Below are 57,671 nucleotides of genomic sequence, written 5' to 3'. Positions count from 1 at the left end.
CGCCGGATCCAACTTGTAGATGACGATGCTCTTAATATCGCTGTTCGTCGCGACGTAGTTCTCGAAGCTGTTGTTCACGAGCATGAACTGATGGAACAGCGTGTAATTGACATTGCCGGCGTCGGCGCCGAGGAACAGACTGGCTACCGTGCTGTCGGAGTAGATATTGCGGGCGGTCGATTCGCAGTTTCGCATCATATTCTCGATGCCGTTGAGCGCTTGGGACGCGGCGTAGCGCATGAATTCCTCGTTCTGCTTGTTCAGCGTCTGGTTCCATCTGGTGTACAAGATCGAGCTGATCGTCGCGGAGCAGATAAGCACCATGAAGATGGTGATGGCCAGCATGAGATGAAAAAATTTGTAGCCGTTGCTTGTCGAACGCATAGGTTGTCCGCTCATGACCGTGCACGCTCCGTCGGCATTCGCCTAGTCTCGTTCATTTGAATTTGTTCCGATATTCGCCGGGCGTCATCTTCATATAATTTTTGAACACGATGTTGAAGTACGTGCTGTTCTCGTAGCCGACCATCTCGCCGATCTCGTGAATTTTGTGGCGGGTCTGCTTCAACAGCTCCTTCGCCTTGCTCAGCCGCAAGTTCGTCAAATATTCCTGGATGCTGATCTTCATCTTGTCCTTGAATAGAATCCGGAGGTAATTGGGGCTCAAATACACGCGATCCGAGAGAGAAGCAAGCGTAATCGGATGCCGATATTCCTGATTGAGAATGGTGAGGATTTCATTAATGATGTAATCGTCTTTATTGCGTTTCTTGCGTTCCATGTACGAAGAGATCGACGCGAAGATTTTGTTCGTATATTGCTTCATATCCGGGATGGTCTTGGCCTGGAGAAGATGCTCGTATATCGACTGCTCTTCTTCCGCCATCTTGTCCAAGCTCTCGCCAGCGCCCGCCAGCTGCATGTTCAGACCGGAGAACAGCAGAATGAACGAGCTTTGAAGCCGCGCCATGCTTGGACTGCTGTCCGTGCGCGCGCACGCGACCAGCCGGTCAAGTTCCTCCTCGGCATATTCGCCCTCCATCGCCGCGTCGATGATCCGGGCGATGACGGACTTCGAATCTTGCGGCTGCAATTCATACCACCCCTCGCGCGACTCCGCTTCTTCCGAATAATAGACAAGCTGACCGTACCCGAGATTGATTTTGCGGCCGGCGGCCGCGCGCGATTGCCGGTAGGCGACCGGAAGTTCTTCCATGTTCGCGAACCGGCCGCTGACGCCGATCATGAACTTAAAGCCGCCGTGCTCGGATAACGTCCGGATCTCGCGATCGACGGCGTCGATAATCCGGGTCTCTTCCTGCTCTCCGCTAACCAAGGAATGAAGCAGGACGATGATGGCGTTGCCGGAGCTCTTCGCCACGATCGCGTGCTTCGGATTGCAGACGCTCTCAAGTTGGTGGAGCACAAGTTGGAGGGCGTCGGAGCAGCGGAATACATCCGCGTCATCGCCGAATTCGAGCTCCGCCAAGACCAGCTTATACATGCCGATCATGTTCAGCTGCAGATCGCGAGCCTGTACCAGCAGCGACTTCGTATCGTCGGCCGTTCTGCCCGAGACGAGGACGTCCTCCAGAAACCGGGATTGCAGGTAACGCAAATTCGCGCGAAATTGCTCGACGACTTTGTCATGCGCGATGCTCGACAACTTCTCGTCGACGAGGATCGAGGTCGTCTTCTTGATGACGCGGATTAATTCTTCTTGCTTGAGCGGCTTGATCAAGTAGTGATACGCTCGGACTTCCATCGCTTCCTGCAATAGACGCACGTCCTCGTGTCCGCTGGAGAACACGAATTTCGTTTGCGGGGACATCCGCATGATGTTCTTGGCCATCTCGATGCCATTCATGCCCGGCATCATCACGTCGCTAATGACGATATCGGGCATGAACGCGCTCGCCTTCTCCAATCCGTCCAGCCCGTTGAACGCCGTCTCGACCTCCCGGATGCCCAGGATGTCCCAGTCGATATAATGCTGCATCGCATTGCGCTCGAAATCGTTATCTTCCACAATCAATAATTTCGCCATGGTTAACATACCTTTTCTTGGTTGGATTGGTGGATTACCCTCGCGAAGCCAAGGTCTCGCATCACTATAACGGAGGAAGATTAACTAGATATAAAGCCATTTTATACGAGCGGTAAAGATCTGGAATGAGTCTAACGGCCGTGCTAGAAGCAAACCTGCAGCTCGACCTTGCTTAATAGCGCGCGAATGCGAGCCAACTCGAAATATTCGGCCGGCACTTCGCCTGCCTCATAACGGCGGTCGCGATTGAAATGGCCAAAATACAAGTTGCGGAATATTGCCTGCAATTCGGTCAGCTCGAACAGCTTCGCTTGTTTGACCATCCCGTCCACCTCGATATTCACTTCGACTGCAGGGCTGATGCGACAATGGATCTTCTTGGAAAATGTTGTCTTGTCGGTGCCGGTGCCGATCCAGAACGATCCGTCCGCCGGTTGACCGTCCTTGAAGACGCGAACGGTCAAATCGGATTTGAAGCCTTGATTCGCAAACGGTTGGTTACGGATGTACACCGGATTCGCGATCGCGACATTGCCCGCCGCATCATAGCATTTCGCAATCACATAGCTATCCTGGCTGATGGTCAACTTGTCATGCAGCACAATATGGTCGGCGTTCAGTCCGTATTCCTTCCACGTCTCGCCATTGACGATGAGCTGCACGCGCTGCAATGGCGCCTCATAGCATCGGAACGCTTCGATCCGTACGCGGAATTCCTCTCCCGCCGCATAATTCAGCACCGCTCCCGATAGCTCGTCGTTCACGCTCAGAAGAACGATAGGGCCGGAGGACACGATATTCCGCCCTGCTTTGACAGCCGTGCACAACGCATCGATCGTGAACTCGTCCGCGTGCGCGTACGTTTTGAACGCCAGATGCTTCGTCTGGTTCGCGTCGAACGTGTGATCCGTCTCGGCCACGCCCGGCATGAAATAGCCGTTGTTCAACGCCTCGTACCAGAGCGCTTGGTAATGGCGATGATCGCGGTCGTAGCCCATGATGACCATGGCGTCGATCGACCCCGCCAAAATTTCGAAGCCCAAGGTTGCCGCGATATTCGTGATGAATTGATCTTTATGCCACCACCAGCTCGTCGGATGAGCGGCCACCGCCACGGAGTTCGATCCCCTCTCCTTCCTGAGCGCTTCATAAGGGTAGGCGATCGCATAATTAGGCTCATCGCCGATTTTGGTGAACAGCCACGGGTCCCAAGCCCGGTCGTAATAACGGCTGAATAGGGGCTTCTGCTCATAGTTCATCATGAACATATGCCCATAACGGCATTTTACAATCTCGTTTCCGATGTCCAATATGAAATTGTCGTCATTAACAGCCGAGATCGTCTCCGAGTACCGTTCCCGGTAGGATGCCTCTTCATCGAAGCATTGCTCGATATCTTCTCGATGGGATTGTGGATCATAGGGCGAACCCGCAAAGAAAATATGGTAATCTTCGCCTTTCATCACGGTGGAGGCGTAGGTCAGATTGCCGGTAGGCGACGTTAAACTTCTGGACACGTGCGAATGGGCGTCGAAGGCGTACAGCCCGAGATTTTGGGCATCGACAATCGCTTTCAACACAACCTCTAGCTCAATCGCTTCGCTAACCATCGTTACCCGTGCCGTCCCGGGCATGTATAACTTCCCCTTGTACGCTTCGACCCCGTACTCGCCGGCCGCCAGTTCAAATTCGGCTTCCCCGTTACAATAGACGGTCGTCTTCTCGCCTGCCGCGAAAGTCTCGCCCGCATCCAATATGGCTCGCAGCTGAATCTTACAGGATAAGGTTTCGCCCTTTTCGTTGCATACCCGCACGAATAATCTCATCTCGATCCTCCCGCTATGCATTCAAAAAATAATGGACCAGGATTGCGCTCCTGATCCATTCGATTTCATTATATAGGCGCGTCATGCTCGCTTCCATTTCATATCCATCGAGAATGATAGCAATAAAACACGCACTAATCTTCATGTGGCGATAGAAATAAACATTTTCGATAGATTTAGAAGTCCGCGTCGGTTTGTTCGCATGGCTACCACGTTCGTTCCCCACCAGCGAGGCACCGCTTAAAGGTCAATTAATGGTTGCCAGCCACGATAGCGTTCAACTTATTCATAAACGCGCGTAATTCTTCTGTGTTGTTCACTTGCAAGGTGACTTCCGCGCCTTCGACCGATTCGGGAACATAATAAACCTGATGGATCAACGGTATGAGTTCGGTAATCGCTTTCTGTAACGTTTCGAATTTGGACCGATCCTGTTCCGTAAATCCGCCGTTCGCTTCATAGCTGTCCTGCATACTTCCTATCATGGCTTTCATGTCAATGCTTATAGGGATTAATAACAGCGTGTTTACCGCACGATCGACGATTTCGGAATAAGCCTCCACCACGGCCAGCTTGACAACCATGTCGTTCACCTGTTCAATTTCCAATTCGGCGCTGTCCTGATCGAGCATGGAATCATACCCGCTCCATATGCGAAATAACGACGTCCCCACTAACCCCTCTACTTTCATTTTCATGCCATGTTCGACTTTTTGCTGTTCGCTGTATAAGTAGACCAATGAAGATGCGAGCAAAACGAACGTCGCGACCATGAGCGCCGCGGTTAATTTGGATTTCAATCTATCTCCCCCCTCCTCATTCCTACCGGTTAAATATGGGACGAATTTGGGATGAGTAAGTTTACGCAGTAAACTGACTTGTTTGTGATGTATTCGAGTACAATGGCCTAGTCTCTCGTTTCATTTCCATATATTTGAAACGAACGTATAAGCAAAAAGAGCCACAAACAACTTGTGGCTAACGGTAAATCCATTTATGATTTCTTCAAATGCTTTCTTATGAGAAGACCGATAAAGCTGCCAACGGTTAATGCAAAAAACGAGAGAAAAAACGTAACGATCATGATTAATCCATCCGCAATATTCCCTTCATCTGGACCGGGTTTGCTTATAGTAATATTAATAGCAGCGTAGATCACAACCATAACGAGGAAAATGCCAATACATATAAAATAGTTACTCCATGCACTGGTCTCCAATAAATAAACACATGATACTATATTAATCATTAGCGCAAACAAAAAAAATGCTGTCATGAATTGCATTGTAAATGCCCAACTCACATTCGTTACCAGACTTCCGAGAATAAGTGCAAGCATTACGTTTATCATTGGAATTAATGATTTCTCTATGTTTCTACCCATAACAATGTAACCTTTCTGCACACTTGGCATAAAAGTAGAATTTTTTTCACTTCCGTTTCATAAGTGAAATTAAAATAATAATCCCCAAAAATAAGATTACAAAAAGAAACAAAGCACCTAACCTTATAATAAATTTTCTTTTTTCCGCATCGTGGCGCGATTGTTGATAAGCTCCGATACCGACTAATGGAATACCCATTAATCCAATGAAGGGCAACTTATCAATCCACTCCAAATGTCGATTAAATAAAGCGTATTCGATGCATAATCTCACTATCCCCGATAGGATAGAAGTCAAGCTAATTAAAATCATACCAACCACGAAGAGAATCGGGTAGTTGGAACATCTGTAGATAAAATAGGCTATTAATAATGAGCCTAAACCGATCGATAGAGCTAAATATAGTGGTAACGGTAGGTTCTCATATAATTCAATAATTCCCAGTCAACCCCTTCTATTTGAACAGAGACGCTTTCAACTTATTCCTTCATCTTAATAAACTAGCTTCTGCATATTTTGACGTGACTGTGACAATGTGTGTGCTCTAAAGCTTAGTAATATTACTCCATACAACCACGCCATTCTTCTGGAGCTCGTACGCTTCAACCATCGTGGCTTGTGAACGAGGGACTAATTGACGATCGTCATTGTAATAGTAATTGACCCTAATATCCCCGCCGTACGCTAACTGAGTTGTAAGAAACTCTATTGCCGGGTCTGAAGCGGTAGATGCTTCCCCTGAAGTTTTGAGTCCCTCCACAATTTTATCCCAATTCATATATCGCTTAAATCTCCACTGTAATTCTCTGTTCTCGGGTAATTCATATTCCCATGGGTGCTCATACAGGCTTACACGAACACAAGTACGGTCCAGTATTTCCTTTTGCCAAAATCCCTCATAAGCCATCAACATCTCAAATGAGACGTAGTTGAAAAAGGATGGCCCGAACCACATGGTCCAAGATGAAGTAAAAGGGATCTCTTGAAAATAACCAACACTGCCAGGCAAACTTCTAAGATCAACCCTTTGCCGGTTTGTTAATATGGGATCAGGAATAATTTTTACGTCAGATAACGGCTTATTGTGTTTTTTATAGTATTTTGGATCTTGATTATTTTGCCAGAAAAAATCATCTCGGCTCATCCCAAAAGCTGTTATAGCGTCTAGATTAACTACGAGTTTATCCAACCTCTCGATAATATCTGACACTTCAACATGTTCACCATCGAATAAAAGGCTAATATGGGAATGATAACGTAATTTAGTGAATGACACATAATTTTTATGTTCATCAGAATCAGCTATTCTGAAAGTAAATCTACTATTTTTCATTTCGTTACGCAGCACGTGATGAATACTTTCCGTTCGATAAGGAACGGTTACTCCTCGACTCATCATTAATACCTCAGTGGGCTCGAACCACAACAAGGACTGCAAGCGCTGGAATATGTTCTCTTCCGTAAAACTTTCATGTGGCAACACCATTTTGAATATAATTTCATTTTGATTCAATCCCAATCCAACTCCTCCAGAAATTTAAGCCTACCGACGAATGTTATACCATGATAAGTCTATCAATTTCTATTTTGTCTTTATCTCCCAGTAGATATTGGGTGAATGATACCATACTTTACGGGCGCTTCAGTACCTTCCAGCTATTGATATAATTCATCAAGTTAAAGTGGAGAAACCAGTTTGTATGAGTATATCATGCTACCACTTGACTGGGCACTAATGGAACTCACTTCCCCGGCATCGCCAAAATAATAAACAAGCCGACTCCAGATTCCTCCGAAGTCGGCCTTCCTTCCGCGCTTACACCTCTAACGCCATTTCACCAGACTCCTGCCAGCTCCTTAACCATCCCTTCAAACCTTAGCCCCAAACCTCGCCGCATAAGCCCCCATCTCGATCACTTGCCCCGTCACCCGGGACTCTTCCGCCGCGAATGCCATCAGATGGCTTTGCACGGAACCGCTTGCCGAGGTAAGTCCTTCGCGGCGTCCGCCTTCCCTTACCAGCTGCACGAAGTCCGCGATCAGCCGGTTGTCGCCGCCGCCGTGACCGACATGGCCGCCGGCATCTCCGAAGTTAATGCGCTTCACGGGGCCGCCTCCGAACGGAATGACTTCGATCTCGTTCTTCTCCATCGCGCCCCGGATTTCCCCGCGCGTCCCCATCAATTTGATCGTCCGGCTGATATCCTGGGTGAACGCGCTCATGGTAAAGGCTACAGTGACGGCGTTCGCGAACTCCAAGTTGACGACTTGATGATCCACGACGTCATTATCGCAGCGGTAGACGCAGCGTCCGTATGGCCCGTGCTGCAAAGCTTGGTACCTCGCCTCGTAGCTCGGGTCGTCGCTGATCGCCGATGTCGGCCAATCGGTATCAGCTGACAAATATATATTGGGCGCGTAATAGAGGCAAGTATCCGAGACCGGACATCCGTCCAAGCAGCGCAGCGGCGCGCCCTCAGGCGCTTGCGAGGCGGTAAAATGGGCGAGCGATCCGAACGAAGACACGCGGATGCAGTCCGAACCGGCCAGCCAGAGCAGAATGTCTAGGTCGTGGCAGCTCTTCGCCAGAATCATGGGACTCGCATCTTCTTTCCGTCGCCAATTGCCGCGCACGAAGCTGTGCGCTTGATGCCAGTATCCGACGTTCTCGTTATGCGTGATCGTCATGAGTCGGCCGATCTCCCCATCCTCCAGCAGCTGCTTCAGCGTGGCGAAGAACGGCGAGTACCGCAGGACGTGGCAAATCGAGAACGTAACGCCAGCCTCGGCCGCCATCTCCCCCATGCGTATGCATTCCTCCGGGTCCGGCGACATCGGCTTCTCCAGCAGGACGTGATAGCCGGCCCGCAGCGCCATCATCGTCGGTTCGTAATGCTGCTGGTCCTGCGTACAGATCAGCACCGCATCGGCTATTTTCGGCGCGGCGAAGAAATCGTCCCCATGCTCGAAGCAGCTCTCGTCCGGCAGCCCGTGCATGGCCTGGAAGCGTTCCCTTCTCTCCCGAACCGGCTCCGCTACCGCAACCACTTGGAGCTCATGCGGATGCTCGAGGGCATAGTTCAAATAATTGACGCCTCGCAATCCAGCGCCGATCAGGGCAACTTTAACTTTGCTCATGACTTCTCTTCTCCCTTTCCGACCGATTCCTATTCCTTCACGCTGCCGACGGTCATCCCTTTGACGAAATACTTCTGCAGGAACGGATAGACGAGCATGATCGGCAGCGCGCCCATGAAGATTTGAGCGGTGCGGAGCGTCTTCTCGCTCAAGTTCTCCATCGCTTCCAGCTGTTCGATGGAGAGCGACGTCATCTGCGAATTGATCGACATGATGAGCGTGGATAGATACGTCTGAAGCGGGTATTTATCCGGCGAGTTCAAATACAAAATCCCGTCGAACCAGCTATTCCAATGACCGACGATCGTGAACAGTCCCACCGTCGCGATCGACGGCAGCGACACCGGCAAATACACGCGCCACAAAATGGTCCAATGGCCCGCGCCGTCGATGGTCGCCGCTTCATCCAACTCTCGCGGAATCGAGCGGAAGAAGTTGAGCATCAGAATCATGTTCCATACGTTGAGCGCGCCGGGCAGGATGAGCGCCCAGACGGAGTCGATCACCCCCGTCATCTTCACCACCATGTAGGTCGGAATCAAGCCCCCGCCGAAAAACATCGTAATCGCGAAGAACCAGACGTACGCGGTGCGGCTGCGGAACTGGCTGCCCGGCTTCGATAACGGATACGCCGTAATGAACACGAGGAACAAATTAATGACGGTTCCCAATACCACTCGTTCCACGGACATCCACAGCGACCGGAAGAACTCCGCCTTCTCGCCGAGATACCGGTACGCGTCGAGATTGAAGCCGACGGGCCACAACTTGACTTCGCCGGCCATGGCCGCCGTGTTGGAGCTGAGCGATACCGACAGCAGGTGAACGAACGGGATGATGCCAAGCAGCGTCACCAGGGTAAGCAGCAGCGTATTGCCGATGACGAACAGCCTTCGGCTTAGGGTCGGGTTATGCATGTCGTCACCTCCTGCTTAGAATATTCGATAGCCGTTATACTTGTAAGCCGCGTAATAGGTACCGGCCACGAGCGCGACCGAGATCACCGACTTGAACAAGCCAACCGCCGCGGCGGGACCGTATTGCTGACTGAACATCCCTAGGCGGTACACGAAGGTATCGATCACATCCCCGCCTTCGTACACCGTTGGATTGTACAGAATGAGGATCTGCTCGAATCCCGCGCTCAAGATGCCGCCGAGACTAAGCACGCCCAGCAGAATGACGATCGGCGCCATGCCCGGAAGCGTAATGTGCAGCATCTGTTTCCACCTGCTAGCGCCGTCCACCTGCGCAGCCTCGTACAGCGTGGCGTTGATGCCGGTTATAGCGGCCAGCATGACGATCATGTTATAGCCCATGCCTTTCCAGACGTCGGTGCCGATGATGATGCCACGAAACCACGAATTGTCGAGCATGAACATGACGGGATCCAATCCCATCGCTTCCGCCAATCCATTAACGGGACCGCTCAGCGAGAACAGCTCGATAATGACGCCGCCGAGCACCGTCCACGACAGGAAGAACGGAAGGAAGATCGCGGACTGGATCAGGCGGGAGAACCAGCGCTTCGTCACCTCGTTCAGCAGCAGCGCCAGAATGAGCGGCACGAGCAGGAAGAGCAGCATTTTCGCAATCGAAATGATAACCGTGTTCCACACGACCCGTTCGAAGTCGGGCAGCGCGAACACATACGTGAAGTTATCGAAGCCGATGAATGACGAACGGAAGAAGCCGGCCAACGGTTCGAACTGCTGAAAAGCCATGACAAGCCCGGCCATCGGCCCGTAGGCGTAAATCAGCGTCACGACGACGCCGGGCAGCAGCATGAGATGAAGCGGGTATTCGCGTCTGAACGTCTTCACGCCTCAGCCTTCTTTCTCGCTCAACCAGGCGTTGACCTCTTCCGTAATTTGATCGCCGCCGAGCGCTTTCCAGCTGGCGACGAATTGGTCATACTCGTCCAGCGGGGCGCCCATGATGATCTTCGTGAAACTCTCCAACATCAATTTGTCCAGCTGCGCGCCTTTGTCCACCTGCGTCTTGGTCGGCAAGCCGTAGAACTCGTTATGGACGAACGCGCCGCTCTCCTTGATCTGGCGGGTCAGCCCCCACCCGCCGTCCTTGGCGGCCCGGCTGAAGTATTGCCCCCAATTGACGCCTTTGCTCGCTTGGGTCGTATCCCCGGCAAGATAGTCTTTCGACGCCTTGAACACGTCCGCGACATTCTTGTAATTCTCGTCGTCCAGCGTAATTTCCGTCTGGTTCGCCTCCAGCGCCTTGTTCACTTCCGTATAGATAGTCTCGATCTGGGCCGGATTATAGATCCGCGGATTGAACCAGTTGTAGACATAGCCGTTCTCCGGCTTGTTCTTCTCCATATAAGCCTTGTTGCCCATCTCCAGGTAGAAATTGATCATTTTGATCGCCGCTTCGGGATGCTTGAATTTCTGATTGACCGCGACGAGCCGGTTGCTGCGCATCTTCGGCACGAGCGATTGGCCAGAACCGTCCAAGCCGGGAATCTGCACGGCCATCCATTCGGCTGTCGGATCTTTGTCCACGTTCAAATTAAGCGGCCAATTCGGATACCACCACTCTCCGTAGGAGATGCCCACCTTCCCGGCCGTAATATCTTCCACCGACTTGTTCTCGTCCTTGAGCGCGAATTCCTTATCCAGAATGCCGTCCTTATACCAGGATTGCAGCTTGCCCAGCGCCGTCTTGACCTCGGGCTGGATCAGACCCGGGATCAATCGGCCCTCCGCATCCTTCAACCATGCGCTCTGGCCGTCGCCGACGGAGGGATACGCGCCGAATCCGTTGAACAATCCGCGCATATCGAAGCCCCAATAGAACAGACTCTTCTGGGCGGCGATCCCGTACGTGTCGTCCTTCCCGTTCCCGTCCGGGTCCTGCCGCACGAACGCCAAGGCGACCTGCTCCAATTCATCCATCGTGGCGGGCGGCCCGAGCTTCAGCTTGTCGAGCCAATCCTTGCGAATCCACAACAGCTGCGCGGAGAGAAACGGGTCCTCGAAGCCCGGTATGGCGAGCAGTTTCCCGTCCGCGCTGAACGCCTTCATCGCGAAGCCGCCGTCGGATTCCATGTATTTCTTGAGCGCGGGAGATGCGTAATCCTCATACGCTTGCGTCAGATCGGCGAGCATGCCTTGCTTTTTGAGTTTCTCGAAGTTTTTCTGATCGAGCTCCAGAATGTCCGGCAAGTCGGCCGACGCCATGGCGAGCGAGAACTTCTGCTCATATTGGCTGGCCGGAACCGTCCATTTGTACTTCACTTCGATGTTAAGCATCTCTTTCAGATCTTTCAAATAAGCGTTCTGCTCCGGCGTGATGCCTTTCGGTATGCGCGGGTCCTCCGGCGGATTAAAGCCGATGACTTGCGTGACGGTAACGGTGTCCGCGTATTTGCCCAGCGGTTCGGGCGTCGTCGTCTCTTGCCCTTCCTCGCCGGATGTATCCGCTTGCGCCGAGTTCGCCGGCGTATCGGACGAGTTGGAGCAAGCGGTAACCGAGAGCAGCGATATCGTCATCGCCGCCGCAAACATCGTTTTCCATGGCGCGATCCGTTTCATGCAGATCCTCTCCCCTTCGATTGTGCTGCCTGTCTTCGGTTTTATTATAGGTTCGCGGGGAATTGACCGGCTATTTTGAGTTCTTTACCTTTCTTTCACTTTGTTTACGCCTTTGAGATTCCGGTATTCTTGGGGGGAGATGCCCGTCTTTCGCTTGAAGAACGTGGTGAAATACGACGGCGAATCAAACCCCGTTCGCAGCGCGATCTCCTGCATTTTCAGACTGGTCAAGGTCAGTAACCGGCTCGCTTCCTCCACTTTCTTCGACTGAATGTGGTCCAACAAATTGCAGCCGGTCGTCTGTTTGTAATAGCGGGAGAGATAGGAAGGATTCAGGTGAACGTGATCCGCGATGGCCGTTAACGACGTATCCCCGTTCAGATGTTCCCGGATATAAGCGTGAACGCGCTGGACGATCAAGGAATGCATGTCTTGCGGGTTGTCCTCGCATGCGCCATCTTGATCCGCGTCGCCAGATGCCGATGTCCCGCCGCCGACGATGATCGTCGGTCTGCCGGCCGCCGCATGAGCGCGCAAGCGGTTCAACAAGATTTGGAACGGTTTGCCCTCGACTTGAACACGCGCATTGACGCTGTCTAACAACCCGAACGATACGGTCGCCCCATGATGACGTTCGCAATCGTTCTGCACGAACTCGGCGATGCCTTTCAGATAAGCGAAAATTCCGCTCGGCTCTCCGTTCTCTGCCCGATCGGCTTGCTCCAATCTGCCGCGCAGCGCTTCGTCGGGCTGCAGCAGCCATACTTGCGCATCGTCTTCCAGCATCATCCCTTCTCTAGCAAACGAAAGCGGCAAATAATAGTCGAGGGCGCGATGCATGGCCGCACGCGTCTCCTCCGACGACAAGGGCGCCGCGGTCTTCGCTCCTGCGATGTGCCGAAAAACGCCAAAAAGCAGGACAAAGGGGCGCTCCGCTTCAACAGCGAACCCGATTTCGCCGTATCTGCGATCCCGCAACATCATGCCTAGTTGTCCGCCGCTTAGCACGCTTCCGATCAATTCGCGCTTCAAGACGGGTTCGGCGATTCGGAAGTGGAGATTCGCGATCTCTTCCCTCGCCCGCCGCCGGTCCTCTTCGTCCAGCTTGCGGACGGCCTGTGCGACCGCTTCGAATATGGGCTCGATACCCTCGGTTTTCAGAATGTAGTTATCCGCGTTCTTGCGCAGCGCTTCATGGACGTAGTCGAACTCGCTGTATCCCGTCAGGAAGATCACCCGGCACAGCGGCCAATAGTAACGAATCTCCTCCACGAGCTGCAGTCCGTTCTTATGAGGCATCCGAATATCGCTAATCAGAATGTCGAACTTCATGCGTTGCGCGAGAATTACCGCTTCCTTCGACGAATACGCCTTGCGTACATCGAGCGCCAACTCCGCATGCTCCTCGAACAGGTGGACAAGCCCGTTCACGATGACAGGTTCATCGTCGACAATCAATAACCGGTACATGGTCATGCCTCCTCCTCCTTCACGATCATAATCAGGTCGACCCGTAGTCCGCCATGCGCGCTTCGCGATACGAACAATCCGCTCCCCGGTGCATACTTGAGCCGAAGCCGCTTGTTGACGTTCATTAATCCGGTTTGTTCTTGGCACGCCGCATCGTTCGCCAACTTGGCACGCAGCGACTCCATGGCCTCCTCGGTAAGCAGCTTGCCGTTATCTTCGACGGTCACGCGCAGCCGCCCTTGGCAGTAATCCGCGTCGATGTAGACCGCTCCATCCTCCGTACCATCCTCGAAAGCATGCTCGAACGCGTTCTCGACGACCGGTTGAACGATCAGTCTCGGCACGGCGATCGAGAGGGGAATATCCGGGCTAAGCTCGAATTCGCAGAAGATCCGGTTCGAGAAGCGTATCCCTTGAATCTCGCAATAATCGAGCGCGTGTCGGTACTCTTGGGCGAACGGCACTTCATCCGAGCCGTTACGCGTTATGTATTGGTAATAGCTTCCCAGCTTCTGAGACAACTCGGCTGCCCCCTCGGCATCCCCCACCTTGCTCATCATGTAAATATTGAAGAAGCCGTTGTAGAGAAAGTGCGGGTTAATTTGGGATTGGAGCTGCTTGAGCTCCGCATGCTGCAGCGCCATTCGCTGCCCGTAGTTCTCTTCGATTGATTGGCGCAGCGTGTCGGCCATCCGGTTGAAGCCGTTAAATACATAATGAAATTCGTCTCTGGATTTCGAGGCGATTCGAATGCCGAGACTGCCGGATTCGATCATCCGGAATGCCTTGACCAACTTGCTCAACGGCCGATGGATCATCCGATGCACCGAGAACGCATATAACCCCATCGCAGCCGCGGCCATCACGAATAAGGCATAGAACCAGCTGCTGAACTGCCGAAGCGGGCGCGTAATCTCGTCTTGGTTGGCGTACATAAGGAGCGATAGTTGAAGCGAGTTGATTTCGTTGCGAATGAGATAATAACCATCGCTCTCGTCCAGCTGGCGAACGCGGGAGAACGACGATACCGAATATCCCGCCTCCTCGGACGTGGATAGCAGCGTGCCTAGTTCTTCACTGCCGAGCGACACCTCCGATTGGGGAAACAGGCTCGCGATCTCGGCAAGCGCCTCCAACAATTTGGGACGCGAAAGCTCGATGTAGGAGCCGATGCCGCCGCTCTGCTCCAGCAGGAACATGCGCGAACCGCTGCGGTAAAACGAAGGCTTGGGCGTATGTCCGATCAACGATTGGAACAGCGTCACCTCTTCGTTCGGCGCGGCCGTCACGCCGCCTACGGTCGAGATGGACTTCCCGATCGCCTCGACATACACCCCGGCGTTCACAATATAGGAGCTGGCGACGACGAAGCTCGTTAATCGGTCCCGCACTTGATCGATCAGGCTGACGGTCTCGTAGTCGCCCAGCGTGCGCCCGCGGAAACCGAGCTTCTGCAGGTTCTTGTCCCCGAGCAGCTCCAGCTGCAAGCCCCGGATCAAAATTAATTCCCGATCGAGCTGCTTCGCGTAGAAGGAAGCGCCCGCTTCCGACGATTGGAGAATCGAGGCTTTCGTCATGGACATCCCTTTGTAGTTCAGCGCGATATTCATCGATATCAACGGCACCAAGAGCACGACAAAGACGAGAATGATTTTTTGATACACGTACGATTTCGATTTCTTCCCCGCTGCTTCCAATTGCATGACGACCCCTCCGATGTCCGTGCTTTCGCCAATCGAAAAACCGCCAGCTCGCCGGCTGACGGTTGATGGCTTGACTCCTCTTCCGATTTACAATCTATTATAGAAGGCGCGACGCCGACGTGAATTTAGCCGATTCAGCCATTACTTGGACGATCCCGGCATAAAGCGCGGCCAAATGCAGCTTAATGGATCGGCGTGGGAACAACGGGGATATAAATATCGACTTCGCAGTACGCCTCCGTCGCGATCTCTTCTTCGATGATTTCAAAGTGGAACGGCGCCGACTGCTTATAGATGCTTCCTCTCCCGCTCTCGATACGGGTCCAAATGTGTTCCAAATGGTTGATCGTCAAATGCCTGGGATGAAAACCGCCGATATACGTATACACGAGGTATTTATGACGCGGAATCAGATCCGGCTCGAAGCCGGGCGGCAGCCCCTTGACCGAGCTCACCTCCACGGACGGCAGGTAAGTGGTCGTGAACCGCCCATCTTCCCACGCATATCGGGTTAGGCCAATATAGGTCGTCTCCTTGAGCCGGTGCGGAATGCACGGACGGTGCTTCTCGTAAAAATCTCTTCCGGCCCGATTCGCCGTGAAATGCTCCCGGTTGACCGCTAGATCGATCGGATAGCGCTTCCCGGCAACCAGCATCTCGTGCTTGTATCGGGTAACCGGCTCAAACAAGATTCCGTCTTGCACGCTCGACAAGGAAGAGAGCCGGAACCGCTCGGTTAACGGCACCTCGACCGGTCTTCGCACAAATTCGCCGGGCGTCAGACCGAGCTGCTTCTTGAACGCCCGGATATAGGATTGTTCATGCTCGAACCCGTACATGACGCCCACTTCCAAGACGGTATATCGCTGGCTAAAGAGAGTCTCCAAGCTAGCCGTTATTTTCCGCGCGCGGACATAGTCCATGACCGGCATTCCCAACGCATGCCGGAGGAGGCGGTGCAGATGGAATTTCGACAGATGCGAGTGCCGAGCCAATTGTTCGAGGGTGATTTTGTTCGGAAGGTTGGTCTCGATAAATTCAAGCGCGCGCTCGATCGTTAGTTGCAGCTTCCTATTCATGGTCCATCCCCTTCATCTCTTTCAACATAGCAAGATCGGTCCATTCCGAAGCGAATCATCATGGTACCCTTCTACCATAGCAGAAGAAACGCGAAAGGGGACGACAAATATGGACATGGAGACCGTCATACGCGGCATTCCGCTGTTCCACGACAAGGATGTAAGCTGCGAACCGCTAAACGGAGGACTTTCCAACGAAACCTATAAGTTGACTTGCGAAGGCAAAGCGTACGTATTGCGCGTTTTCGGACGGCAAGCCGATTATCTGGCGTTAACGCGAGGTTCCGAAATCGAGCTGATCCGCGCCTTTCACCGCGAGATTCATAGCCCGGCGGTGCTGTATGCGGATCCTGGCGAAACCTTCGCGGTGCTCGAGTATATCGAAGGAAGAATGGCGAACGGGGACGATCTGCTGGATGACGAGCGGAGTCGGCGCATCGTAACCCGATTGAAGGAGATTCATCAGTCCGTCGATATCGCCGCCGTATCGGCACGTCCCTGTTCGCCTTATCAGCTGGTCGAGCGTTATCTCAGCGGGGCCGATCGACTGCATGTTAAACGACCGCATGGCTTAAGTCCGCTCCTAACGAAAATGGAACAGATCGCATACCGCCGCAGTTTCGACAAAACGCATGGTCAGCGTTTTTGCCACAATGACTATTATTTATTCAACCTGATCTGGACTTTGGATGGCGCCGATCTGGTCGTCGTCGACTGGGAGCTAAGCGGGGTAGGCGACGTCTTTTTCGACTTGGCCTCCATCCCGTTCACGAATCGATTCACCCCCGAACAGGAAAAACAATGGCTGCATGCGTATTTCGGTTATTATGAAGAGGAGCAGTATGCGATCTTGCAAGATATGAAATATATGAATATGCTGCGGGAATGCGCGTGGGGCTTGCTCCATAGCGGAATGACGCATAACCAGGTCAACCACGATTTCAACTATTATCAACATGCGGAACGCGTCATCGAGCGACTGCAGCAAGGATATAACGCGTTCTAGCCGGACCGACTTCGGTTGGTAGGACAACCCGCGGACAGACAAGAAGCCGGACGCTCCCGTCCGGCCATACGCGCGTCATCGTATATTGTGCGACTGTATGCAAACCACGAATAGTTCTATCGAATGAAAGTTGATGAAGGAGGTCTTCACATGCATAAAGGCATGACTTTCGCTATAGCCACCCTGGCGTTCATCGTGCTCAATCTGATCGTTAGTTGGCGCTCGTTGAGATGGGATGCGCTATATGTTACCGCCGTGCTGCTGCCGGCCGTTATGATGGGTTATATCGTGACATGGCTGATCGCGCGCAAACGAAATTCCAGATGATCAAGTTTCAGTCCCATCCTTTAGGAACGACCGGTTTCTTCAACTTGTGCAAATACCTGCCTATTCGGCCCATTTCTTTCTTGTGCTTGAGCGTGCTCTTGACGCCCTCCATCAGCAGGCTTGACCTTCCTTTGTCTTGGCGATCAAGCGATTGCAGCTTCGTGATGAACTGCTTGTCCATTCCACATTCCTCCCCTTGATCTTCATTCGCTCAGGAGTTTTGTTTCGATAAGACCTGCATCTATTATAAGCGCTGCCTTTTCAGAAGTTTGTCGCATTATAAAAGCGATAAACGCATGTCTTGTCGATTGGCATCCCTTTCTTCCCGCGCTGCGGCCGTGTGCATCTCATCCCCGAACCACGCAGTCTCACAATTATAGAACATGTGTTCGCAACATTCAACTGCCATCTCGCTTGACGATAAAATAGACGGCTATCGATCGATAGCCGTCCTTTCATGACCATGACAAAAGAGCTTCGCCCATTTAAATCTTCTATTTCCCCGCGCCCAAGCCCCCCGCCACAATGCCAGGTTAAGAAAGGCTGCGCCCTTTGGAACCAACTTTTGTTGCTCCCTCCTCCCACCTCCTCCGCCGAGGAGGCTCCAAAGGGCTTTGCCCTCTGGACTCCCTTCTTCGTGCAGCCACCATTGTTCGCGGTCGGCGGGTTGGCTCGAGCGGGGAACGCTTTTGTCCTGATGGACAAAGCTTCAGTAGGTTTTAAAGTTCGTCCTAAGACATATGCATGTGCGTAAGCCGATCAATTATAGCCACGGCTGGCTTCACCACCCGTTTTTCCTTAACCTGACTTGCATCATTTCCTAAGCAACGAAAAGAACCGCTAAGAGCGTGCTCCTTAGCGGCTGCGTTTCATTTCCTCGACGATGATTCGGATTGTTACCGCTCGCGTTCGATCGTAGAGAAGGATGCGTGGACGGTATGGTTCGCGATTAAGGAGGAACAAAAAGAGGGGGCGCCGCCCCTCCCTATCACCCCTTGACCCCGCCCATCATCATCCCTTGCGTCAGCCGCTTCTGCAGGAGAACGTAGATGAACACGGTCGGCACGAGCACGATGACCAGTCCGGCAAACAACGAGCCCCAGTCCGTCGCGAATTTCTGGATTTGCATCAAGTTGGAAAGTCCGACCGGGATCGTTTTCTTCGCATCGCTTGCGATCAGCGTGGAAGCCAGCACGTATTCGTTCCAGAAATCGAAGAAGGCGAAGATGATCACGGTCGTGATGCCCGGACGCGCCATCGGCATGATGATGCGGAAGAGCGTGCCGAAGTAGCCGCAGCCATCGATCATCGCCGCCTCTTCGTAATCGTGCGGAATCGCCTTCATGAAGCCGGTCAGCAGATACACCGAGAACGGCAGAATGCCTCCCGCATAGACGGCGCTGAGCCAGAACCGGTTATCCAGCATGCCCAGCTCGTTCATCATGATGAATAACGGCACGACGATATAGACCCCGCCGATGAATAGCCCCGCCATGTACAGATTCGTCAGGAAACCCCGGCCGAAGAAGCGCATGCGGCCAAGCACATAAGCCGTCGGAACCGCTGCCACCAATAGAATCGCCATGGACAGGATGACCACCAAGACGGAGTTGAGCATATAATCGCCCATGCGAGCCGAGGTGAAGGCGGCGACAAAGTTGCCCCATTGCAGCGACGACGGCAGCGTCCATGGACTTTCCAGCACCTCTTGGTTGGTCTTGAGGGAGGCCAGCACGTTCCAGATCAACGGGTACAGGACGATGACCGCCTGCGCGATCAGAAACAGGCGAAGCAGCCAGATGCCGATTATCGCTCCTGCGCTCCTCTTAGCAGGCTTGAATGCTCCTGGGATGGACGCCATATCAGTTCGCCTCCTTCCCGGTCATCCGATTGCTGAGGAATGCCAATAGCATGGAGATGACGAATATAAACAAGGCCATGGCCATCGCATAACCGAAGTTGGAGTTCGTGAAGGCCTGCGCGTACAAGTACGTCAACGCGACCTCGGAATGGCGATCCGGCCCGCCCGCGGTCATGATCGATACGACGACGAAACTGATGGACAGTACGCCGTTAATGCTGAATATGATCGTAATGCGAATGATCTCCCACAGCATCGGCACCGTAATGTACATAAATTGCTGCAAGCGCGTCGCCCCGTCCAAACTCGCCGCTTCGTAGAAGTCGGGCGAAATGCCGTCAATGCCGGCCATATACATGACCATGTAGTAGCCCGCCGCCTGCCAAATGAGCGTAACCGCGAGCGCCCAAAGGACCGTTCGTTGATCGCCAAGCCACGACATCGCGTACTCCCCAAGGCCGATGAATTCAAGCCCCGAGTTCAGAAAACCGATCGTCGGATGATAGATGAACGACCACAGAATCGCTATCACGACGAACGACAGAATGCTCGGGAAGAAAAATACGGTTCGATACAGGCTCTTCTCCTTTAACTTGCTCCTCGTCAGTATCGAGGCGTTGATCAGCGCGATCGCGATCGTGACGATCGGCACGATCAGCATGAGGAAACCCGTGTTCCGAAGCGCCAACAGAAACGTGTCGTCTTGAAACATCTCGACAAAATTATCAAGTCCAATAAAGACCGGCTTATCGCCGATGCCATTCCACTGATAGAACGATTTGTGGAACACCTGTACGGTCGGATAAATCTTGAACAGGGCGAATAGCAGCAGCCCCGGCAGCAAGCACGCCGCAATAAATACCGCGCGCCGTCTTTTCATCGTCATCTTGCAACCCGTCCTTTCGCGCCTCAAGATACAGAAAACCCGCCAAGTGTACGATCGCTCGGCGGGTTTTCCTTCTGCGATTTCGAATCGATTATTCCGCGCTGGCTTTCAGTTCCTCCTGAATGTCCGCGTAGATCTTGTAGAGCTTCTCCGCGTATTCGTCCAGCGTCATCTGCTTGTTAATTATAGAGGAGAGCGGTTTGTACACTTCGTCGGCCGGAATGTATTTGCTGCCTTTCGCGACGATCTTGAACGTCCCGTTGACCGTGCCCATGCCGCTATCGACCGCTTTGTACACGTTGTACGTCGTATCGCCCAAGTACGCCTTGACGAGATCCGGCGCGCCTTTGACCGCGAGCACGCCTTTCGCTTTCTCGCCGTTGAGCGTAATGCTTTTCTCCGTGTACAGATACTTGAGGAACGCCTTCGCCAGTTCCGGATTTTTGGCTTTGGCCGGAATGACCATCTGCTCGACGCTCGTCAGCGCCGTGACCGGTTTGGCGGGATCGAGCGACGGCACGCCCAGGAAACCGTATTGGAAGCCGTCTTCGCGCGGCGCGTCCTTCATCTCGTCTTCGAACCAGGAGCCGTTCGGAATAAACATCGCCTTGCCTTGCAGAAATTCCGTCTGCGATTGCGTATGGTTAAGCGCGACCGTCCCTTTCATCAAGGCGTTCTCTTCGCTTGCGATCCGCTCCAGAATGCCGAACGCCTGCTTGAACGTATCGCTCTTCCAGAATTCCGGATCGTAGTTGAAAAATTGATCCAGCGCTTCCTGACCGCCGACGTTATAGATGGCCGGGACGATGATTTCTTCCAGATAGCCCGGATACATGCCTTGGTAGGTAAAGAGCGCGCGCCCGTTCTCCTTGGCCGCGCCGTTCATCGCGAAGAACTCATCCCATGTTTTCGGCGAGGCGAGGCTCTTCGCATCGAACAATGCCTTGTTGTACCACAAGCCCATCACGCCGAAATTATACGGCGCCAAGTAGATTTTGCCGTCTCCGTGAGGCGCGATCGCGGGGGATTCCAGAATGCCCGGGAGGATCTTGTCCTTGAGCGCCGCGCCGTCTTCCCCCGCTTCCGTGAACACGTCGGTCAAATCGAGGAGCGCGTTATCCTTGATGAGCCCGTTCAAGACCGGCGTGTTGTCGCCGCCCGCGATGTACATGAAGTCCGGCGGGTTGCCCGCCACGATCTTCGGACGGACGAGATCGCCGATTTTCGGACTGGCCGTAATGTTGATCTTGGTCCCCGGATGATCCTGCATGAAGCTTTCCGCTACCGCGTCCCAATATTCGCGGCCATAGCCGCCCTGGAACACCGCCACCTCGAGCTGCGGATTCGCGAATGACTTGCTTCCGGCCTCGTCGCCGTTCGACGAATTCGCGCCGGTTTGTTCGGCGGGCGTTTCGCTCTCGCCTTTATTGCCGTTGTTGCCGTTGTTGCCCCCGCAGCCGGCTAGAAGGCTCGCTAATACGGCTAACGCAAGGACCAACTTAACCCCTTTATTGCGTTTCATGTCCTCATCTCCTTCCGTTGTGACTTGATTATAGAACCTGGACGGCGATGCTCGACATACACGATCTCGAGGAGGGTAATGGACGATTTTGCTCATCGATGCTCGCGCAACCGGGCAAACTGGATGATTTTTGGATCCCCCCTGCTTAATTTCGTCTAGGTGACTGGTTAATTGTGCCGCTTGACGTGTTTGGGCGCGATGCCGAACCGTTTCTTGAACAGCCGGTTGAAATAAAACGGATCCGAGATCCCCACCTCGTACGACGCTTGCTTCACCAGGTAGTTCCCCGTCTCTAACAGCTCGTAAGCCTTGGACATCCGGATATCGTTCAAGCAGTTCAGCATGCTGCTGCCCGTCTCCGCCTTGAACACGTGACATAGATACGCTTCGGACAAGCCGACATGGGACGCGATATCCGTAATGGCTATGCGTTCCATGTAACGGCTTCTCATATAAGCAATGGCCTGCCGCACTTCCTCCCGCGCGGCCGGCGACGCCGCATGACCGCCTTCCGTGCCGGTCGCTTCCTCGGCCAGTTCCCGAATCCGGTCCATCAATTGCGTGTCCGAATCGGCCGATTCGATTTTGCCGAGCCACGCCTTCTCCTCCGATGCGGTCAAACGCCGTTCCTTCCGATGCGCCATCAGCCAAATGCTTCGGGCGATCGCGCGTTTGAGCACATCCGGCTGCACGCGGCACGAGGACCCCGCTTCGACCAACTGAAGGGTCAGGCTGCTCCACTCGCTCCACGATCGCCGCTCGGGCCGCTCAAGATCCGCTTCCGCCCGCTCGAAGGCCGCGCCTTCCTCTTGCGCCGCAAGCCGATTCGGCAAGCAAGCGGCCCGATAACGCGAATAGAACAGCAAGCCCTCGGTCAGCCGATTGTTGCGGATCTCCTCCGCTACCTTCCCCGGTCCGATTGCGGCTGGCGCATACACGACGCAGATCTGCACGTCGTAATACATCTCCGCGAGACTGACCAGCCGCTCGGCAAGTTCTTTCGATCGCGCGTACAGTTCCGGTTCCGAGGCCGATAGAACGAGCAGCGACCGGTTGTGCCGGGTATGGACGATATGAGGGCTTGCGCTGCCCGAGGCGAACAAGCCGTCGGCCAATTTCTCCAGCATGTCCGGGAATCCCCCGACGCGATGCGGCCATGGCTCATTGTCCTGCAGCAGGACAAGGAAGGGCAGGTAGGCGAGACCTTCCCTCTCCGGCAAGCCGTCTTCGCGGAAGGCCGACTTCGCATTCCCGGCATACGCATCATCCATTTCGCGCAGGATCGCGATCAAGCGCGCCGCCGGCTTCTCGGCATCGGCAGCCGTCGCGAGGCTTGCCGTCCCTCTCTTGCCTTCCAGCTTCGAGGCAACTTCGCCCAGCGTTCGCATGAATGCCTCCGTCTTCAGCGTCAGCTTCAGCATATAGTCGTGCGCGCCGCACTTCAGCGCTTCCCGTACGATCTCGAAGTCGTTGTAATTGCTCAGGACGATGATCTCGCCTTTGAACCCCTCCTCCATCAACCGCTTGATAAGTTCCAATCCGTCCATTTCAGGCATTTTAATATCCGTTATGACGATGTCCGCGTTCGTCTTCCGCGCAAGCTCCAGCGCCGACCGTCCGCTGGAAGCGGAACCGGCGAATTCGAATCCGCCTTCCTCCCAGCGAATGAGCGTCTGCACCGCATGCCGAACGATCATTTCATCATCCACGATGATGACTTTGTACATGCTGGTTCTCCTCCTTTCGAATCATCGGCAGCAGAATGACCGTCTCCGTCCCCCGGTTGACCTCGCTGCGAACCTCCAGCCCGTAGGGAGAACCGAAATCGATCCGAATCCGTTCGTGCACGTTGTCAATCCCGATGCCGGATAGCTTGGCATGCGATTGTCGCCGTTTCACGCTCGCCACGTCAAAGCCTTTCCCGTCGTCCGCGACGCGAAGCCGCAGCTTCGAGCCGTCGCGCAGCCCCTCGACCCATATGCCGACGCGGCGGCCGTCTTCGCTGCCCGCATGGAGGATCGAATTCTCGACAATCGGCTGCAGGATAAATTTGGGCACGAGCCATTGGTACAACTCCTCCTCCGCCATGCTGCACCCCAGCTCGAACGAGTCGCCGTAGCGGATGCGCTGAATCGTGGCATAATGGAGCAGATTGCCGATTTCTTCCTCGAGCGGAATGAGATCCGCCTTGTCGAGTATCGTATTGCGAAGCAGCTCGGATAAAGACGTCAGTCCGCTTGCGACCGTGTCGCTGCCGCTCATCATCGCGCTCCACTTCAACGAATTGAGCGTATTGAACAGAAAATGCGGGTTGATCTGCGCTTGCAGCATTTTCAGTTCCGCGTCGCGTTTGGCCTGCTGTCCCGACTCCACTTGATGGATCAATCCCCGCAGCTGAACGACCATCTGGTTGATCGTGCCCGTCAGTCTGCCCATCTCGTCCGGTTCGCCGCCGCTTAGCGGCGTATCCAATTGTCCCATGCTGACCTGCTTCGCATAATGCAGCAGCTTCCGGATCGGCTCGTGAATGCTGCGGTAGATCCACAGCGCCAGCATTCCCGCGAGCAGCAGCGTGAACAAGCAGATGATCAGCACGTTCTGGCTCATCGCATGAACCTCCGATACGAGGAACGATCGGGGGAGCAGACCGATCACATACCACCCGGAAGCCGGGATGCGCGCGCTCGTCACAAGCTGCCGCTCTCCATCGACATCCCCATAGAAGGAGCTCTCGCCCGCTTGGATCGCGACGCGGCGGAAGACTTGCTCTTCTTCGAATAATTCGCCGTGCGCGATATCCGGTTCGACGGACGACACCACCATGCCTTGGGCATCGCTGATGTAGACGCGGCTGCCTCGGCCGAGATCGACGGAATGATACGTATTCCGGGAGAACACCTTCTCGTCGATGACGAGAATGACGTAGCCCAGACGCCGGTTCAAGTCGTCTTCGGCATAGATCGTCCGCGTAAGCGCGATCATATTCGAGCCGCGGTTCGACCGCAAATACGTCCAATACGCGTTGCCCGGAGAGGTGCCGGCGCCATCGCGAAGCGACAGAATTTCCTCGCGCGGGTAAGACTGGAAGCCAAGGTCGAAGATCGTGCCGCCGTCCGGCGTCAAGATCATGACGTTGTACAGATTGCTGATCGAGAACACCTGCGCTTCCAGCTCGTCTTTAATCCGCGCGAGCGCGAGGCTCTTCTCGTAATCGCTCATCCGATCATATCGGGGGAGCGTGCGCTGCACTTGCGGATTGATAATGATCGACTCGGTAAGCGTCTCGTACTGCGCCAGTTCGCGAGACACGTTGCGAGCCAGCTCCGTCAGCGTCTGCTGCGAGGAGGCGCTAAGCTTCCCGGTTACCGATGCCGTATATTTCGCGTTCGAATAGAAGGCCACGAACGCGACCGGCAGCAAGGAGGTAATAAGAAAAGCGGCGATTAACCGATTTTTGATGGACAGACTGCGAAGATTGGCCGGCATCCGGCTGTCCGATTTGCTTCTTGCTTTGGCATTGGCATTGGCTTTCACCTTAAATCTCCTTTCCCCGTCCTTTCGATCCGCTGCATACGTTCGCCATGCCGCTGACAGGCGCATGGAACGGCAGCGGAGCCGCTGTCCCCGAATGGGGTATCCTTCCTATTATCCGGGTCGGCGCCTGGACGCTCCATGGCCAAGCCGAGCATCTTTTATACCATATGTGCGGAGAGCCGAATGTATCGTCATGCTCGATTACGCCAAAAAGGGCCGCAGTTATCGCGGCCCCAAGCTTGTTGGTTTTGTGGAGGATATTACGTGAATTGCTTCCTCTATGTCTAACTCCATTTCAGTCATTTCGATCATATCTTTCAGCCGTACTTTTCCCAGAATTGCTTCATCTTCTCCTATTAACATGACGTACCGAATCCCTTTAGCCGAGGCTGTTGCCAGTGTTTTTTTTAATTTCCGCTTACTTGTGGCTGTACTTGTACAAATACCGCTGGCCCTTAGCGTTGCTGCTGCTTTAAGGACTTCTGTAACCGTTTCTCCGATCGGGACGACTGTAACTAAAGCACCTTGTGGTTGAACCGGGCGATTCTCAAGCATCTCCATGATGGATTCCATTCCGAAAGAAATTCCAACTGTCGGATATTGCCTGTCATCAATGCCGACCAGCTGTCCGATGATGGCATCATATCGTCCACCGCCGCCTAAACTTGAACGAAACGAGTTGGAAGCGTCAAAGATCTCGTACACCGTTCCTGTGTAGAACGATAACCCCCGCGATAGAAAAGGGTCAAACGTGCAGATCTGCTCCAATCCTAGTTTCTCAATGATTTCCTGAAGGGACTGCACTTCTTGAACACCGAGGTTTTCTTTGGTTGCATATTTTTTAGAAACATGTTCAAACGTTGGGTTACCCAATTGAATGAGATCCGTTATCGCATCGGTTACTTGAGCATCTAACCCTATACTAACGAGTTCTTCTATAACCCCGTCATTTCCGATTTTCTCAATCTTGTCGAGCGTCAACATGACCGACAGCAAATTATTCGCCGACACGCCAATTGATTCAAGAATTCCACCCAAAAACCGTCGATTGTTCCATCTTAGCGTAATCGGAATTTCTAGTTTTTTGAAAACCTCAACTGCCAGCTGCATTAACTCTGCTTCTGCTTCAGGGCCAGCAACTCCGACCACATCCACATCACACTGTAAAAAATTCACGTAGACGGCCTCGTCTTACCGGCCCATCCCGAAACACCTTCCCGATTTCATACCTCTTGTATGGAAATTCGATACCAGGATTTAGTGCGATTACTTTTGCAAAAGGAATCGTGAGATCGTATCGCAGTCCGAGTTTTCTTGAACCCTGATCCGTTAATTGGTACATTTCCTTCAGTATTTCATCGCCCCCCGCATACTTGGACGTCAGAAGGTCAAGCTCGTTCATTATTGTGGAATCCATTTCATCAAAATCATACAATTCAAAGACTTCCTTCAGCGTGGTCTGAACTTTTTTTCGAAGCGCTTGTTTCTTTCCAAAGAAATCATAGGTACCTTTAACATTTTGCACAACGATCATTTCCCTTCTTTAGTAAAATAAAAAACGCGCCGGACCTCTTGGTCCTGCGCGCTCCATATGCCGCAGGGAGGCCAACGCGTGAAGCGTTAGCCCGCCCTGAATTTATTCAGGCGTGCTAACGCTCTTTGTGATGATGAAGTTGACATAGCTTGGTTGTAAACATGGTTTTGATCACCTTCAACATTTGATTACGGAGATTATAACGGATCGTTCTGGCACATGCAAGTAATTTTTCCATAATATCCCTACGGTGGTTTGCATCCGAACAGATCGATGCGCTGCCAAGCGCACAAAAGGACCGCGAATACCGCGGCCCTATTTTTCCTTCCCGGCGATCAGTTCGCCATCTGCAGCTTCACGACTTCCTTCCCCTTCAAGTTCTCGTTCACGTACTGGATGGCCTCCGGATAGCCGGTCTTGTTCATCTGATCGCGCAGCGCGTTAATGACCTTGAGCGCCGCGTCGTCCGATTTGGCGAACACCGCTTCCTTCCAGACATCGCCGATCCGGTCCATCGACGGCTTGAGCGTCTCCCACTGCGGCGATTTGGCGATGACGTCGCCGGCATTGTATGCGGAGATGACCTTGATCCCGTTCGGACGCAAAATTTTGCGCGCGTTATCCATGGCGGCGATCCGCTCCTGATCGGCCCAAATATCGCCGCCGAGCGTATTCGTGCGGTCCTGCCCGGTCAACGATTCGAAGCCGATGCCGATGCCCGCGTTCTTCTTCTCCTTGCCGGTCGTATCGGCCGCGAACTTGTCGAAGAACTCCTTCTTGGCGACCGGCTTGCCGTCCACCCGCTCCCAGTGGACGCCCTCTACGCCGTAGTGCACGAGCAGGAACCCTTCGTCGGAAGCGAGAAATTCGAGCAGCTTAAGCGCGGCGTCAACGTTCTTGCACGCCTTCGTGATGACCGTCACGTTATTGCCTTGGATGCCGAGATCGACGGGACGGTTCGGCTCGGCTCCCGCCCGCTCCAGCGGTCCGACCGCGACGAAATCGCTGCCCGGATGCGACTTCGCGTATTCCTTCGTGGCGTCGTAGATCGCCGGGAAGTGCGCCGCCAGCACCGCGATGCGGCCTTGATTGATTTTCTCCTTCGCGATCGGGTCCGTCTGCGTGAACGTCTCGGGGTCCAGCAATCCTTCCTCGATCAGCTTCCGGTAGTAGAGCGTATAGTCCTCGTATGCTTTCGTGAAGAACGTGTGCTCCAAGGTGCCGTCGCCTTTGTCCTGATAGTCGCTGCCGTAGAACATCGTGTTGCCGATTCCGACCGCCCAGCCGTTGCTGAAACCGCCGAGCGGCATGACCGGCATGCCGTTCTCCGTAAGCTTCGCGTCCTTGATCTTCTTCAGGAAGTTATATAGATCGTCCTTCGTCTTCACCGACTGCGGGTCGACGCCGACCTTCTGCGCGATATCCTTCCGCACATAGAAGCCGTACAGCCAATCCATCGCATCCTTGTCCGTCGCCGGCTGGTTCTGATACAGCAAATATTGCTGATCGCCGAATGCGCCGATCGCCTTATCGTACAGCGCCGGCGGGACGTTCTCTTTGGCGATCGCCTTGGATAAGTTCGGATAGCTCGCCAGCTTCTCCGACAGATCGACCAATTGATCTTCCTTGGCCGCCTTCACGATGCCGTCCAACTCGCCGCCCCAGGCCGGTCCGGTATAGATATCCGGCAAATCCTGCGTCGCGAAGATGGTGTTCACCTTCTCGGTCTCGCTGCCCTTGGTGTAATCGAATTGTACGGTTATGCCCGTCTTCTCCCGGATCGCCTCGGCGATCGGAGTCATATCGACGTCGCCGGGTCCCGAGCCGTTCCAGTTATGCAGGATCTTGAGCGTGACGGCCTTCTCGGTGCCGGTACCTCCATTATCGCCGGCCGGCGCGTTGGCGTTGCCGCTTCCCTCGCTATTGCCGCCGCCGTTGTCGCTGCATCCTGCGAGCGCGGTGGTCATCAGCGCCGCGGCCAGTACCAACCGGGAGAATTTGCTCTGCTTCTTCTTCATACGAACCCCTCCATGAACGCGAGAATGGGATATGATAACGCTCCTCCAAGGCGGCGGAGCGACGATCATCAGCCTTTCACCGAGCCAAGCATGACGCCTTTGACGAAATACCGCTGAAGAAACGGGTAGACGCACAAAATCGGAAATACGGTTATGACGAGCAGCGCCATTCGAAGCGATTCCGGCGTGGCGCCGGCCATATTCGCGTTGACCGTCTGTCCCCCTTGCTGCGCGGCCCGCTGCATCGACGATGAGAGCGCTTCCATCTCCGTCAGCATTTGCTGCAGCAGCGTTTGAACGGGAAGCAACTCTTTATTCGACACGTAGTAGGCGCCGGTAAACCAGTCGTTCCAATGCGCGACGCCGATGAAGAGCGAGATGGTCGCCAGCACCGGACCCGACAGCGGCAGCACGACGCGGAGGAAGATTTGCAAATCGCCGTAACCGTCGATGCGGGCCGATTCCTCGAGCTCCTCGGGGATGCCCTGCAGGAACGTGCGGATGATGACGATGTGCATGAAATTGAAGAGCAGCGGAATGACGTAGACCCAGAAGCTGTTGATCAGGTGAAGCTTCTGCAACGTGATGAAATACGGGATGAACCCCGCGCTGAAGATCGTCGGCAGGAAAATGTAAAAGGTGAAGAACGTCCTCCCCGGCAGCGTCTTCTTCGACAACGCATAAGCCATCATCGTGCAAAGCGTGACGTGCAGAACGACGCCGAGCAGCGTGCGCGCGAGGGTAATTTTGTACGCCTGCCAGATTTCGTGATTCTCGAACACTTGCGCGTAATTGTCCAAGGTCACTTTGCGGGGCAGAAAATAGAGCGCCCCCATCATGGAGTCTTTGCCGTCGTTCAGCGAGTAGACGAGAATGTAGATGAACGGATAGATCATCGATAATCCGAACAGCGTCAGGAACGCGTAATTCAGCGCCTCGAACGGCGAGAAGCGCCGCTTGCTCATGCCGGATCACTCCTTTCGCGCGGATTAGAAGAGAGAGACGTCGCTGACTTTGCGTGCGATGCGGTTCACCGTGAGAATCAGCACGAGCGCGATGATGCTCTGGAACAGCCCCACCGCCGCGGCGTAACTGAGTCTGCCCTGGCTGATGCCCGCGCCGATGACATGCACGTCGAGCACGCTTCCGATCGCGGCCGTCGCCGGACCGTTCAGGAGCAAGAGCTGCTCGTAGCCCGCGCTCATCAGGCTGCCTGTCGCCAGAATGAATAGAATGACCGCGATGTTGCGAATGCCGGGCAGCGTCACGTGCCATATTTGGCGGAACCGTCCGGCCCCGTCGATTTTGGCCGCTTCGTACAGCTGCTGATCGATCCCGGCCATCGCCGCCATGTAGATGATCGAATTCCAGCCGATGTTCTTCCAGATGTCCGAACCGACGATGATTTGGTAGAACCAGCTCGTGTTGTTCAGGAACCGGATCGGATCCTTCACCAGACCGATCGAGACGAGCAGGTCGTTCACCGGACCGCCGTAAGGCGTAAGCAGACGCTGCATGAGCGTCACGACGACGACCCACGAGACGAAGTACGGCAAATAGGACAGCGTCTGCACCGTCTTCTTGAACTTGACGTGGCGCACCTCATTAAGCAAGATGGCGAGCAGGATCGGCATCGCGAAGCCGATGACAAGCTTCAAGGCGCTAATGAGGATCGTGTTGCGGATGAGCGCTTCGGATTGATAGTAGTCGAAAAATTGGCGGAAGTATTTCAAGCCCGCCCACGGGCTGCCCGTAAAACCGCCCGAGAACGTAAAATCGCGAAACGCGACCTGAATGCCGTACAGCGGCACGTACGAGAACAGAAAAAACCAGACGATTCCCGGCAGCATGAATAGGTAAAGCAGTTTGTGCCGCCATAATCGTCTCCACAGCAACGACGCTCCCATGTGCGGCTCCTCCTCTCATTCGGGCGAAATCGGATCGGCTTGGCGGCATCTGCTTTAAGGCGGCGAATGCCGCGCAAGCCATTAACGATACTAGCTTCGGAATTTTGGCTGCTCCAGCCTCACGGTTACGATCTCGAACGGTCCCATCGGCAGCGTAACCGCGCCCTCTTCCGCCTCGAGCGCCTCCAGCTTATTTTCCAGCAAATCGGTCAGCCAAGCGCCGGAGAACGCGAAGCCTGCCGCGAGCTTCGTGACCAGCCTTGTTCCGGCCGTCTCGTACAGCCGGATGATCAGCGCCTCGTCGTCCTCGGCGCGCTTGACCGCTTCGATCATCACGTTCGGATGGCTGGGCAGCAGGAAGGATTGGCCCGCCGCCGCGCCTCGTTCCGCGGTTGCCGCCAGCTCTGCCGCTATCGGTGCCCGAGCGGACGGCCGTTCCTCGGACGGACGTCCTTCGGCCGAAGCCTCCGCGCCGTGCGGATCGCTCTGCGCGCCGCCGACCCGCAGCGGAACATTCAGCTCATATCCTGCTCGGAACACCCGCGCCTCGATATGGTCCCCCTGATGCGGATACAGCGAATACGTGAATTCGTGCTCGGCCCGGTCGGCTTCCGGATCGGGATACGACGGGCTGCGCAGCAAATTCAAATCCAGCTCGCCATCCTCGGCGCGGTGTCCGTACTTGCAGTCGTTGAGCAGCGCGACGCCGTAATCCGGCTCGGACAGATCGGCGTAATGATGCGCGCAAATTTCGTCCTTGGCGTAGTCCCACATCGTGTTCCGATGCGTCGGCCGGCGCAAGTAGCCGAATTGAATATCGCAGCTGACGTTATCGGCGCGAATTCGGAGCGGGAACGACGTGCGCAGCATGCGGTCCGACTCCTTCCAATTCACGCTCGTCACGAAATCGACCCTGCGGCTGCCCGACGTCAGCACGATGCGCTGGACCAATACGGACGCTCCGTAAACATAATGCAGGATGAAACCGGCCGTCGGGCCGTCCGAATACGCTTCGGCCAGCCGCAGCGTGAGGCGCTCCGCGCCGGATTGCCGGTAATCTTGGCGGAAATCCCACGCATCGCCGTCGTCCGCGTAGACGCGCAGACGATTCAGCGATTGGCCGTTCCGAACGAGCTCCCGCCCGTGTTCCTTGTCGAACAACGAAGCGATCTCGCCGTTATCGCCGAGCGATAGCAGCAGCAGCTCGTTCTCGATCGTCCGTTCGCGCTCGGATACGCGGACGGCCGGAATCGATTCGGACGGCTCGGGCAGCTTGGCGCAGCCCATCGCGGGCACCCGCACGTACCGCCAGCGTCCGTCCCGCATCAGCCACTCTTCCCGCTCCCAAGGCAGCGAATTAAACACGACCGGCCCTTCCGCGCCGCGCGATGCCGCGTCATACGAGGCGTCGACTAGCCGTTCCGCCTGCTCCAGCAGCGACGCGTAGCGCGCAAGCGATTCGTCGTACACCCGCTTGATAGAGGAGCCCGGCAGTATGTCATGGAACTGGTACAGCAGCACTTCCTTCCAGATCTGCTCGAGCTCTTCGGCCGGATACGGTACGCCCGCCGTCATCTGCGCCAGCACGGCGGCATATTCCAGTTCGCGCAGCGCCTTCTCCAGCTTCCGGTTGAACCGCTTGCTGCGCGCCTGGCTCGTCAGCGTGCCTTGGTGCTTCTCCAGATAGAGCTCGCCTCGCCAAATCTGATAAAGCTCCCGATGCTCGGCCAGACGCTCGAAGAACCGAGCCGAGGTCTCCTGCTCGACCGGGCTGAGACCGAGCAAGTTCTTTTCCCTCGCCAGCCGCTCCAGATGTTCCTCGCCGGGTCCTCCGCCCCCGTCGCCGATGCCGAACAGCATCAGCGCACGATCCGATACGGCGTTATCGAGATAATCGTTCTCCGCCTTCGCGATCGACCGCGGCGCGGCCGGGCTGTTGTAAGTATCCTCCGGCGGCATGTGCGTCAGCACCTGCGAGCCGTCGATTCCTTCCCACATGAAGGTGTGATGCGGGTGCCGGTTATAGACGCTCCATGATAGCTTCTGCGTCATCATGTAGTCGACTCGAGCCTTCTTCAGAATTTGCGGCAGACTCGCCGTATAGCCGAACACGTCCGGCATCCACAGCGATTTCATCTCCACCCCGAATTCTTGCTCGAAGTACCGCTTGCCGTACAAAATTTGCCGGACGAGCGACTCCCCGCCGGGTACGTTCGTGTCCGATTCGACCCACATCGCCCCCTGCGGCTCCCAGCGCCCTTCCCGGACTCTTGCCTTCACCTGGTCGTACAGCTTCGGATAATGCCGCTTCATCCAATCGTACAATTGCGGCTGGCTCGCGCCGAACACGTAATCCGGATAACGCTCCATCATGCGCAGCGCCGTCGAGAACGTGCGCGCCCCTTTGCGGATCGTCTCCCGGATCGGCCACAACCACGCCAGATCGAGATGCGCGTGCCCGATCGCGCTGAGCGTCAGCACCGGATCGCCGCCACGCTTCGCCAACTGCTCGCCGAGTACTCGCCGCGCCTTGGCCACCCGCTCATCCGCAAGGTCGGCGAGCTGAAGCGATACGTCATAGAGCGCCCTGAAGATGCGGGCTCTACGAGCCGAGCCTTCCGGCAGCCGTTCCGCCGTCTCGAGCAGCACTTCGGCATCGTAATACAACTGCCGCACCTCTTCCCTGCATATCGCGACGACGGCCTCCTTCAACGTGCCGCTCCGGTAGCGGCCGAACAGATCGTTGCAGCCCGCATCCCCCCACAAGTCGATCGTCTCTGTTCCCGTGGCCGCGTCGCTGACGGCAACGACTCGCTTGCCCGGCTTGCCAAGGGAATAGTCGAACTCGGAGTTAATATTCGTCAGCCCTTGTACGGGCGTTCCTTCCTCGTCGACCAGACAGACCTCGCCGTTCACGTCGAGCAGGAGCACGACCTTCTTGCCCGCCGCATCCGCCGGGACCTCGCCGGTAAAATGAAACCAGGCGCATTCCCACAGCTGCCCCCAACGATCTCCCGGCGCGAGCTCCAATCTGCGCCCCGTCGTACGCGAATCGTACGATACCGGCTCCGCCGTCACCCACGCGCTCACGCGAAGCTGCGCGACCGGCTCGTAGATGTTCGCCTCCAGCCGCTCCAGCATCGTTCTAAGATGTTCGAGTTTGATCCGTTCATATGGCATCGTTTAACCGACTCCTTTTTCTCCCAGCTGGCTCAAAACGAATATAATATAAATATTGTATATATTCAATATTAATTTTATGAGTATGCCGAAATCTTTTCTGGCAAGCGACTAGAAGCCGAGAATCCCGCTGCCGCTTCCTTTCCGCGATCACAAAAAACCTCCGGCATCCTTTACGGGAAGCCGGAGGCGATTCAGAAACCGCGAATGTCGATCGCGGCTTCCGGTTCGTTAAATTATGTACGCCTTGGAGTACCCGAGGTTTGCCGTACCGCAAGTTCGGGCTCGAGGAGCGTCTTCGTATATTTACCGATCGGCTTGCCGTCTTCCCGGATAATCTCGATCAACTTTTCCGCCGCCCGGTAGCCTATCTCGTACTCGAACTGCTTAATATGCGTGAACGAACTGAATTCCTCGACGATCGAAGTCGGGTCGTCGAAGCTGACGATGGACACATCCCCCGGCACTTCGAGTCCGGCTTGCTTCGCCATCTGATAGATCTGCACGGCCAACCGTCCATTCAGCGTGATGTAGGCGGTCGCCATCTGATTCGCGATGTATCGATAGAGCGGATGCGACTTCATATCCTGCAGATTGACCTTCTCGACCGTAAAATCCGTAATCATGTGCGCCGGATTGATCAGCGCGCCTTTCGTCTTGAGCGTGCTCATATACCCTTCGATTCGCTCTTGCACCGTGACGGTCTGGAGCGGCGAATCCGAACAGATGGCGATCTCCCTGTGACCGAGTTCCCACAGATGCTCGACCGCCAGGCTCGTGCCGAGCCGGCCGTCGGCCGCGATGTAGTGCGTCTCGACGCCGGGGAGATAACGATCGATCAGCACGAACGGGAAGCCGGCGAATTTCATGGCCAGAATTTCTTCGTTGTACTGCTCCTCGTCGACCGGGAAGATCAGCAGCCCTTCCGCTCCGATCGCCTTGAGCGTCTTGATCGCCTCTTTCTCCTTCTCCAGGACGCCGCCCGAGAGCAAGATCATGATGCGGTAGCCTTCCTCTTCAAGCGCTTTGCCGACGCCATCCAACAGCCGGATCGCGAAGAAATCATAGATGGACGGCATGACCAGCCCGATAATTCCCGTGCGCCCCTCGCCATCCGCTGAGAATTTCGATCCGCCGCCGGACGGAGCCGGCAACGCGGAAGCAGCCGCAGCCGGAGACGAAACGCCATGTTCCGCGGCTTTCTTGTCGCTGACGAAGCTGCCGCGTCCTGGCACCCGGGTAATGATTTTCTCGTTCGCAAGGCCGGTGAGCGCGTTCACGACGGTAATTTTGCTGACGTTGAACCGTTCCATCAATTCCTTCTCCGTCGGGATGCGCTCGCCTTCCTTCAAGCCTTCGGTGTCGATCAACTCGCGAATATAATCCTGGATTTTCTGATAAAGCGGCACCCGATCGTTCGTATTCATTCCCATCACCAATCTTCAGCGAGATATTTATATATATAATATATTCTGACCCGGCATTATGCAACTGAAGATCAACCAGATCGGAAACAGGAGCAAAGACTCATCCGTTTATCTTCTAGCGTGACGAACGCCGCAGCATTCCCAACCAACGATGCGTCGCAATACAGGTGAAACTTCATATTTATTGATAACTTTTGTCGAAGCACTTGAATTGTTTATGTAAAATATATTTAATATGCATCAAGGGAATTTCGATGAGACCCGATGTCAAAGCCGCGCTCAAGGAGGTGAGACCGAGGAGCATTCCCTGCTTTTCGATAGGAATAAGGAAGAACTTGTTTGTTTCACCATACCACGATAAATCGAGGTGTTCAATCGTGATTCGAAAGCTAACCACCGTCAGTCTGGCTATCGTATGTACATTGTCCTTCACGATGGGCGCAACGGCGGAGTCCGGCGCTCGACAAGAGACGAATAAGCATGGAAGCAGCATCTCGTGGCCGAAGGACCAAGCGCTCCCGACTTTCGCGAAAGCGAAGCGACTTGAGGTCGCGGACATCTACGATGCGCCCGGCGACGTGAAAATAGTCATGGCCACGCTGCAAGGGATCGTGAACCGCAAGGAACCGCGCCTTTATTTGATCGAGAACACGGAAGAAGGCAAACTCGCTTGGCTCAACGATCTCGACGTTCCTTATCGTGTTCACGACGACTACTGGGATATTCTAAGCAAGTTCAAATCGGAGTTGAAAGGCATCGTCGTCTACGATCCCGACGTCCCCGACTCGATCAATGTCGCCACGACGCTCGCCGGCTTGAATGATGCCGTGGTGGCCAGCCCGGAGCTCGCGGCCAAGCTAACTAGCGCGCCGTATAAACTGAAGGTGTTGGAGGATCTGCGGGGCAAGTTCGAAAACCGGCTGGAAGCCTACACCTGGCAGTTCGAGAACCTGTGGAGCCAGACGACGCATCGGATGCTGATCGGCTTAAGCCCCGATACTTCCATCCGCATTCCGTCCGGACTGCCGGAATCGTTCCGGACGATCGCGGAAGACACGACGCAGGAACGCGATGCCGGCAACCGGAAGGCGTACGATCTCGATCTCTCGGCGTTCCTCGGCCAAGCCGACGTCTACCTCCGTTTCGACGATGCGTTCACGCAGGATGGCTGGGGCAGCGCCGTGCACGAAGTCACCGTCCAAGCCGACGGACAGACGATCGCGCAATTTATTCCGGGCACGCCGGAGGAAGAGCCTTTCCTGTACGATCGTCAACAATCGCAGGTGTCGACCGGCAGCGGCGGCCACCGCTTCGCCGATAACGGCCGGTATTTCGTCTACCGCTTCACTCCGCCGGCCGGCACGAAGCAATTGACCGCATCGGTCGATATGTGGAACCAATATAAGGTTTCCGCCGGGAACCAGCAGCCGCTCTCCTCCGAGCACAAAGAGCCTTACGGCTATCTGCGCGACTATGCGGTCGCCAACAAAGCGATGGTATTCTGGCTCGACTCGAATATACCGGAGCAGCGCGCTCTATTCGAACGCATCCTGTCGGCCGTCGATCCGGGAACGCCGTATTTGGGCTGGTTCAGCAACGATGTCGAGGGCGAATTCAACTCGGTTGAAATTACGTCGCGCCATAGCGTCTACGTTCTGGCCGCCGACTGGTTCAGCAATTTGACCGTCTTCTCCGCCGCGACGAAGAACGCGAAGCCGCCGAAGCCGACCAAGAAGCCGAAGCTCGAGAACAAAATCTATGTCACTTATACGTTCAGCGAGGGCGACAACTTCCAGTACAACCAGCATCGGATGCGGATTCTGTGGGATGATCCGAACCGCGGCAAGGTGCCGCTGAACTGGACGTCCAGCCCGCTCCTCTACGACGGCGCGCCGGCGATTCTGAATCATTATTTCGAGACGGCGACGGACAACGATCTGCTGATCTCCGGGCCTTCCGGCGCGGGCTACTTCTACGCCAATGCTTGGCCGGACAGCACGTTCGCGCCATATCTGAAGCAGACGTACCATTATTTAAAGAAGACCGGCATGACCGTTCCATACGTGCTCAACCGCATCGACGGCCAGAACGTGCCGCTTAGCGAGTCCAAAGCGAAAGCCTATTCGGAAGAATACCGCGCGCAAGGCGTCTTCCTCAGCTGGGAAGACCGCCACGGCATCGAGATCTTGAACGGCGATCTTCCGGTCTCCACGATCCAAGGCATCAGCACCGCCCAGGACGGGAAAGCCGCGCTCGATCAAGCAAAAGCGGGCTGGGACGGCACATCGCCGCTCTTCGTCTCCCTCGGCCTGTTGGCTTGGAGCATGACGCCATCGGATATCGTCGCCCTGCAGGAATCGCTCGGACCGGAATTCGAAGCCGTCCGCGCCGACCACTATTTCGCGCTCGTTCGCGAGGCGAACGGACTGCCGGTCAAATAATGCAGCAATAGCTCTCTCGCGCCTCGTCAGCACGAATATCCGCCGCTATCGGACTAACACGATCGAACCGACGAGACAATCGGACGAGGCAATCTGCCTCCTTCGATTGTTTTGTCCATTTCAAAGGAGGAATTAAACTTGTCAACCGCATTCCGCCCCGCGTCCGTCCCGCTGATTACCGTCGATCCGTACTTTAGCGTCTGGTCGCCGGCAGACCGCCTGACCGACGCGGATACCGTCCATTGGACAGGCAAAAGCAACAGCATGTGCGGCTTGATCCGCATTGATGGTCGCCCCTATCGGTTCATGGGCGCCCCTCTTCTCGCAGAGGCGACTGATGAAGAAGCGCCGCCAGCCATGGCGCAAACCTCCCTAAGGGTAGAACCGCTCACGACCACATACGCGTTCGAAGCCGGCGGAATCGCGCTGGAAGTTCAATTTACGACGCCGCTGCTGCTCGAGGATCTGGATCTGATGTCGCGGCCGGTCACGTACATCGCCGCTCGCGTCCGTTCCGTCGACGGCGCATCTCATGAGGTGAAGCTCTATCTCGATCTGTCCGGCGAATTGTGCGTCCATACGACCGATCAGGTCGTCGACTGGTCGCGCGGTTGCTTGAACGAGACGATTACCGCGCTTCGGATGGGCACTGTAGAACAGCCGGTTCTGGCCCGGGTAGGCGATGATACGCGAATAGACTGGGGGTACGCCTATCTAGCCGTCCTTCAATCGGAGTATGCGGGTGTGGAATCCGTAATCGGATCAAGTGACGCAAGAGGACGATTCGCGAGGACGGGAACGCTGCCGGAACAGGACGACGCCGGTCCATCACGCGCCGTCTCTCCGGATTTGCCGGTCATGGCCGTGACCATGGATTTCGGCCAGGTGGACGCTTCGGCCAAATCCGCCTTTGCCGCGGCCGCCTACGACGACGTGTTGTCGATCGAATATTTCGGCACGCCGCTTCCGGCCTACTGGCGCAGGAACGGGCAATCGTTCGATGATATGCTGGCGTCCGCCTTGACGGAGTATGACAAGATTGCTGCAAGATGCGAGGACTATAACCGGAAGCTGATCGAGGAAAGCACGCAAGCCGGAGGCATGAAGTACGCGGAGCTGCTCTCGCTCGCGTACAGGCAGGCGATCGCCGCGCACAAGCTCGTATGCGACGAGGAGGGAACTCCCTTATTTTTCTCCAAAGAGAACTTCAGCAACGGTTGCATCGCCACGGTCGACGTCAGCTATCCGTCGATCCCGCTGTTCTTACTCTATAACCCCGAGCTCGTCAAAGGGATGATGCGGCCAATCTTCCGTTATGCCGCGAGCGGCGAATGGAGCTTCGACTTCGCGCCGCACGATGTCGGCTGCTACCCCAAGGCGAACGGGCAAGTCTATGGGGAGAACAAACCGGAATACCAAATGCCTATCGAGGAATGCGGCAATATGCTCATCATGGCGGCGGCCGTATGCGCCTATGAACGGAAGGCGGACTTTGCCCGCGAGCATTGGGAGCTGCTGTCCAAGTGGGCGGCGTACTTGAAGACGCACGGTCTGGACCCGGACAATCAGCTGTGCACGGACGACTTCGCCGGGCATCTGGCGCATAATGCCAATCTGTCGGTCAAGGCGATCATCGGTCTCGGCGCCTATGCGCGGCTATGCGACATGTTGGGCGATGCCGAGCACGAAGCGTATGAGCGGACCGCGAAGGAGATGGCTGCCCGATGGGCGGACATGGCCGCGGCCGGCGATCATTACAAGCTGACCTTCGACAGCGCTTCCGAATCGTGGAGCTTGAAATACAATCTCGTATGGGACCGTCTGCTCCGGCTCGGATTGTTCCCGGCCTCCATCGCGGAGACGGAAGTCGCGCATTACTTGGCGAAACAAAATCGGTACGGGACGCCGCTCGACAGCCGCAACACCTATACGAAAGCGGATTGGCTCGTCTGGAGCGCCTCGCTGGCCGCCGCGAAGAAAGAATTCGAGGCCATGATCGCCCCGCTCTGGCTGGCGCAGCATGAGACGAGCAGCCGCGTGCCGCTAAGCGACTGGTACGATACGGCGACCGGGAACCAGGTCGGCTTCCAGAATCGTTCGGTGGTTGGCGGGTTGTTTATCGCGCTGCTTGCGCCCGCGGAACAACCGTAACGCATGGTAGGGAACCGTTGATACAACAAAAAGGATTACTCCGCATTCGCATGCCGGAGTAATCCTTTGATCGTTTATTCGTTCCATTCATCGCACGCTATCGGATCGCGACCTGAGTTTCATAACGACGGAATACCGGGTCTTCGCCAGCGACCATCATGCCCATCCCCCAATCGAAATGCGTCTCCGCGACGGGAGCATCGGCCGGATCCCGGTATTGGAACAGCACGTTGCGGCGCGGTCTGGCGCTGCGGTTCACGTCGGACCCGTGAATGGTCAAATAGTTGAAGAACAGCACGTCGCCGGCTTTCGCGGGCTGCGGCGTACCGAGCGCGATCGGGTATTCGCGATGATCCAGGTAATGCCGGCCGACATGCGGCAGCGGGCCTTCCTTGTGCGAGCCCGGGATGACGCGCAGGCAGCCGTTCTCCTCGTCGGCATCGTCGAGATGGACGCTGGCCGCGAGCATGGAGTGGTTCGCGTGCGGGAAGTATGGATAATCCTGATGCATCGGGAACGCCGCGCCTTTCTCTGGCGGCTTCACCAACATTTTCGTATGATGGAGTTGGACGTTCGGTCCGATCAACTGCTGCAGCACGGCCACCATATTGGGATGCGCGACGGCTCGCGTGAAACAAGCATCGTGAAACTGAAGGTCATGGAATCCTTTCAGCACGAGCTTCTTCAGCTCCTCGGCCGGAATGAAGTCCCCCTGCCAGGCATGGTTGTCATCGAACTTCGCCGCAGCGGCCTTGCGGATCGTCCGCTCCACCGCGCCGCGCATCTGCTCGACCTCCTCCGGGCCGAATACGCCTCGAACGAGCACATACCCATTTTCTTTGTAAAATTCGGCATCTTGCTTAGACAACATAAGCATCTCCCCTTCGTCGCTGGTTGGTCTTCCTTTCGCTTTAATCGTACTTGTTTTGCCGTTTTTCGTATTGTCACCAGCCGAGCATCCTTTTGTCGGATTCGGACATTTTGCGAGCAAGGAGTGCCTGCCTTGGAATACGAGACTTTCGAACAAGCCGCCGATATGCTGCATTCGGCCGTACAAGCGTCGGCCGATGACCAACTTGCGTTCGTCGTCCACTATTGGGGTGCCGCGAAACGGCATCAAACAAACAGCCCCCACAAGCATTCTTTCTACGAAGCCTGCTACGTCCTTGACGGCAGCGGCGAATACGAGGAGGAAGGAACCACGTTCGCTTTGAAGCAAGGGACGCTCTTCCTCTCTCGCCCCCACGTCCTCCATCAAATCCGCAACGAGCGGATGGCGCTGCTCTGGGTTGGCTTTGACCTCCGTCCAGACGGCACCAGCCCGCGATGGCTGGAGCGCTTCGACCGCTTGACCGCGCGCGGCCCGCTGGTGCTCCATCATGCGGACGATACCGCGCTCGTCCACGTATGGCGAGCCCTCTGCCTCTCGGCCTTGCAAGTCGGCGGAGACGAGCAATTCTTGCTCGAGCGCATGACGCATGTCATGTTGGCCATGTTTCCGCAAACTTTCCTCGGCAGCGACGCCCCGCCGATCGCCGGATCGCGCAATGCCGGATCCAAGATTTTGAAGCAGGCCGAGACGTATGTTCGCGACAATCTCGGGCAGCCGCTTCAGCTGGAGGAGGTCGCGACCTATTTCTACCTGTCTTCGCGCCATCTCGCCCGTTTGTTCCGGCAAGAGCTCGGCACGACGTTCACCGCCTATGTCCAGACGCGCCGGCTTCAGGAGGCGGCCCGGCTGCTTCGGGAGTCCGAACTGTCCGTGAAACAAATCGCAGACGCGACGGGATTCGGCACCGTTCATTATTTCACCCGCTTATTCCGCCAACATACCGGCACGCCGCCGGCGCTCTACCGGAAGCTGCAGGGGTGGGCGGATGTTGAACACGTTCAAATCAAAAAGCAGCAGTAGCCGGATTTCTCCGACTACTGCCGCATTTTTCATACTTATTTGCGGGTTGACCCGAGCATCGCGACAGCACACCCGATCCTACCCTTGGCGCATGCCTCTGCCGCCGCCCGCTCCGCCACGGCCCCCGCCGCCATGCGATTGGGTAATTTGCGTGATGGGTTCGCCGTTGACCGTCACGTCGCCGCCGTTCAATCGAGCCGTGCCATCCGCGTCAAAGGCGGAAGATGCTTCTACCTGAATGGTGCCGCCGTTGATGTAAATATCGCCGTTCGCATCGAATGCATCCGTATCGCCGCTAGCCATGCGAACCGAAATCGTACCGCCATTGACTTCGATTGCCACGTTGGAATCGACTTTCTGCGAGGCATTGAGGCCATCGTTGTTCGCATATAACGTAATCTGTCCATCATTTACTTGGATATTGTTCGCCTCGATGCCTTCTTCGGAAGTCTCGATGTTAATCGTCCCGCCGTCGATCTGCACGAGGTTATTGGCCGTGATGGCATCATCGGCAGCAGAGATCGTTAATGCGCCGCCTGCCATATAGATATTGCCCAGGGAAGCATCATCTTCATTCTCTGCATGCAGGGCATCTTTATCCGTATCGATCGTAATCGTGCCATCGTGGATCAAAATGGCATCGTTGGCTTCCAAAGCATCCGCCGTAGAATGAATCGTATATGCGCCTCCGGTAATTTTGAGATCGTCCTTGGACGAGATCCCGTTCCCTTGCCGAGATTCGATGGCCAACGCGCCGGTTCCGTTCAACGTCAAATCCGCTCGAGAGTAGATAACGGCATCCAAATTCGTATCGCCATCCGCCGCATAGCTCCCGGTTACTTCCATGTTGTTCTCGCTGTCCGTTGAGGTTACGAATACTTTATCCGCCGCTTTCACATAGATGGCTGGCGCATCGGCATTCGTAATACTCACGCCGTTCAGCACGATTTGCACTTTCGCCTCGTCGGCCGCCTCGACCACGACCGTCACGTTTTCCGCCGTGCCGCTTAACACGTAGACGCCTTCCTTGCTCAGCGTTACATCTTGATTGCTCTGCAGCTTCAACCGGGTTGCCGCCGTAAGATCAGCCGACTGTTCGAGATCCCGGTCACTGAACAATTCCGTTGCGTCTGTATAAGTCGTTTTCGCTGTAGCTGCCGACGTTTCGATTGACGTTGCGCTTGCGCTTGTCGATGTGCTTTCCGTTACGTCTGACGTTTCGGTTGCCGCCGCGTTTGACGGTGCGTTTAACGACTCGGCCGAGCTTGCGGTTTGCGTCGTTGCGACGGCATCCGTGCTATCGACTTGCGCCTTCGAGCACCCTACCGCCGATACGGTTAGTAATGCCGCCAATGTAATTGCGCCTAGACTTCTCATTTTATTGTTTTTCATCCATAAACACTCCTCGTATAGGAAGTACATTTCGTCCGTGATTGATTGGAGAGCGTGATCGCCGGAGGACTTACCTGTATCCTAACGCCGCGATCTTAAATCTAACTTAAATGAGGGATGCGAAAAAAAAAGCCCTCAAACAGGGCCGTTTGAGGGTTGGATGTAAATGTCCGAAATGACAAACATACCGTTATTGCGATAACCACTTCAGACCGTCAAATCATGTCATGTGAATCGAGTCTTGCAAAAGCCGTCTACCTCCGAAGCGGTATGGTCACCTCCACGACGGTCCCCTCACTTTCCACGGACGTGACATCCAGCTTGCCCGAATCCCCATATAACAGGCCGATCCGTTTGGCCACGTTTTGAATGCCGATCCCTCTGGTTCGTTCCGGCGCAAGAAGCGAATCAACCTGCGGAGCGGACATTCCCTTTCCGTTGTCGCTCACCATGAAGCGCAGTCGCTTACCGTCGCTGCTTCCCGTAATTCGGATTATCCCGCCGTCTCCCTGGGCTTCGAAGCCATGGATGATGGCATTCTCGACGATCGGCTGAAGAAACAGCTTCGGCACTTTGCATTCGCCAGGCAATCCATCTACGTCATATACGACCGTGAATACCCCGCTATAACGGTTCTCCATAATGTGCGTGTAACTGCGCAGCCAGTCGAGATCGTCCCGAAGCGTGACGATCTCCTGCTTGTTGTTCACGGTGAACTGGAGCATCGTCGACAGGCTGACGATCATTTTGCTCATTTCCTTATCGTCCCGGTCAATGGCCATCCAGTTCATGATGTTCAACGTGTTGTACAGAAAATGCGGGTTCAATTGCAAATTGAGCGCCATGATTTCGGCCTCTTTCTCCCGCAGCCTGCTCTCATAGTTCTCCTTAATCAGTTCCTGGATACGTCCGTTCATCTGATTGAACTTCTTGATTAAGATGTGAAATTCGAACTGCGAATGGTCCGTGATCTTCGTGTTGAAATCGCCCGAACCCGTCAATTGAATGGCCACCAGCAATCGCTTGATCGGCTTGGTCAACCAATCGGAGATCATGAACGCGATGAAGATCGCGAGGACAGTCATCGCCGCTCCGGCAACCAGATCCATGTAACGGACCGTCGGCATATTGCGGATCAGCTGTTTATAAGGCACGACCGCAACCGTCACCCAGCCCGTCACTTTCGAGGTATCGTACCCGATGAGCACGTCGCTCCCGTTCTCTTTCACTAACGAAGTGCCGTAATCGGAAGCGAACTCGGTCTTGAACCATCCGTTCGGATCGAGAGCGCCTAACCTGGAGACGTCCGGATGGGTCACGATCAGCCCGTCTTTGGAGACGACATAGAAGTACGTGTCGTCAATAGTCAGACTTTGTTCAACCAGTTTGCTGTAGAAATCCTCCTTGAAATTGATCAGCAGCACCGGGCGTTCGACTGTCCGGGGCCACGTATAGCTGACGCCGTCCATGATGGGGGAACTGTTGATTAATCTTGCGCCCGAGAAGACGAGCCTTAGTTTGGGGTCCATCTCGTAGAGCTGGCTTTGATTATACGCCCGGGTCAAATCATAGGTTGGAATCCATACGAGACTGCCCTGCCGTTCAAGCACTTCCTTATAGACGCTCGATCGAACGAAACCTTCGTGCGAAACGGAGACGAAAGGGGAAGTCGTCGTATAAGGGCCGCTGCCCGATCCGAAGCTGAAGTAGCTGGTCACCAGTTGGGCGGTGTACAAATCCTGATCTTGGCCGAAATATTGATTCAGAATCGCAGACGCCTTCCGATCCATCTGCACGAGTTCCAGATCGCTCTGCGGCCGCGGCCGATTGAACAGCGCGAACAAATCCGGATCCGAGATGAGCGCGATCGTCCGCTCCTCGATATGTTTAAAGAAGATGTCGGTGACCGTGTTATTCTTGCGGACAATCTCTTCAATGCCTTCCCTGGCGTTATCCACGATGATATTCGTGCTGGCCTGATAGCTGATGTAGCCGGTAATAAAGGACGGGATCGTAATGAGCGGCACAAAAAACAGAATCAGCTTCGTTCTCATTTTCATCTGCATGAACCGGTTGTTCAGCCTGCGATAGAATGCCATATGCGCCCCCTGTGACGATAAGAAGTGCGGACCGCTTCGGCAAGCGAGCTACGACTTCAACTGCTTCATTCTTCTGGCTATCGATCGATATTCTTCGGGCGTCAATCCGAATTCCTTCTTGAAGACGCGGTTGAAATACTTCACGTCGTGATATCCGAGCCGCTCGGCGAGCCGATAGACCCGTTCGTCGCTTTGCTCCAGCAGATCCTTCGCTTTCGCGAGCCGAACCTGGGTCAAATATTGACTGAAATTCACGTTCAGCTTGCTCTTGAAATATTGACTGAAATAACTGGCGTTAAAGTGAAATATCGCCGCTACCGATTCCAACGACAAATCATCCATGTAATGCGCGTCGATATAGGCAAGACAATCATGGATCGTATGTTCTTTACGGACTTTCCTCGCTTCGGCGATGGCCGCGGCCAATTCGACAAGCCTGTCGGCCGCCGCCTCTCGCAGTCCATGAAGAGATTGACGTTCGCTCATGGCCGTCATCTTGTCGACCAGCTGCGCGCGCGTGTCCAATCCAAGAAAATCAGCCGCTTCCGCGACCCGGCATAACAAACGAATGATCCATTCCTTGAAGTCCGAAGGTCGGGGATACGCTCCCTTGCCGAGTTGTCGGTCGATGACCGCATCGATAGCTTGTTTCAACCCTTCATAACCGGACTGCTTATGCAGCGCTTCGGTAATCGAGCATTCCTCTTTCGGATCAACCGGTATTGGAAGAGCGGCCCGGAACCGCGCGGCGGCATATCGGAATACCGATCGTCCCTCCGTATAGAACCCTTCTTCGCAAGCGGCTAACGCTTCGGCGAACATGCCGGGAGCCTCCTCCATGAACCTGCCGCCGCGGCCGCTCAACCCCAATCTTACCTCCCCCCGGTCGAGCAATTCTCCTATCCCGCATGCCCATGCTTCTAGCTGGCCATCATTCGGTTCATCCTTGATGAGCGCTACGATGATCTGGCGGTCATGATCGGGCGCGAAAGCAAGGCTGCTCTGGCAGGAACGATGCAGTTCGTCCTGCAGCCATTGGCGAATTCGCATTCGGTGCCTATCGATCTCCCAATCCTTCCGATCGTTCAAGCCTTGAAGCCGACAGACCATGAGATAGCCCTCTTCCGGAATGCCGATCTTCTCTTCCAGATCGGCGCGAACATCCGCGTTCAGCCGCCTATCCAGCAGCCACTCCGTTAAGATGCGATTCTGATAGACCGGGACGATGGATTCCAGCGCAGCGGCCATCGTCGACCGCTCCTGCCATCGGTTCCGCTCCTCCTGAAGACTCTTCTCCGCTCTCTCCAGCACGCTCACGAAATGTTCGATATCGATCGGCTTCAGTACATAGTCGAACGTTCCGAGTCCGATCGCTTTCTGCGCATATTCAAAGTAATTATAGCCGGTCAAATAAATCACTCTTCGCGGTTGCTCGCCCTCCGGCAGCTGTTCCGCGAAATGCAAGCCATCCAAAATCGGCATCTGGATATCGGTGATGATGAGGTGGAAAGGGACCGTCTTGCAAAGCGAGAGCGCTTCTTGACCATTCTTAGCCGTGAATACTTCGTAATGCGGACGCCAGCGTCGAATCAGCTTGGAAAGACCGATCAGATGGCCCGGCTCATCGTCCACTAGTAAAATGGCGTACATCGCGTTTCGCCCCCTTCCTATCTATACTAATTGACAACGTTTTCCGGTGACAATGAGAGTTTCCATATTTTCTCTTTCGCTTCCGCCGACACGAGAGCGCGAACGTTAACGACGTACCTCCCCTGCTCGTCGCCGAGATACCCGGAAAAGGGATGCCCGCTAGGACATCCCTTTCATTACCAACACCGCTATTTGCCTTGAAGCGGCAGCCTTACCACCCTCGCCTCGTCGAAATTCATTACCCCTTCACGCCCGTCATCGCGATGCCTTCGATAAAATGACGCTGGGCGATCAGAAAAATGACGAGCGACGGGATGACGATCACCGCCGTTGCCGCCATCATCAGATGCCATTGCGCGGAGTACGAGCCTTGAAACAACGTGAGACCTTGCATGAGCGTATAATTTTCCTCGGACGTAATGAAAGCAAGCGGGCCGAGGTAATCGTTCCAATTGGCGAGAAACGTAAGGAGGCCGACCACGATCATCGCCTGCTTGGCGATCGGAATGATAATTTGCCAGTAAATCCGGAAGTGGCCGGCGCCGTCTACCTTGGCCGCTTCATCCAGATCGCGCGGAATGCCGAGGAAAAACTGGCGCAGCAGGAAAATGTTGAAGACGCCGCCGCCGAACCAGGCCGGCGCAATGAGCGGCACGAACGTATCGGTCAAATGAAGCGTTTTCCAAAACACGAATTGCGGGATCATGACGACAAAGAACGGAATCATCAGTCCGGTGAGGATGAAGCCGAATATTTTATCCCGCCCGGGCCACTCGATTCGCGAGAAGCTATAGGCGCACACCGAGCTGGAGAATAGCACGCCGACGATAGCCGAACCTGTAATGACCGTACTATTCCAGAAGAAGCGGCCGAAGGGATACGCCTCGAGCGCGGTCGTAAAATTCTCCCACATGAAGGTGTTCGGCAGCAATTTAGGCGGCATTTGGTATAAGTCGCCCATGGTGATCAACGACGTACGCAGCATCCAGTATATCGGGAATAAACAGAACACGCTGCCTGCGATCAACAAGGCATAGACGACGGTCTTTTTCATAACCGATTGCATGTTCATCACTTGGCATTCCCCCCTTCGTAATAGACGAACGACCGGGAGAAGATGAAGATTACGGCGGTGAATAACGCGATCACCGCGAATAGCAGGATGGAGATGGCGCTCGCGCTGCCCATGCGGGAGAACTTGAATCCTTCATTAAACAAGAACAGGACATACATGAGACTGGCATTGTTCGGCCCGCCCTGCGTCATCACCGCCGGTTGCACGAAAGTTTGGAACCCGTTGATGAAGGCGATGACCGTATTGAAGAAAATGATCGGCGAACTCATCGGGATCGTGACGTACAGCAGCTTGTGCAGCGCATTGCCGCCGTCGATCTCGATCGCCTCGTACAGATGGCCCGGAATGCCCTGCAGACCGGCTAGAAAGATGACGATCGTATTGCCCAGCGTCCAGCAGCTGAACAGAATGAGCGTCGGTATGACCGAGGTCGTATCGCCCAGCCATCTCGACTCGGGCAGTCCGATCGAATCGAGCGCATAATTGACGATGCCGAAATCCGGCTGCAGCAGCCACAGCCATACCATGGACGACGCGGCGATCGGGATAATGACGGGCAAGTAGAAGATCCCGCGGAAGATCGCCCTGCCGGCGATTTTCTGGTTCAACAGGATCGCGGCGAAGAAGGACAATATAATGCCGAGCGGGACGCTGACTCCGACGTAATAAACCGTCGCTTTGACCGCCGGATAGAAGAAAGGATCGTCGCCGTTAAATAATCGGGTATAGTTGTCGAAGCCGATCCACTGCGCGGACGAGCCGACATTGTACGAGGTGAAACTCAGGTACAGCGTCGCCAAAATCGGAATGACGACGAACAGCGTATAGCCCAACAAAACAGGCGAAGCGAACAGCAGCCCCCAGCCGAGATCCTTCGGCGGTCGCCTCCGCTTGCCCGCCTGCGGCATCGTCAAGCGTTGCTCGTATGAAGCTACCGTTTTCATATGGCACAGTCTCCAACTCTATTGGAATGGGGGAACCGCAGACGCCCGCTTGCGTGACAGTGCATCTGTACGGTCCCCTTTGCATAAGGCAATTAAGGATTTACATCATAACGTCCTTGGATCTCCGGCTGGATTTTCGCCTCGATGTCTTTCATCGCCTGTTCGGCCGTCTTCTTGCCCAGCCATACTTCGTCCATGCCGGAGAACGTAATCGCATTGATCTTGGAGAAGTTCTTGATGTAATAGGACCCGTTCGGCACGCCGTTGTTCAGCAGGTTGTTCATCATTGCGTCCTTGAAGCCCGCCGGATGCGCCGGGTTGTTCTCCGCCCATTGAACGACGAGCTCCGGATCGGTGTACCACTTCGTCATCGTCGGCATCCACAGCCCGTCGCGGTACAGATCGATCGAGCCCTCTGGATTCTCCAGGAACTTCGTCAGCAGCCAGGCTTCTTCCAGATGCTTCGACGACTTATAGATGACCGAAGCCCCGCTAATCCCCATCGGTACGCTGCGCTTCATCTTAGGAAGCACGCCGATATCGTAATTGACTTTGGCCGCGCCAAGGTCAAGGTTAATCCACTGGCCGTGCATCGACATCGCCACCAGCTTCGACTGCAGCGCAACCGCTTGCGACGGGATCGACTTCATCTGCACCGGAGACGGCGCCACATGATGCACGTTGATCAGGTCGGCCAATCGCTGGATCGCTTCCGTCGCTTCCGGCTGGCTGAAGCCGAATTTACCGTCCTTCGTCACCCATTCGCCTTCATTATTGATGACCGTCGCGTGAATCGGACCATGCCAAGTTTCGAAGGAGACGCCATACTGACGGATTTTGTCCGGATCGAAATCCGGCTCCGTCGCGTTATTGCCGTTCTGGTCGAGCGTCAGCTTCTTGGCCATCTCGACGAATTGGTCCCACGTCCACGCTTCATCCGGCTTCGAAGGCGGGTACTGGAGCTTCGCCTCGTCGAACAGATCCTTGTTATAAAACAGACCGAACGTCTCCCCGGCCGTGCTGATGCCGTATGCAAAATCTTCGGATGACTTAAACCAGATGTAATCCAGGAAGTCCTCCCGCTTCAGCTCCGTGTCCTTATCCAGCAGCTCGAACATGTTGACGAATTTGCCTTCCTTCTGCCAGGGATCCGCCAACTCGCCGTGCATATACCCCAGGTCAGGCGACTCGTTGCCGGCTACCATGGCCGTAATTTTCGCATCGTAATCGGCCTCCGGGATATGGATCGCATCGACGGTAATCCATGGATAATTTTCGGTGAATTTTTTCGTGGCCTTCTCGATGGCCGTCTTCTCCTGCGGGCTTCCCCAATACGTGAATTTCAACGTGACCGGCTCTTTGTCCGGCTCCTTATCAGGCGCCGCCTCCTTGGTTGAGTTGTTCTGCGCTTGACCATTGGAGGCGGTATTGCCTCCCTTGTTTTCCGTTGCGGCGCCGTTGTTGTTCGAACCCGCGCACCCGGCCAGAATCGTCGTGAATAGCATGATTGAAGCGAATACATGAACCGTTTTCAAGATCTTCATATCCTGTACCTCCCCCGTATTTCACGCTTTTGCCCAGCAGCCTTTGCTCCCTTTTAATACTAATGATTGCGCTTTCAGTTGAACATTCTAAAATCTTTATAATCGTGGATTTTCTCGATAAGATCAAGAATCGAACCCTTATAAAAGGCCTTAGCCTGATGAAAATCAGGTCTAAGGCCCGCTAACGATCTTGTTATTTTATACCTGTTTACGCAGTCGCAAGAGCTGCTATTTCGGCGGCAGACAATGCCCGGTTGAAGATTTTGAACTCATCCACTACTCCATTGAGGTTCGGATCGCCCCAATTGGACTTGCCCAGGTAGTTAAGGTTCGTTGCGCCTAAACTCGATGGTTTCAGCGTCATCGCGTTATTGCGCGCCGCTTCAACCCCGTCGACGTACAAGATGCCGGTTGTGCCGGATAGCGTAACCGCAACATGCTTCCATACGCCTGTCGCAAGCGGCGTCGGGGCTGTAATTAGCTGCTCGCTGCCGTTGCCGGAAGTTGAGATGGCAAATCGCATCCCGCCCCCGCCGCCCGTCTGCGGCGCCAAGAACATATAGGAAGTCGTTCCCGTACCGAAATCGAATATGCGCGCCCAGTCGTTATGGCTCGTTACCTTGACCCAGGTCGAAATCGTAAAATCGTTCAACCCGCCGACGATGCCATTCGGCAAGCTCGCGTAACTTGTCGTGCCGTTCAAGGATAGCCCGTTGCCGGCCTTGCCCGCCGTCCACGTCCCGCCGGTGACTGCCGCGTGTTTGCCGTTGCCCGACGAATCCGCGGCGGTCCCTCCGCTCGTCTCGTTCATATTATAGTGCGCCACCAGATCCGAGGCCGGAGCGCTGTTCATCAGCGAGGCAATCTCCGCAACCGTCAGCGCCCGGGTGTATAATTTGAAATCATCGACAAGACCGTTCAGCAGCGGATCGCCGAATTGCGATTTGCCGATATAGTTGTTCGCCGTCGTACCCAGGCTTGACGGTTTGAGCGTCATATTATTGTTGCGCCCCGCCTCTACGCCGTCCACATAAAGAATGCCAACCGTGCCCGATAGCGTAACCGTGACATGTTTCCATACGCCTGTCGGAAGCTCCGGCGCATTGATGACCTGCTCCGCGCCGTTGCCGCCGGTCGTGATGGCATAACGCATGCCTCCGCCGCCTACCTTCGGGGTGAGGAACATGTATTGGGTCGTATTGGAGCCGAAATCAAAAATCCGGGTCCAGTCGCTCACGCTATTCAATTTGACCCAGCCTGCAATCGTGAAATCGTTCACTCTGCGAACAATTCCGCTTGGCAAGGAAACATGAGATGTACTGCCATTCAGACTGACCGCATTCCCGTTCTTGCCCGCAACCCAGGCTGCGCCGGTAACGGTGGCGTTGTTGCCGCTGCCGGATGAATCCAATGCCGTCGCGCCGCTCGACTCATTAAAGTTATACGATGCCAGAAGCTCGGGCAGCGGAGCTTCAGCGTAGACCGTGATCGTGACCGTATCCGAAGCGGAGAGCGACGAATCCGATGCCGTCAGCTTGAAGACATACGTACCGGCAGCGGTAACTTGAACGGTCGTATTTCGATTATTGGGACTTGCGATCGCGGCGGTGCCCGGTCCGCTTTGCAGACTCCAGGTCGTCGTTAACGTCCCGTTAGGAAGCCCGTCGTCAGCGGCCGATCCGTTCAGCACAATCGGATTAGGGAGCGTAACCGCGTTGTTCGGTCCGGCTTCGACCGTCGGGGCCGCGTTGGGCTGCGGCGTGCCGGGCTGAAGCTTAACGTCGTAAGAAGCCGCCGTTCCAATTGACAGATTCAGCACCGCGCTGTTACCTAATGCATTCAATTGGCCGACTTTGACGTTATTGAGCAGTACATCATACGTACCGGCCGCAAGTCCGGTAAAGGTTACTTTCGTCGTATGCGCCGTGCCCGGCGTCACGTTCTGCAGCGTGAACCTTACGTTGTTCTTGGCCTGCGCCAGACTCGCGGATGTGAACTTATCCCGGTTCAGCTCCATGGACAGCTTCTGGGTGATGAGATTGATGCGCTGCGAGACGCCGTCCTTAGGCGTAATGTCGTAGGTTGCGCCATTCTGAACGACGCTGCAGCCATAGCAATAGAGTCCGAAAATCGGGTCAACCGCCACGTCGGAGCTCAGGATTTTGATCGCCCCGAAGAGACCCAAATCCGCTTCGCCGCTCATGCCGCGCCAGCCGTTATGCAGCGGGCCGCCGCCTACGCCGAGCGCGCCAAAGTTGCCCTTCTCCGCTTGGTACGTCCAAGCCACGGCGCCGATATTCGCGGGGTCCGAGCTGATCTGCCCCGAATTGATGGCGCTGATGTTCGCAATTTTCGCCGCATAGGACAGCCGCTGATCCAGCTCGGGCGTCGTCGAATGCTTGCGCGTCCAATCATCCAACGCATAACCGATGAGCGATACCGAATATTGAAAATTCCACCAGTTCTCTCCGGTAATCGTCACGGGTACGCCGTAGTAATACCAGATCGGCATTTGCCCTCTCGTCGCGCGCGTTTTCTGATTGATTTTCCCCTTGATCGTCGCGTTATTGTTCATACCGGCCAGCATATAGACCGATTCTTCTCCTGTATTGTCATAGTTGTATTCCGAGCCGTAAGGATACTTCGTGTTCGAGAAGTTGGTATATTTGGTCGCCATCTTGTTGATGATATCCTGCGCTTGCGCGGCATAGCCTTCCTCCTGAAGGGCTTTGATGATATCCGGCGTCGTCAGCTCGCCCATCAGTCCCGTTTCCCAATTGTACGCGACCGGACCATCGTACAACGCTTTGAAGATGTTATACGCGCGAAGCAGGTACGTTTCTTTGGGATGCGTGTAATTCACGAGATTCGGGTACAGTTTCGCGATTTTATACATGCTGAAGTATGTGTTGTAGATATGCGGATACGCATACCCTCTGTACGTCGGCGTCGTGTTCGGAGCCGGCATGAGGAAATCCGGTACGAGATAATCTTCGTGGTGCCCGTTCATCAGATTCGTCCAGATCGTCGTCTCGAGATATTGATCGACCGCCGTCACCTCGCCGGCCACCGGCGTCTGGACATTCTTCTCCGCCAAGAACTGTCCGTGGGTCAGTCCCCAGTCGTCTCCCCAGCCCCAATAGCCGTTAAACACGTTGCGCTTGGACTTCGAATCCATCATCCAGTCGTCGAACGCTTTGTCGCGGATATCTCCGGGAACGTTCCATTGCGTGTTGTTGACCATAAAGGTGCTGTGTCTCTGTAAGGCGGCGTCGATCGGTTCGATAACATAAAATTGAAGCACCGTCTTCTCGCCATTGCCGTAATTGATGGTCAAATTGTTCTGTCCGAGATGGCTCATATTCAGTTGGTAGATCTTATGATTGGTGCCAACCGTATTCAGATACGTAACGGTCGTCTCCGACGGATACTGCGCCGTAATGGAATTGATCGTCTTCGAGGTATGCAGATCGAATTTAGCCGTCTGATTCGTAGGGACGATCATTCCCGGTATCACCGTCACGTCCAGGAGTCCCTCCGCGTACAATTTCTCTTTCACGGCAGCGTCGTTTGCCACTTTGTGAAATTTGAAGCCGTACGTTTTGCTCGCATTGGGCGCAAGCGTCAAGCTCGTGTTCGGCAAATAGCCGCGATTCGTGCTCTTGATCACGTTCGAATGGATGTAGTACACGTTAAGCCCTTCGACCCATCCGCCTTGATCCATCGCCCACATGCTGCCCGGATGCTCCTCGATCCGCCACCGGTCTTGATACTCGAATCCCGCGCCGGTCGCGGCGTCGGGCGTCATCAGCAGAGAAGGGCCCACCCCGCTCGGCCGTTGAACCGTAATATAGGAGCTGTTGTTGCCGACGAAGGAATGGTTGAGCACGCGCGTCTCGTAGATTTCTTCGCCATTGCCGCCGCTCCAGTACTCGTTGAATGGAAGCGGAAGTCCGAAGTCTCCGATCTCCAGCGTCTGGCTGCTCGTATTCGTGACCGTTATTTTCCACTCCAGAGCGCCGCTTGCTAACGCGTACGTCTCCACGACTTTGAAATTTTTGATCCCGCCGGTGTTGGCCGAGTTCTGATACGTCACCGTCACTGTATTCCCCGATTGGCTCTGCACCCGGACGTCGGCGGATTTGCTCGTCCACGCATGCGTCCACGCCCCACTGCCCAGCTTGTAGGTGAACATCAATTCGCCGAGCCATTGATGGTCCGCCGTGTTCTGGTTCGGCGCGTTGGTTCCGTTCATCACATAGTTAGTCGGGTACGTATCCCCCGTCAGCTGCAGGGAGGTGATCTCGCCGTTCGTTCCGGTCGTCACCGTGAAATTCGAGTCGGATAGCGTATAGGCGAAAGCCGAGTTTGGCAGAAAGAGCCAGATTGCCCCCGCGGTAAATAGACTGCAGAGGAGCAAAAACAAAGTTTTTGCAGAAGCTTTATTCGTTGTCAGCACCATATGAACCTCCTGTTCGGAATGGATGACTAATAGCCGTAAACCTTCCACTGCTCGATTCCGCTAGAGAACCCCGGCTTCGCTTTCACGTTGAGCCTGATCTTGGTCGTCGTCACGGGCGTAAAGGCGGTTTCGTTAAACTGATTGCCAAGCACGCCAAGTCCCGTTGGATTCGCCACGTTGACCCAGCCGCCGTTACTCCAGTATTGCACCGTATACGATTCAGGCAGATCAATTCCCTCGTTATCATCGAACCAATAGACGGACGTGCCGGTCAGATTTACCGTCCGATTGAAATCATATTGAACCCACTGCGTTGTCCCGGGATTGTTCCAATTCCCATACACCGGATGCCCGCGATCGTTGGAGCTGGCCGGAACATATTGATCGTTCAACCCGGACAGACTTTCCCATGGCGACACGTAGGACGTCGATGCAACCGCTTCCACAGCAATGTTCGCGGCGGCATTGTTCGACGTGTTGATCGTGAACGATTTGGTGACGGGCGCGCTTGCTTCGTCATAGTCGCGAAGGCGTACCGTGAACGTATAGCTGCTCTGCGCCGCTGCCGCCACCGTCCCGCTGATCGCGCCCGTGAATCGATTAAGCGCAAGTCCCGGAGGCAAGGCGCCGCTTGCAATCGTCCAATCGTAGAACGGTACGCCGCCGGTGGCCGTGAGCTTCTGGTTATAGCTTTGTCCGGCCGAAGCTCCCTTCAGGCTCGTCGTCGTAATAGCCGGCTTCACGAACGGACTTAAGTTCTTATTCAGCTTCCAGCCCGCGTTCTCGGCCACCAGCAGCGACAGCTTACTCAGCATCCAGCGCCGTACGGGAAATAAGCTGGACCACCCGCCGCTTTGCCCGCTGATCCGGTCCCAGTAGGGCTGATCCCCTGGAATATGGTAGCTGCCGTCAAGCGGTACCGCATACCCTTGATAAGCGATCACTTCGGCATCGTTGGTCCCGCCGGCCGCTACGTAATTGACCATCCCCGGCCATGCGTCGTTATAAGCGATCCCATGTCCGAATTCATGCATGATCAGTCCATAGACATCCGTGACCTGAGACAGGTCGGTCTTATACCAATCGTCGTCATGGATGGAGGTGAATACCGTGGCGTCGTCATAGAAGTCCAGCGCCGTCCCAAGCGAACGATGGAGATTGCCAGGCGCGGTCTGCCCGTTGATTTTGTGGTATTTCCCATTGTTTGAAGACCAGCCCGTGGAGTAAGGACCGTTCAAGCCGCGCAGAAAAATCCATTCCCCGTTAAACGGCTCGTTGTTGCTGACCGTGGTATTGCCGTTAAAATTATCGTTCGGAACGATGCTGGTCTCATCCCCGGCCGGCACCGTATCGAATGGCTTCACTTCCAGGAAATAAAACCAATCCTTGATGGCGGTCTCCGCCGCGGTCTTGATCGCGGGATCATCGAAGATGTGATTGACCGTATCGAACCGATAGTCGAACTTCAGCGGGAAACCGGTCGTCAAATTGTCATCCTGATCCAAGACCCGAATCGGAACTGCCTGCGTCCGCGTAGTCCCGTTATTCTCTTGCGTTCGAATCGACAACGCGTAATTCTCGATCGATCCGGCGTTTCCGATTCGATCCGGCGCGATCTCCAGCAGGAAATTCTTCTGTTCCGATGCGTTGTTGAACGTGATCGTCTTGGTTGCGCCCGTTGCGGACAGCGTGCTCGGCATATCCATCATCAGCCGCGATGAACCTTGCGCATTCAGCGTGATCGTAACCGGGTATGCGGCGGAGGCGGGCGGTTTGAGCGTGAGCTTCACATACGGATTGGCGAGGTACCCCTGCCAATCTACGAGCTCGATGCCGTAACCATTCACTTCGCGCCCGAAGATATCCACGACCGAAGCCTCGGTAGCAGCCGCGGCATGGACGACGCGGCCATCCGGTACGTGCCAGGGCGCCAACCCGGTGAATAGCGTAATCCCAAGGCCTAGACGAAACCATTTTTTCATTTTCTCCCTCCTTAACATTACGGCAGGTCTGCAACCTTGCTAGCGATTAATCGTCTTGAACGAGCATCACCCCTTTCGCAGATAATTAAGAGGGCTCCGCCCTTTTGACCCGACTTTTGTTGGCTCCCTCCTCCCACCTCCTCCGCCGAGGAGGCTCCAAAGGGCTTTGCCCAAGCGTATGCTTCCGAAGTGCGTTTTCCTTTGAAAACGCTCAGGACTCCCTATTTCGTGCTGACCTGTTTGTTCGCGGTCGGCGATTGGGCTTGAGTATGGCACGCTTTTGTCCTGACGGACAAAGCTTCAGTGGGTTTTGAAGTTCGTCCGAAGACTTATGCATGTGCGTAAGCCGACCAACTATAGCCACAGCTGGCTTCACCAGACGTTTTTCCTTAACCTGACAGCCTTGTCGCAGATGGCAGGAGGATAGCTCGCGCCAACCTCCTGCCTCGATCGCCTCTTATACCATTAGGCGAGAATCAATCTAGCCAGCGCGGCAAGATCCTCGATATCGATTTTGCCGTCCTGGTTGACGTCCGACTTCTTCACGTTCGCCCAATCCCGGTCTTCGGCGGATTTGCCATATGCCGCCGCGACGAGGGCAAGATCGCCGATGCT

The 57,671-nt window shown here is 55.1% G+C and carries 40 protein-coding genes (2 of these 40 cut by a window edge); 5 read left to right on the top strand and 35 right to left on the bottom strand.

From position 1 onward, the window contains the following. The 12 genes from BCM02_RS00390 to BCM02_RS00335 all read right to left on the bottom strand — a co-directional run. On the bottom strand, positions 1–399 hold the beginning of the coding sequence (locus BCM02_RS00390) for a sensor histidine kinase (protein WP_148927083.1). Its footprint begins 1,389 nt before the window's first position; 399 of the gene's 1,788 nt are visible here — the first part of the coding sequence; its start codon is at positions 397–399; the stop codon falls past the left edge of the window. Positions 400–436: 37 nt separating this feature from the next. Further along, a complete protein-coding gene (locus BCM02_RS00385; protein WP_187433930.1) occupies positions 437–2,047 on the bottom strand; it encodes a response regulator in 1,611 nt (536 codons plus the stop codon). A gap of 143 nt (positions 2,048–2,190) precedes the next feature. Next, a complete protein-coding gene (locus BCM02_RS00380; protein WP_148927081.1) occupies positions 2,191–3,873 on the bottom strand; it encodes a CehA/McbA family metallohydrolase in 1,683 nt (560 codons plus the stop codon). A gap of 251 nt (positions 3,874–4,124) precedes the next feature. Next, on the bottom strand, positions 4,125–4,673 hold the full coding sequence (locus BCM02_RS00375; RefSeq protein WP_148927080.1) for a hypothetical protein: 549 nt from the start codon (positions 4,671–4,673) through the stop codon (positions 4,125–4,127). 1,129 nt (positions 4,674–5,802) lie between these two features. Further along, on the bottom strand, positions 5,803–6,777 hold the full coding sequence (locus tag BCM02_RS00370) for a hypothetical protein (RefSeq protein ID WP_148927079.1): 975 nt from the start codon (positions 6,775–6,777) through the stop codon (positions 5,803–5,805). A gap of 350 nt (positions 6,778–7,127) precedes the next feature. Continuing rightward, entirely contained in the window at positions 7,128–8,396 is a 1,269-nt protein-coding gene (locus BCM02_RS00365; protein ID WP_148927078.1) for a Gfo/Idh/MocA family protein, read from the bottom strand. A gap of 29 nt (positions 8,397–8,425) precedes the next feature. Further along, complete coding sequence (locus tag BCM02_RS00360) at positions 8,426–9,313, bottom strand: carbohydrate ABC transporter permease (RefSeq protein ID WP_148927077.1); 888 nt, start codon at positions 9,311–9,313, stop codon at positions 8,426–8,428. A 15-nt stretch (positions 9,314–9,328) separates the two neighbouring features. Next, positions 9,329–10,183: an ABC transporter permease gene (locus BCM02_RS00355; RefSeq protein WP_425466143.1), complete on the bottom strand. Its 855-nt coding sequence runs from the start codon at positions 10,181–10,183 to the stop codon at positions 9,329–9,331. Positions 10,184–10,222: 39 nt separating this feature from the next. Next, on the bottom strand, positions 10,223–11,950 hold the full coding sequence (locus BCM02_RS00350; RefSeq protein ID WP_148927075.1) for an extracellular solute-binding protein: 1,728 nt from the start codon (positions 11,948–11,950) through the stop codon (positions 10,223–10,225). A gap of 84 nt (positions 11,951–12,034) precedes the next feature. After that, positions 12,035–13,420 (bottom strand): response regulator, encoded by a 1,386-nt coding sequence (locus tag BCM02_RS00345; protein ID WP_148927074.1) that lies wholly within the window; start codon positions 13,418–13,420, stop codon positions 12,035–12,037. A gap of 2 nt (positions 13,421–13,422) precedes the next feature. Next, positions 13,423–15,123, bottom strand: a complete 1,701-nt coding sequence (locus tag BCM02_RS00340; protein WP_148927073.1) for a sensor histidine kinase — start codon at positions 15,121–15,123, stop codon at positions 13,423–13,425. Positions 15,124–15,305: 182 nt separating this feature from the next. Next, complete coding sequence (locus tag BCM02_RS00335; RefSeq protein ID WP_148927072.1) at positions 15,306–16,202, bottom strand: AraC family transcriptional regulator; 897 nt, start codon at positions 16,200–16,202, stop codon at positions 15,306–15,308. A gap of 109 nt (positions 16,203–16,311) precedes the next feature. Here BCM02_RS00335 and BCM02_RS00330 point away from each other — a divergent pair, with 109 nt between their 5' ends. Both BCM02_RS00330 and BCM02_RS35090 read left to right on the top strand, forming a co-directional pair. After that, complete coding sequence (locus tag BCM02_RS00330; RefSeq protein WP_148927071.1) at positions 16,312–17,208, top strand: phosphotransferase; 897 nt, start codon at positions 16,312–16,314, stop codon at positions 17,206–17,208. A gap of 150 nt (positions 17,209–17,358) precedes the next feature. Next, positions 17,359–17,535: a hypothetical protein gene (locus tag BCM02_RS35090; RefSeq protein WP_187433929.1), complete on the top strand. Its 177-nt coding sequence runs from the start codon at positions 17,359–17,361 to the stop codon at positions 17,533–17,535. Positions 17,536–17,542: 7 nt separating this feature from the next. On the opposite strand, the gene BCM02_RS35085 is transcribed toward BCM02_RS35090, so the two are convergent. The 13 genes from BCM02_RS35085 to BCM02_RS00275 form a co-directional block, all read right to left on the bottom strand. Continuing rightward, positions 17,543–17,716 carry a hypothetical protein gene (locus BCM02_RS35085; RefSeq protein WP_187433928.1) on the bottom strand — a complete coding sequence of 58 codons (174 nt, stop codon included), beginning with the start codon at positions 17,714–17,716 and terminating at the stop codon, positions 17,543–17,545. Positions 17,717–18,523: 807 nt separating this feature from the next. Beyond that, positions 18,524–19,396, bottom strand: a complete 873-nt coding sequence (locus BCM02_RS00325; protein ID WP_148927070.1) for a carbohydrate ABC transporter permease — start codon at positions 19,394–19,396, stop codon at positions 18,524–18,526. 1 nt (position 19,397) lies between these two features. Continuing rightward, positions 19,398–20,282 carry a carbohydrate ABC transporter permease gene (locus BCM02_RS00320; protein WP_148927069.1) on the bottom strand — a complete coding sequence of 295 codons (885 nt, stop codon included), beginning with the start codon at positions 20,280–20,282 and terminating at the stop codon, positions 19,398–19,400. 91 nt (positions 20,283–20,373) lie between these two features. Continuing rightward, the gene (locus BCM02_RS00315) at positions 20,374–21,804 is read right to left on the bottom strand and encodes a carbohydrate ABC transporter substrate-binding protein (RefSeq protein WP_148927068.1); all 1,431 of its coding nucleotides are present in this window, start codon (positions 21,802–21,804) and stop codon (positions 20,374–20,376) included. Positions 21,805–21,971: 167 nt separating this feature from the next. Then, positions 21,972–23,531 (bottom strand): response regulator transcription factor, encoded by a 1,560-nt coding sequence (locus BCM02_RS00310; RefSeq protein WP_148927067.1) that lies wholly within the window; start codon positions 23,529–23,531, stop codon positions 21,972–21,974. Next, positions 23,506–25,338, bottom strand: a complete 1,833-nt coding sequence (locus tag BCM02_RS00305; RefSeq protein ID WP_246183125.1) for a cache domain-containing sensor histidine kinase — start codon at positions 25,336–25,338, stop codon at positions 23,506–23,508. Before BCM02_RS00305 ends, BCM02_RS00310 begins: the two co-directional genes overlap by 26 nt. A 222-nt stretch (positions 25,339–25,560) precedes the next feature. Further along, positions 25,561–26,514, bottom strand: a complete 954-nt coding sequence (locus BCM02_RS36240; RefSeq protein ID WP_281288133.1) for an ATP phosphoribosyltransferase regulatory subunit — start codon at positions 26,512–26,514, stop codon at positions 25,561–25,563. After that, complete coding sequence (locus tag BCM02_RS36235) at positions 26,495–26,863, bottom strand: ATP phosphoribosyltransferase regulatory subunit (protein ID WP_281288132.1); 369 nt, start codon at positions 26,861–26,863, stop codon at positions 26,495–26,497. The genes BCM02_RS36240 and BCM02_RS36235 overlap by 20 nt, the downstream gene beginning before the upstream one ends. Positions 26,864–27,207: 344 nt before the next feature. Then, positions 27,208–28,890, bottom strand: coding sequence for an extracellular solute-binding protein (locus tag BCM02_RS00295; protein ID WP_148927066.1), 1,683 nt, complete (start codon positions 28,888–28,890; stop codon positions 27,208–27,210). Positions 28,891–28,958: 68 nt separating this feature from the next. Further along, positions 28,959–29,855: a carbohydrate ABC transporter permease gene (locus tag BCM02_RS00290; RefSeq protein WP_148927065.1), complete on the bottom strand. Its 897-nt coding sequence runs from the start codon at positions 29,853–29,855 to the stop codon at positions 28,959–28,961. Positions 29,856–29,879: 24 nt separating this feature from the next. Next, entirely contained in the window at positions 29,880–30,797 is a 918-nt protein-coding gene (locus BCM02_RS00285) for an ABC transporter permease (RefSeq protein WP_148927064.1), read from the bottom strand. A gap of 90 nt (positions 30,798–30,887) precedes the next feature. Further along, entirely contained in the window at positions 30,888–33,977 is a 3,090-nt protein-coding gene (locus BCM02_RS00280; RefSeq protein WP_148927063.1) for an alpha-mannosidase, read from the bottom strand. Between the two features lie 236 nt (positions 33,978–34,213). Beyond that, positions 34,214–35,404: a GntR family transcriptional regulator gene (locus BCM02_RS00275; protein WP_148927062.1), complete on the bottom strand. Its 1,191-nt coding sequence runs from the start codon at positions 35,402–35,404 to the stop codon at positions 34,214–34,216. Between the two features lie 377 nt (positions 35,405–35,781). Here BCM02_RS00275 and BCM02_RS00270 point away from each other — a divergent pair, with 377 nt between their 5' ends. Further along, positions 35,782–37,845 (top strand): GxGYxYP domain-containing protein, encoded by a 2,064-nt coding sequence (locus tag BCM02_RS00270; protein WP_148927061.1) that lies wholly within the window; start codon positions 35,782–35,784, stop codon positions 37,843–37,845. A 138-nt stretch (positions 37,846–37,983) separates the two neighbouring features. Then, positions 37,984–39,996, top strand: a complete 2,013-nt coding sequence (locus tag BCM02_RS00265; RefSeq protein WP_148927060.1) for a glutaminase family protein — start codon at positions 37,984–37,986, stop codon at positions 39,994–39,996. A 97-nt stretch (positions 39,997–40,093) separates the two neighbouring features. Here BCM02_RS00265 and BCM02_RS00260 read toward each other — a convergent pair whose 3' ends face one another. Then, complete coding sequence (locus BCM02_RS00260; protein ID WP_148927059.1) at positions 40,094–40,867, bottom strand: phytanoyl-CoA dioxygenase family protein; 774 nt, start codon at positions 40,865–40,867, stop codon at positions 40,094–40,096. A 132-nt stretch (positions 40,868–40,999) separates the two neighbouring features. Here BCM02_RS00260 and BCM02_RS00255 point away from each other — a divergent pair, with 132 nt between their 5' ends. Next, entirely contained in the window at positions 41,000–41,908 is a 909-nt protein-coding gene (locus BCM02_RS00255; protein WP_148927058.1) for an AraC family transcriptional regulator, read from the top strand. A 78-nt stretch (positions 41,909–41,986) separates the two neighbouring features. Here BCM02_RS00255 and BCM02_RS00250 read toward each other — a convergent pair whose 3' ends face one another. The 9 genes from BCM02_RS00250 to BCM02_RS00205 form a co-directional block, all read right to left on the bottom strand. Then, entirely contained in the window at positions 41,987–43,300 is a 1,314-nt protein-coding gene (locus BCM02_RS00250; protein WP_187433927.1) for a carbohydrate-binding domain-containing protein, read from the bottom strand. Between the two features lie 254 nt (positions 43,301–43,554). Then, positions 43,555–45,399 (bottom strand): sensor histidine kinase, encoded by a 1,845-nt coding sequence (locus BCM02_RS00245; RefSeq protein WP_148927056.1) that lies wholly within the window; start codon positions 45,397–45,399, stop codon positions 43,555–43,557. Between the two features lie 48 nt (positions 45,400–45,447). Further along, on the bottom strand, positions 45,448–47,049 hold the full coding sequence (locus BCM02_RS00240; protein WP_148927055.1) for a response regulator transcription factor: 1,602 nt from the start codon (positions 47,047–47,049) through the stop codon (positions 45,448–45,450). A gap of 238 nt (positions 47,050–47,287) precedes the next feature. Then, entirely contained in the window at positions 47,288–48,121 is an 834-nt protein-coding gene (locus BCM02_RS00235) for a carbohydrate ABC transporter permease (protein WP_148927903.1), read from the bottom strand. Continuing rightward, a complete protein-coding gene (locus tag BCM02_RS00230) occupies positions 48,121–49,032 on the bottom strand; it encodes a carbohydrate ABC transporter permease (RefSeq protein ID WP_246183199.1) in 912 nt (303 codons plus the stop codon). The genes BCM02_RS00235 and BCM02_RS00230 overlap by 1 nt, the downstream gene beginning before the upstream one ends. 128 nt (positions 49,033–49,160) lie before the next feature. Further along, the gene (locus tag BCM02_RS00225) at positions 49,161–50,612 is read right to left on the bottom strand and encodes an ABC transporter substrate-binding protein (protein WP_148927053.1); all 1,452 of its coding nucleotides are present in this window, start codon (positions 50,610–50,612) and stop codon (positions 49,161–49,163) included. 208 nt (positions 50,613–50,820) lie between these two features. Further along, on the bottom strand, positions 50,821–54,939 hold the full coding sequence (locus BCM02_RS00215; RefSeq protein WP_425466142.1) for a DUF5695 domain-containing protein: 4,119 nt from the start codon (positions 54,937–54,939) through the stop codon (positions 50,821–50,823). A 161-nt stretch (positions 54,940–55,100) separates the two neighbouring features. Next, positions 55,101–57,056, bottom strand: a complete 1,956-nt coding sequence (locus BCM02_RS00210) for an Ig domain-containing protein (protein WP_148927052.1) — start codon at positions 57,054–57,056, stop codon at positions 55,101–55,103. Between the two features lie 465 nt (positions 57,057–57,521). Then, positions 57,522–57,671: the final stretch of a LamG-like jellyroll fold domain-containing protein gene (locus BCM02_RS00205; protein ID WP_148927051.1), read on the bottom strand. It continues 3,282 nt past the right edge of the window; only the last 150 of its 3,432 coding nucleotides appear in the window; its start codon lies beyond the right edge, outside the window — the gene reads right to left on this strand; its stop codon occupies positions 57,522–57,524.

It is taken from the genome of Paenibacillus methanolicus (assembly GCF_008124765.1).
In the GTDB taxonomy this organism is placed as follows: Bacteria; Bacillota; Bacilli; order Paenibacillales; family Paenibacillaceae; genus Paenibacillus_Z; species Paenibacillus_Z methanolicus.
Note: the sequence above shows the minus strand (reverse complement) of the source record. Positions and strands in the feature narration are given on the sequence as shown.

Bases quoted from the DNA above. Each gene is read 5' to 3' on its own strand.
- BCM02_RS00385 (WP_187433930.1), bottom strand. From the start codon at position 2,047: ATGGCGAAATTATTGATTGTGGAAGATAACGATTTCGAGCGCAATGCG.
- BCM02_RS00380 (WP_148927081.1), bottom strand. From the start codon at position 3,873: ATGAGATTATTCGTGCGGGTATGCAACGAAAAGGGCGAAACCTTATCC.
- BCM02_RS00365 (WP_148927078.1), bottom strand. From the start codon at position 8,396: ATGAGCAAAGTTAAAGTTGCCCTGATCGGCGCTGGATTGCGAGGCGTC.
- BCM02_RS00360 (WP_148927077.1), bottom strand. From the start codon at position 9,313: ATGCATAACCCGACCCTAAGCCGAAGGCTGTTCGTCATCGGCAATACG.
- BCM02_RS00355 (WP_425466143.1), bottom strand. From the start codon at position 10,183: ATGCTGCTGCCCGGCGTCGTCGTGACGCTGATTTACGCCTACGGGCCG.
- BCM02_RS00350 (WP_148927075.1), bottom strand. From the start codon at position 11,950: ATGAAACGGATCGCGCCATGGAAAACGATGTTTGCGGCGGCGATGACG.
- BCM02_RS00345 (WP_148927074.1), bottom strand. From the start codon at position 13,420: ATGTACCGGTTATTGATTGTCGACGATGAACCTGTCATCGTGAACGGG.
- BCM02_RS00340 (WP_148927073.1), bottom strand. From the start codon at position 15,123: ATGCAATTGGAAGCAGCGGGGAAGAAATCGAAATCGTACGTGTATCAA.
- BCM02_RS00335 (WP_148927072.1), bottom strand. From the start codon at position 16,202: ATGAATAGGAAGCTGCAACTAACGATCGAGCGCGCGCTTGAATTTATC.
- BCM02_RS00330 (WP_148927071.1), top strand. From the start codon at position 16,312: ATGGACATGGAGACCGTCATACGCGGCATTCCGCTGTTCCACGACAAG.
- BCM02_RS35090 (WP_187433929.1), top strand. From the start codon at position 17,359: ATGCATAAAGGCATGACTTTCGCTATAGCCACCCTGGCGTTCATCGTG.
- BCM02_RS35085 (WP_187433928.1), bottom strand. From the start codon at position 17,716: ATGGACAAGCAGTTCATCACGAAGCTGCAATCGCTTGATCGCCAAGAC.
- BCM02_RS00325 (WP_148927070.1), bottom strand. From the start codon at position 19,396: ATGGCGTCCATCCCAGGAGCATTCAAGCCTGCTAAGAGGAGCGCAGGA.
- BCM02_RS00320 (WP_148927069.1), bottom strand. From the start codon at position 20,282: ATGACGATGAAAAGACGGCGCGCGGTATTTATTGCGGCGTGCTTGCTG.
- BCM02_RS00315 (WP_148927068.1), bottom strand. From the start codon at position 21,804: ATGAAACGCAATAAAGGGGTTAAGTTGGTCCTTGCGTTAGCCGTATTA.
- BCM02_RS00310 (WP_148927067.1), bottom strand. From the start codon at position 23,531: ATGTACAAAGTCATCATCGTGGATGATGAAATGATCGTTCGGCATGCG.
- BCM02_RS00295 (WP_148927066.1), bottom strand. From the start codon at position 28,890: ATGAAGAAGAAGCAGAGCAAATTCTCCCGGTTGGTACTGGCCGCGGCG.
- BCM02_RS00290 (WP_148927065.1), bottom strand. From the start codon at position 29,855: ATGAGCAAGCGGCGCTTCTCGCCGTTCGAGGCGCTGAATTACGCGTTC.
- BCM02_RS00285 (WP_148927064.1), bottom strand. From the start codon at position 30,797: ATGGGAGCGTCGTTGCTGTGGAGACGATTATGGCGGCACAAACTGCTT.
- BCM02_RS00280 (WP_148927063.1), bottom strand. From the start codon at position 33,977: ATGCCATATGAACGGATCAAACTCGAACATCTTAGAACGATGCTGGAG.
- BCM02_RS00275 (WP_148927062.1), bottom strand. From the start codon at position 35,404: ATGAATACGAACGATCGGGTGCCGCTTTATCAGAAAATCCAGGATTAT.
- BCM02_RS00260 (WP_148927059.1), bottom strand. From the start codon at position 40,867: ATGTTGTCTAAGCAAGATGCCGAATTTTACAAAGAAAATGGGTATGTG.
- BCM02_RS00250 (WP_187433927.1), bottom strand. From the start codon at position 43,300: ATGAAAAACAATAAAATGAGAAGTCTAGGCGCAATTACATTGGCGGCA.
- BCM02_RS00245 (WP_148927056.1), bottom strand. From the start codon at position 45,399: ATGGCATTCTATCGCAGGCTGAACAACCGGTTCATGCAGATGAAAATG.
- BCM02_RS00240 (WP_148927055.1), bottom strand. From the start codon at position 47,049: ATGTACGCCATTTTACTAGTGGACGATGAGCCGGGCCATCTGATCGGT.
- BCM02_RS00235 (WP_148927903.1), bottom strand. From the start codon at position 48,121: ATGAACATGCAATCGGTTATGAAAAAGACCGTCGTCTATGCCTTGTTG.
- BCM02_RS00230 (WP_246183199.1), bottom strand. From the start codon at position 49,032: ATGCCGCAGGCGGGCAAGCGGAGGCGACCGCCGAAGGATCTCGGCTGG.
- BCM02_RS00225 (WP_148927053.1), bottom strand. From the start codon at position 50,612: ATGAAGATCTTGAAAACGGTTCATGTATTCGCTTCAATCATGCTATTC.
- BCM02_RS00210 (WP_148927052.1), bottom strand. From the start codon at position 57,056: ATGAAAAAATGGTTTCGTCTAGGCCTTGGGATTACGCTATTCACCGGG.